The following is a 57,671-nucleotide window of genomic DNA, read 5'->3' as shown; positions in this document are numbered from 1 at the left end:
ATTTTAGAATAAAGTTTGGTTTTGCAAAATCGTAGAAAAATGTAAGCAATTAATTATTGTCAGACAAATCATAAATTAAAATTTATCAAAAAGCGCTAATGTGGTTCGGTCAGCAAAAACTACAGGTACAAAGTCATGGCAACACAACAAAAACAAACAGCGGCTAAATCCTCCATGAAAGAAGTCGTTATCGAAGGTGCTGAAAAGCTTGAACAAGTTGCAAAAGAAGCGAGTGTTCAAGCCACAGAAGCGGTTACTGAAAGCAAAGAAAAGATCGGAGCAGAGGCAAAGCAGTTGAATGCCAGTGTGCAAGATCAATTGCGTCATTTGAAGCAAGATGTATTGAATAAACTTGATCAGTTAAAAGTTCAGTTTGGTTCATCGCAAAAAGATTTTAGTGAACTCAAAGAGTTTGTGAAAACTGAGTTTAATACGGTTATTGATGATCTTTCAAAACTTGGAAAAGAGCTGAAAGAAGATGTGACCCAAATTTCAGGAAAGCACAAAGATCATTTAACAGAAACATTTAAGCGTTCTAAGGAACATACTTTGGAAGCGTGGAAAAAAGTTTCACCAGTGAAAGCTAAAGTTACGGATCAAACCACAGATCTTAAAAGTTAATTGTGAATGACATGAATTTTAAAGCGCTTAAGCTAAGTCTAGTCATTCCAGGGAGCTGGATTGGGTGAGAGCGAATTAAACTTAAAGTTAACGCTATATATGCATAAGGGAGTCATTAATGGCTCCCTTATTGTGAATAGTACATTTAAGTACAAAGCACTTATTTAAAAATAAGCAGGCAATAAAAAAGCAAAAGATCGTACTTTTGCTTTTTATCGAAGATCAAAACATTAAAAAGTTTAGAACTGATGTAGCCAATCACGTTTGTTGTGAAAGTCAGCATTTGGACTACTATGCTGCATGGCATAGTACTGTTCACCTTGAGGGGTTTTCAGTACAGCAGTTAGACCAATATAGAGATCTTCCCATTTAAGTTTGTACTTCAACATAAATTCTGTCAGATCAAGACTGACATTTAAGCCATAGTGCGTCCGTTTCAACTGATTCAGTTCAATATCGTAAGCAGCTTGTGGCGGCATATCTTCTGGATAGCGATATTCTTCAAACTGGTAAACCTGCCAAGCTTGTGAAGGGGAGAGGTTGATTTCACGATAAAAGTCTTCGTTGCGTACACCAATAAAAACTTCTAAGCAGGTCTGTTCCCACAAAAAATCGATTCGTGGGTGAGATGATACCAATTCTGGCCATTGAATCAGTTGGTTTGGGTCTCGAATCCAATAACCCACATTTAAAGTATATGGGCTTTGTTGTTCGATAGCACCAACGACTGATACAGCCTGAAAGCGACGATCAAAAGCGCTGAGTTCGAAACTTGCCATAAATGCTTAGTTAGACAGATGTGCGTAGCGAACAAGGTTAGACAGTTTTGCATTTTGTTTTGCCGCTTTGCGGTAAATCAAAGCAATCTTACCAATCGTTTGAACAACTTCAGAACCTGAAACAGTCGCAATTTCAGTAATCATTGCAGCACGAGCTTCACGGTCTTCTGCCACAACTTTTACTTTAATTAACTCATGGTCGTTTAACGCACGGTTTAATTCTTCAACAACGCTTTCTGATAAGCCTTTGTCCGCAACCATTACAACTGGGTTTAGGGTGTGACCAATTTGACGTAAGCGTTTACGTTCTTGAATAGATAAAGCCGCCATAAATATAACCTAATTTTAAAAACGACCTAGTATAGCAAAATCAAAGTTGAAGCGCTGTATTTAATCGGCATTTTCTCGATGAAGATTATTGAAAAAAACATGATTTAAGATGCTTTTTAGATACACATGTCTACTGCAAAAGTGCTGAATTTCACGTACAATCAAGACTGAGAAGTTTTTTTTATTTAGAGAGTTATGGCTACCCGCATTACTAACCAGAAATTATCCAAAAGTAGTCGTGACTGGATGCGTGAGCATCTTGATGACCCCTTTGTGAAAAAAGCACAAAAGGAAGGATATCGTGCGCGTGCCGCTTATAAATTGCTTGAAATTCAAGAAAAATACAAATTGATCAAGCCAGGCATGACCGTTGTCGACTTAGGTGCTGCACCAGGTAGTTGGTCGCAAATTGCCGGTAAACTTGTTGGCGACAAAGGTTTGGTAATTGCTTCTGATATTTTACCCATGGATGCTTTACCCGATGTGACCTTCTTGCAAGGTGACTTTCGTGAACAAGAAGTGTTCGATGAATTGTTAAAAATTTTAGATGGACGTACTGTAGACGTTGTAATTTCAGATATGGCCCCCAATACATCAGGTAATAAGGCTGTAGATCAACCGCGTCAGATCTATCTTTGTGAATTAGCAATCGACTTTGCTCAAAAGGTTCTTGGACCAAATGGACAGTTTGTTGTTAAAGTGTTCCAAGGTGTTGGATTTGATGAATACCGTAAGCAAGTTGTAGACACATTTGATGTGCTGAAAACAGCAAAACCGGCGGCTTCACGTGCTCGATCTAAAGAAGTGTTTTTAATCGGGCAGGGACGTAAGAAAGCTTTCAAGTAAAGTTTACTTGCCAACTCGTTAAAAATTGTGCATTTTGTACGTTTTTAAATTATTGCGAAGCTACTCTGCAGCGTAAGTATTAGAGTCACCCATGTAAATGGGATTGAACGAATTAGATAGAAATGGGAATAAAGCTTTGAGCGATCTTTTTAAGAATGCCGTGTTGTGGCTGGTTATCCTAGGCGTGCTGGTTTTAATCTTCAGCAACGTCAGTGACCGCAATCAACCGACCGCGATGAACTATTCTGAGTTCGTGGCAGCCGTAAATGCGGGTCAGATTAAACAAGTCACCATTGATGGCGAAAGAATTCGTGGCGAAAAATCAAACGGTTCTGAGTTTGAAAGTATCCGTCCTGCGGTTCAAGATCCTGAACTTATGCCGAACCTGATCAAGAACAATGTTGTTGTTGAAGGTACAGCGCCACAGCGTCAAAGTATTTTGATGCAACTTCTGATTGCAAGTTTCCCTGTTCTTTTAATCATTCTGTTATTCATGTTCTTTATGCGCAACATGGGTGGTGGAGCTGGTGGTAAGAATGGCCCAATGAGTTTTGGTAAGTCAAAAGCAAAAATGCTGTCTGAAGACCAAATCAAAGTGACATTTACTGATGTTGCGGGCTGTGATGAAGCTAAACAAGAAGTTGTTGAAATCGTTGACTTCCTAAAAGATCCATCTAAGTTCAAGCGACTTGGTGCAAGCATTCCGAAAGGCGTGCTCATGGTTGGTCCTCCGGGTACGGGTAAAACTTTACTTGCTAAAGCGATTGCGGGTGAAGCGAAAGTACCATTCTTTAGTATTTCGGGTTCTGACTTTGTTGAAATGTTCGTGGGTGTGGGGGCGTCTCGTGTCCGTGACATGTTTGAACAAGCAAAGCGTCATGCACCATGTATCATTTTCATCGATGAGATCGATGCCGTTGGTCGTCACCGTGGTTCAGGTACAGGTGGTGGTAATGATGAGCGTGAGCAAACATTAAACCAAATGTTGGTTGAAATGGATGGCTTTGAAGGCAACGAAGGTATTATCGTTATTGCTGCAACAAACCGTGCTGACGTATTGGATAAAGCTTTACTTCGTCCGGGTCGTTTTGACCGTCAAGTGATGGTATCTCTACCGGATATTAAAGGTCGTGAGCAAATCCTGAATGTACATTTGAAAAAATTACCTTCTGTGACTGGTGTAGATGTTAAAGTCTTGGCACGTGGTACACCGGGCTTCTCAGGTGCTCAGTTGGCTAACCTTGTAAACGAAGCAGCACTGTTTGCTGCACGTCGTAACAAGAACACGGTCGATATGCATGACTTTGAAGATGCAAAAGACAAGCTTTACATGGGTCCTGAACGTAAATCGATGGTGATTCGTGAAGAAGAACGTCGTGCGACGGCTTATCATGAAGCAGGTCATGCGATTGTTGCTGAAATCTTGCCGGGTACAGACCCTGTGCATAAAGTGACAATCATGCCACGTGGTTGGGCACTGGGTGTGACTTGGCAGTTGCCTGAACATGACCAAACCAGCCATTACAAAGACAAAATGTTGAATGAACTTTCAATTTTGTTTGGTGGTCGTATTGCAGAAGAAGTCTTCATTAACCAAATGTCGACTGGTGCTTCAAATGACTTTGAACGTGCAACAAAAATGGCACGTGCAATGGTTACTAAATACGGTATGTCCGATAAAATGGGCGTCATGGTTTACGAAGATGACTCACAGCAGTCATTCATGGGTGGTTTAGGAAGTCGTGTGATTTCCGAAGCAACGCAGCTTGAAGTTGACCGTGAAGTTCGCCGTATTTTAGATGAACAATATAAAGTTGCTCGCGACATTCTTGAAAATAACAAGGATATTGCGCATGCCATGGTGAAAGCATTACTTGAATGGGAAACCATTGATCGTGATCAAATCCGTGACATTATGGAAGGTCGTGAACCACAACCACCAAAAGTGTACATCGCTGAAAATCCAGTGATTGATGTAACACCAACGGATGGTCCAGATGTTCCACCACCATTACCGTCATTGCCAAAAGCATAAAAATTTAAAACCACCTTCGGGTGGTTTTTTTATATGAAAATAAATGCATGTGAGCGAAATGCTGAGCAAACTTAGCGTTAAAATAAGCATAGCAAAATCTGGGATGTGTAATATGAAGTTGGTGTCTTTGCCGAATAAAATTTTAAACTGTGGTAATTTGCAATTAGATTTGTCAGAGCCACATGTGATGGGAATTTTAAATGTCACACCGGACTCTTTTAGTGATGGTGGCAAACACAATGGTAAAGACCAAGCTATAGCACATGCCTTACAAATGATTGCGGATGGTGCGACAGTGATTGATGTCGGTGGTGAGTCAACACGTCCAGGCGCATCTGTTGTTGAGGTTGAAGAAGAAATTCGACGGGTCGTACCCGTCGTTGAAGCCTTATCCAAACACAATGTGGTGATTTCTATAGATACCTCACAACCTGAGGTGATTGAGGCAGCGGTTCAGGCAGGTGCGCATATCTGGAATGATGTACGTGCATTAACTCGGCCGAATGCCTTAGAAACCGCTGCAAAACTGGACATTCCAGTGATCATTATGCATATGCGCGGCGAACCCACCACGATGAATAATCTAGATCAGTATCAAGATGTTGTGGCTGATGTCATTGATGAATTAAAGCAACGCGTGCAAAATGCATTGGACGCAGGCGTGCGTGCAGAAAATATTATGATTGATCCGGGTTTTGGTTTTGCTAAAAATGCGCAGCAAAACTTAAAGCTTTTACAGCAATTCTATCAATTGAATGACATGGGCTATCCGATCCTGTCTGCATTATCACGTAAGCGTTTTATCGGTGAAGCACTTGGCGGTGCAGATGCACAAAATCGCGCTGTAGGCTCGGTTGCAGCGCATCTACTCAGCATTCAACAAGGTGCATGTATGGTTCGCGCACATGACGTCAAAGCGACGGTAGATGCGATACGTGTTTGGCAAGCCATGCAGAATGCAGTGTGATTTGAAAATACTGAATCCCAATAAATTTGGTGAATTGTAGTATTTGTGTTATATAAGCGCCCTGAATGTTTTGTGATAGAGTTTCGTATGTTTGCAGATTTACTGCTACCCATGTTTGATGATGAATATTACCCAGATGTGTTGGTTGCAGAGGTGAAGTTATTGGTTGTTCAATTTGCGAAGAAAATTGCAAAAGCAGATTTAAGTTCAACTGATATCTACCATTTTGCCAATGAAACGGTTGCACAGCTCAATAAGATGAAACCTCAATTTGAAGATTTAGATTCGTCTTTGGATGATACGGCTGCAGATTATATTGCAGAAGCCATGATGATGGTGCTGCAAGATGAAGGTCATATGGAAATTGAAATGGAAGAGTTGGTTGCTAACCGAGAATGGTAATTGAACTTTAAATAAAAGCCCTGTAGTGACAGGGCTTTTTTGTGTCTAGGGATTTATAAAATTATTCAGCATTGTCTATAAAATCTTTAAACGATGATTTGATCGCTGCTGATAGTTTTTGTTCTTCTTGCATAGCTTGTAAGTGTAGGGTGTAGAAATACAATTGATGTTCTTTTTGTTTTAAAGATTGTTGATAAGACCAAAATGCCAGTTGGCGAAGCTTTTGTAGTTTTACTCGTTCAATGGCGCTGCTTTCAGGTTTATAAAATAATTCAGTAAATACACATAAAAACAGGCTGAAAAAAAGTCCGCAGAGACTGATGAGGTTTAATACATCTGCTTGTAGATACTTAAAGTTTATAGCGAGGATAAGTGTTAATCCGCCAAGGAGATATAGTTGTATTTGCAGGCGTTGAACTGCGGACTTGCTGCTAAAACGTGCTTGATAATGTGCATACCAAACATAGCAATAGATGCATGGAAGAATAATCAGTAAACCAAGATTAAACGCCATGTTTGGGTCGTGAATTGAAAATGTCGTCGAAAGCATCTGGCCAAGTACAGCGCTGCCAAGAGAGATTAAAAGTATCAGGCAAAAGCTAAAGATTAAAACGGGTGCAGTAGGCGTGAGATTGATAATTTTAAAATGCGCAAACAGCAGCCGTTGATAAAAGGCATCGGGATGCTTAAGTTGTAGTGCAGGGAGATCAAAATCTGAAGGTATTGGCATTGAATAATAATAGATTTATAAATTTTAGGCATAAAAAAACCAGCAAATTGCTGGATGTTTTATTGCACCAATCTTAGAAGTATAAGAATGGTGCCCGAGGCCAGACTCGAACTGGCACGCTTTGTGGGCGGGGGATTTTAAATCCCCTGTGTCTACCGATTTCACCACTCGGGCATGTGCGCAATAATAGAGGACGAAATGGAGCTTGGCAAGTGTATTTGATGGTATTTGTTTTAAAATCAATCAATTCATGCATATAAATTGAAAATATTCAAAAATATTGATGTATTGAAGGACTTTTTAAGCTGTAATTGAAAGTTTATTGCACTTCATTAACGCTGACTTATTTCATTAACTCATCAAGATAATGTTCAACATTTTGGTGTTTTAGCTTTTTACACAGCTGATTTTCCTGATGCAGCATTTGTATGTGTAAATTTTGGAACTGGGTAAAGCGCTCAGATAACTGTTTATGATTTGCCTGATTCGGATTACTGAGCGACAAACGTAATTTTGCTTTAAGCATTTGTTTATACGACCAATATGCAATACGACGTGTCTCTTGCAGAAAATAGTATTCTTGGGTGTTACTTCCACCTTTGAAAAGATTTTCTTTATAAAAACGCACAAAGCCGAAACTCATGGCGAAAAAGAACAATACAGATTGAACAAAGGTGCTTTGTAAAAAGGCGATATTGAGTAATTGTAATAAAATCACGATCGCAAGTCTGAACGGCGTATTTTTCAAACTTTGATACAGGGACATTGAACTGTGCTTGATTTGCTTGATGACTAAGGGCACAACCAGCATGAAAAACAGCATAATACTTAGTACAGCAATACCATGAGCGCGAAACTCACTCATTTCTGGAAAATACAGTTGCACTGCATGTCCAATACTCATGCTCAAAGAAATAAAAATCATCGCCGCCAAAACCCAAGGAATAAGTTCTTTGAGTTCGTCTAAAATGCCTTGAGTTTTCAGTTGGCTATAAAATAAATAATTATGTTTAAAGGCTGCTGGATATTGCTGTTTCAGTTGTTGAAGGTAAAGCGCAGCCTGTTTCTTTTGAGCCATATTGTGACGTTAGTATTAAAGCGTGAAAGTAATATAGTTGATTTCGATATTTTTGACAGAATTTTTTTCTAAATCATGTTGTATATCTGAACATTATAAGAGAAATCACAATTTCTATAGTGAAGGTCGCAGTTTTCATCCTTCTTTTATGCGAAAATACATACTTATTGAATATTAAGTTTTTATAGGCAGTTTATGACTGATCACTCTCCTGAAACATTAAGCGATATCGAAATTCTAGACATTCTTCAGTCGATGAAATCAGATGTTTTAAATACTGAAGCAAATGAAGTGATTCGTAGTGGGGGGAAAGCTGGTCGTCAAGAGGCTCATAAACAAGCTTTGGTGAAATTAAATCAAGCATTTGAAGATAAATTTGTTGAAGCTGTGACTTTGGCTTTAGGCTTAAATGAAGGCCAAAGTAAAAAAATCCGCTACAAAAAAGATCGTATCCGTATTTTGAAAGTTCGTGGTATCGATTATTTAGCGATTGATGGTGCTGAAACTGCACAAGTATTGTCGCAAGTTGCACAAGCGATTGTACGTGAAGACGCAACGGTGACTCATGACCTGCATAACATTTTCCCATTTTGGAAAGAAGGCTGGCCAATGGTGCAATTCGACAATGTTTATAAAATTTTAGAAGATGACATTCGCATACATTATGAAGCAGTTCTAGAAGCATTAATTTCAAAGCATTAACCACTACAAATGAACCTGTGAGTGTAAAGCACTGGCTAGTTCTGTATTGTTAAGCATAAAAAAAGCACCTGATGGTGCTTTTTTATCTTTAACTTTTTAAGTTAAGCTCGAATAAAATGGAAACATTCCAAAGATTAGACCCGCTGCTAACATGACAAAACACGTGATTACAGCCCAGATAATGGTAAATTTCTGATGTTGTCCAAACTCGATCCCCGCAAGTCCACAGAGTAAATAGGTCGAAGGGACAAGCGGTGAGAGTAGATGTACAGGTTGTCCTACGATCGAGGCACGTGCCATTTCTACAGGTGCAATTCCATAATGAGCGGCAGCATCAGAAAGAATTGGCAAAACCCCGAAATAGAAAGCATCATTCGATATAAAGAAAGTCATCGGCATACTGATGACAGCGGTTATCGGTGCTAAATAGGGACCCATACTTTCAGGGATATTCGCCACAAGTTCTTTTGACATGGCTTCTACCATACCTGTTCCGGCTAAAATTCCCGTAAAAATACCTGCAGCAAAAATAATACCGACCACGTTTAAAGCACTACCTGCATGGTGTGCGATTAACTTTTTTTGCAAGTCGACATTTTTGTAGTTGACGACTAGCGCAATACATAAAGCCACCATGAATAAAATAGGCATAGGTAAAATACTGAAAACCAGACAAATCATCAAAATGACGGTTAACAGTGCATTGAACCAACGTAGATCTGCGCGGTTGGCTTCTGGATTATCTGAGATTTGAATGTTTTCACCATGACTGATATCCAATTGGACAATTCCCAGACGCTTTCTTTCCATTCGACCATACATGGTTCCCAAAAAGTACAACCAGCCGATGGCAAATAGCATCGGTATAACCATCGGAACAAAAACATCACTTGGGTCGACATGAAGTGCGCTGGCGGCGCGGGCTGTAGGCCCACCCCATGGCGTAAGGTTCATAATGCCGCTAGAGAGCATAATCAAACATGCCATAATCAATGGGCTCATACCTAAGCGCTTATAGAGTGGCAGCATGGCCGCAACACAGATCATATAGGTTGTAGAACCATCTCCATCCAAAGAGACAATTAACGTCAGGGTAATGGTTCCAAGAACGACTTTTAAGGGATCACCTTTGACCATTTTTAAAATAAATTTCACCGAAGGGTCGAACAAACCTGTATCAATCATGATGGCAAAATACAGAATCGCAAAAAGCAGCATGATGCCAGTCGGTGCAAGTTTTTTTACACCTTCAATCATCATGTCGCCAATTTCATTTATTTGTATGTGTGACAAGCTGTCACAATAAAAACCAAGTAACCACGCAATCAAGGCAAAAAGTAGGGGAATTAAAGTCAGTGCGACAAGTGGGCTTAAGCGTTTCGACATGATCAAATACATAAAACACAAGATCATGCCCAAACCGAGTACGGTTAACATGGTTCATTCCTTTGAAATATAAAGCTGTTTTTAAATCCAAGGGCAGAGCATAAAGAGAAATTTCATCAGTCAAAACAAAGGTGAGAAAATGTGAAATACATCACTATTTTGATGAAAAATAGTCATTAATAATGAAGGTATTAGGGAAGCGGGATTTTTTGATTTATTTTAATTTTTATTCAAAAAAAGTGGTCTGTTTACATATATTCAACATCTGTAGAGAACTGTAAGGGCGTTTAGATCCAGTTTGATCACAATAAGTGCGCTTAAGCAAAAATAGACAGTAGCGTCCGAATCGGCCAACTAAAAAATCGGAACCAAAAAATTAAGGGATTATAAAAAAACAGACCAAAACGCATAGTTTCGTCAAAATGTTGTCTGCCGCGTTCATAAGGATAAGGCGTTAAAAACCAAGCAGTGACGATCAGTGTAACACCGAGCAATAGAAATAAAGGTTGTGGATGAGCTTTAAAAAAATAATAGATCAGATAAGCCCCAGTATAAAAACTAAAGCAAGTCAAAATCGCTTTAAGTGAAAAAGACATCTTCGTATTCCATCGTATTTATATTTTATTGTTTTAGAAAAAAAAGAATCGAATTAATCCGATTCTTCTGGTGTATCTAGTTCAGTTTCAGCCTGTTGTAAGCGGGTCACTAATAATTGGTCAATTTTAAAGTGGTCTACATCCACAACTTCAAATTTGTAGCCATGATAGGTGACAAAGTCCGCTGGACGTGGAATTTTACGCAGTTTAAACATCATAAAGCCCGCAAGGGTTTCATAGTTTTCTTCATCGGGCATTTCATCTAAAGCGAGGGCATGCTTTAAATCTTCGATTGGTGTACTGCCATCGATAAGCCAAGAATCCGCATCACGTTTAATAATTTGTTGTTCTGCTTCAATCGGTGTTACCCAGTCGCCCATCACGGTAATCATAATGTCGGAGAGGGTAATAACGCCGACAACCAACGCATATTCGTTAATTACTACGGCAAATTTTTCTTTGGTTGAACGGAAACGATCGAGTAATTCGGACAGTGTTAAAGTATCTGGAATCGTGAGGACATTACGAATGGTATTTTCGTTGAGTTGTAAAAGTGACTGATTGTTCAAGATACGAACCAAAATATCTTTGGCATCTACATAACCAATCACGTCATCAATATTTTCACTACAGACCAAAAACTTCGAATACGGAAATTCTGCGAGTTTTTGACGAATACTGGCTTCTGATTCTTTTAGGGTAAAGTACACCACGTTTTCACGTGTAGTCATACTTGAAGGGACGTTACGTTCTTCAAGTTCAAATACGTTTTCAATAAAGTGGTGTTCTTGTTTTTGAAGTACACCAGCTTGAGCACCGGCATCCATCACGGCTGAAATATCATCAAAGGTAATATTGTCATCACGTGTTGTATTCACTTTGAATAAACGAAACAACAAATTGGCAATGGCATTAATCACCCATGCCATTGGCTTACACACCTTAATAAAGATTTGAATTGGGTCAACAACAGCAACGGCAATTTTTTCAGGTGCGATCATCGCCAAACGTTTTGGCATTAAATCAGCAAATAGAATGAATAAGGAGGTGACTAAAGTAAACGACAGGGTGAAACCGATAGTTTCAGTCCACGGGCCCTGATAAAAACGGGTCACTAAGGTTATGAAATAAGGACGAAATGCACCTTCACCCAAAATACCGCCAAGAATTGCCACGGCATTTAAGCCAATTTGTGATGCGGCGAAAAAGTCTGCTGAGTTGGCTTGTAAGTCAAGCACACGTTGTGCACGTGAATCTCCAGATTCAGCCAAAATTTTAAGCTTTACTTTTCGTGCACCCGCGAGGGCAATTTCTGTTAAGGATAGAAAACCCGCACCGACGATCAGGAGAATAATAATGACTATATTTTGGAAAAGGCTCACGAATACACCTGTTTGTGATTCATTCTATTTTTCTGTATTTCTAACACAAAAATGGGCAAGGTAGTAGTCTTAACTACTACCTATATAGTGACAGTATACGTTTGAATTAATAAGGAATTAAAGAATTAATTACTGATACTGTGAAAACTGAGAGTTATTCATTAAGTATTCGCGGTTTTCTTCTTCAATCATTTGACGTGCAACATACAAAATAAGTTGACGTAACCAGCGATGAGCAGGGTGATGATGAAGTAACGGACACCACGCCATTTTTAATTCAAATTCAGGAATATAGAATGGTGGATCGCGAAGTAATAGGTTTTGACTTTTAGCTTGAAGGCGAGCAATACGGCTTGGCAGAGTCGCAACCAAGTCAACATTCGATGCCAATAAGCCTGGCATTTGATAATGACGGGTGAAAACTGAAATTTTACGTTTTTGGCCAATACGTTCTAAGGCTTGATCAATCCAACCTAGACCCGCTTGTTTTTCAGGATTGACACCAAAACCGACACCCATACCTGTTTTAGATACCCAAATGTGTTGTGCATCTAGATAGCTTTTCAGGTTTAAATTATTTGCAGCAGGGTGCTTGGCATTTAAAAGGCATGAAAAACTGTCACGCCAGACCAAAACTTGGTGGAAACTTTGCGGAATTTCATTAAAGCGGTTAATCGCCAAGTCGACTTTACCTTGTTCCATATCTCGATAAGACACATCACTAGGCGTTAAAAAATCCAGAACCACATTGGGTGCTTCTGAGCGCAAAGCTTTTACTAGGCGCGGCACTAGTGTTGCTTCAGCATAATCTGACGTCATGATGCGGAAGACACGATTTGAAGTGTAAGGTCGGAACTCGGTACGGGGTTCCAAAATCATCGAAAGGTCAGAGAGAGCATCACGGATACGTGGCTGTAATTCAAGCGCACGTTCTGTAGGTGTCATACCTTCTGAAGAACGAATAAGAAGTGGATCATTAAATAAGTTGCGTAAACGACGTAAAATATTACTCATCGCAGGCTGAGTTACACCCAGTTGCTCGGCAGCACGAGTCACATTTTTTTCACGAAGTAGTACATCAAGATAAATTAATAGATTGAGATCGACCCGCTCCAGATTCATAAAATAAATACCGACAATAAAATCATGAAATTTATCTGATTATGCCATAACTACTAAGGCTTGTGTAAAAAATGGATGAAAAAATGACGTGTACTTTTGTACTAAAAATCGGCAGTTTTAAGACAAATTTGCTGAAGTGCCAGCATATATTATCTTAAATACTTATTACCTGTTTAGACCGATATTTTTAAGTAAATGAAATAAAAATACGGAGCAATCTTGTTTATGCGAAGTGATATTCATAAAACAAAAAAATTAGATGAAATATCTCATTTGTATGATCATTTGAAGACGGAATAACCGAGTATTTAGCTCGGTAAATTTGGGCAAAAATGGCGTAAAAAATGCTGTTTTTTTTAAAAGTGAATGCTCAGTCGACTTAAGTCTAATGAAGAATAATTCATCAAAATGTTTGAAAAATAGACAAGAAAATTAGCAAAATATATTAATAAAAGTATTTAAATACAAATGCTTATGAATATTGGTTGATTATTATAATACGACTTTAATCTACATATTTTTTAAATAAATACCGAAAATTAATGCAGAATATTGGATTAATTTTTTTAGTCAATCTACTCTGTGTCTATCGCAACGAAGTGTTCTAAATCTGAACAATCATTCGAGGGTATGATTTTAGCCTTACGTTGCAGAAAAATCCTAATATTATTACAGGAACATATCATGTCTACATACTTAACAGCGATTGATGCAATCCGTGAATTAAAAGCAAAATTCGGAAGCACTTGGCGCGATATTAGCCCAGAAGATGCTGCACGTATGCAAATGCAAAACCGTTTCAAAACTGGTTTAGACATTGCGAAATATACAGCTGCTATTATGCGTCGTGATATGGCTGCTTATGATGCTGATTCTAGCAAATACACTCAATCATTAGGTTGCTGGCACGGTTTTATCGCACAACAAAAAATGATTGCGAACAAAAAATACTTCGGTACAACTGAACGTCGTTATATCTACCTTTCTGGTTGGATGGTTGCAGCTCTTCGTTCAGAATTCGGTCCACTTCCTGACCAATCTATGCACGAAAAAACTTCAGTTCCTGCATTGATCGAAGAAATCTACACTTTCCTACGTCAAGCTGACGCGAAAGAATTAAACGACTTGTTCCGTGCGCTTAAAAAAGCAAACGAAGCTGGTGATACTGCTAAAGCTGCTGAAATCACTGCTCAAATCGACGGTTTCCAAACTCACGTTGTGCCAATTATTGCTGACATCGACGCTGGTTTCGGTAACGAAGAAGCGACTTACTTACTAGCTAAGAAAATGATCGAAGCGGGTGCTTGTGCACTTCAAATCGAAAACCAAGTATCTGACGCTAAACAATGTGGTCACCAAGCTGGTAAAGTTACAGTTCCACACGAAGACTTCATCGCGAAAATCCACGCTCTTCGCTATGCATTCTTAGAAATGGGTCTTGATGATGGTATCATCGTTGCTCGTACTGACTCTGAAGGCGCTGACTTGACTCAAAAAATCCCAGTGGTTAAAGAGCCAGGCGACATCGCTTCTCAATACATCAGTTACTTAGACACAACTGAAATTGACATTTCAGAAGCTCAAGAAGACGAAATCCTAATCAAGCGTAACGGTAAACTTCACCGTCCAAAACGTCTTGCTTCTGGCTTGTACCAGTTCCGTCCAGACACGCAAATTGACCGCGTTGTACTTGACTGTGTATCTAGCCTTCAAAATGGTGCTGACCTTCTTTGGATCGAAACTGCGACTCCAAACGTTGAAGAAATCGCTCACATGGTTAACCGTGTTAAAGAAACAGTTCCAAATGCGAAACTTGTTTATAACAACTCGCCTTCATTCAACTGGACTTTAAACTTCCGTCAACAAGCTTACGACCGTTGGGTTGCTGAAGGTAAAGACGTTTCTGCTTACGACCGTGCTAAACTAATGAGCGCTGAATACGATAACTCTGAATTAGCTGCTGAAGCTGACGAAAAAGTTCGTACGTTCCAAGCTGATGCTTCTCGTGAAGCGGGCGTGTTCCATCACTTGATCACACTTCCGACTTACCATACAGCTGCTCTTTCTACTCACGAGCTTGCTCAAGGTTACTTCGGCGACCAAGGTATGCTTGCTTATGTAGCTGGCGTTCAACGTAAAGAAATCCGCGGTACGATTTCTTGTGTTAAACACCAAGCAATGGCTGGTTCTGACATCGGTGACGACCACAAAGAAATCTTCGCTGGTGACAACGCGCTTAAAGCGGGTGACGATGCGAAAAACACAATGAACCAATTCGCTGCTCACTAAGCATTGAACTGATTCGAAAAAAAGCCCAGCGAAAGCTGGGTTTTTTTATGGCCTTAAAATCGTGTTGAATTTAGGTTCTGTTGATATTTCATAATGACAGCCAAATAAATATGTAAGCTAAGGCAACTGATTTTTCATAGTTCTGCTTGAGTCTTACAAATGTATTCTGGATTGTTTTTTTGGATAGATAGCAAGCCAAACTGGGACAACTCTTAAATAAGCTTTTGAAATTGAAAAGATTTGAATGAAATATTTGAAGCAAAGAAAAGTGGTGGAATGGAGCAGAGATAGAATATTACATTATTGAAGAAGCCTTTAGTGGCAGGTTTGTGCGCCTTTAATCAACAACTCATCGGAATTAAAACAAATACGCTATATCTACACTTGTATATTTAATAAGCTTTCTTTGCGCTAAAAAAGCGACACTTATCTGATGGCTTTGGTCAAAAGGTATGCATAAAAACAAATGAATGGACAATAAAAATGGAAAAAAATCTCTGGATCAGGACACTTCTTTGTATGACAGTTACGGTGTCGCCACTTATTTTCGCAGCGACAACCACTGCACCCGTTCCACCCAATAGCCAGCAAGTCTTTTTTGTCGGCAATAATTGGGATGGTACGGTTACAGTGATCAATCCTGCAAAAAACTATCAGAAAGTTGGTGTCATCAATATGGTGCCCGACAAAAAACAACGCCTCACTGAAATTTACCTCAACCCAGAAAAATTAATCGCTTATAGCTATATTCGTAATACGGCAGGAGAGGGAAATGATCAATTGGTCGATGACATGTATTCCACACCAGATGGCAAATCGGTGGTTGCATCACGCCCAAGTTATGCAGATGTAGTCTCGATTAACATTGCAACGGGGAAAATCAATTGGCGCACACCCGTTGAAGGATTTCGAGCAGACCATATGGCGGTTTCACCCGATGGGCAACAAGTTGCTGTTTCAGCATCTTCAGGGAATGTTGTACATGTACTCGATATCAACACGGGCAAGGAATTAGGACGTTTTGCGACGGGCGATAAACCACATGAAAATATCTATTTTGCCAACGGTACTAAAATTCTAAATTCAGCCATTGGAAATGTCGAAACAGCCATGGATGCATCTTGGCAAGATTTTACTAAAGGCAAACGCTATATCACGATCGCAGATGCTCAAAATTATAAAGTCCTTAAAAAAATCGATTTTAGACCTGCTTTAGATGCCGTGGGACGAAAAGATCTGTCTAACTCAGTTCGACCGATTGTATTTAGTAAAGATGAATCCAAAATCTATGCTCAGGTCTCATTTTTTAATGGTCTGGTCGAATATGATCTCAATCAAGACAAAGTCACGCGCATTGCACAGCTTCCGGGAAGTACAACGATTCCCTCAGATCGCACCAAATGGGTGAATGACTCACGCCATCATGGGCTTTCAATCAGTGGTGATGGTGAAAAACTGTGTGTCGCAGGAACCATGGATGATTATGCCACTATAGTAGATCGTAAAACTTTGACCGCGGCGAAATTGATTGCTGCAGGTAAACCGTATTGGGCAACGCAAAGCCCAGATGGAAAACGCTGTGTAATTTCTGAAAGTGCGACAGATGCAGTAACAGTGATTGATTTCGCGACAGGTGAAAAAGTCATCACAGTTCCAGTTGGCAATCACCCACAGCGTGTTCGTTTGGGTTATGCGCCAGCAGGATGGGGCAACTAATAATTTAGATAAAATTAAATAAAAAGGTAAATTCAGAGTCAAATCGGCTCTGAATTTTTTAAATATCAGAAGGTGTCTAGAGACTGCATCATGAATAAAAAATGGATTGTTTTAGGTTTGACGTTTAGTTTAATTTTATGGTTGATGATTCAGTTTTTAAAACCACGGCAGCAGGAGGTTCATGAACAGCTACCTTTAGATCAACAAAAAGTGTCCGAAACACATTCAGATCAAACCACGGAAAATGTTTTACAGCATTCAAGTTCCAAACCCAAACAAGAAAGACAAGATAATGAAACGCACACCCAGTTATTACAGCAACGTGAACAGGTATTTCAACAATTTCAGCAAATAAACACACAGATGAGTCAGGGGCAGCAGCAGAATCAAAATCAAGTACTCGCTTTACTCGAGCAGCAATACAGATTGGTTGAAAAAGGCGTCGTGAACGTGGATGAAGCTATTTCATCTATTCAATATTTACGCCAAATACTTCCCGAAATGGATCGATTTTTAGATGGGCAGCAAGCTAAATTGGAACAACTCAAAAATTGAATAAGGCGGATTAAATCAGCTTTTGAAGGTGAACAAACTTGAATAAAAATTTTTAACTGATGTTACGCAGTAACATCAAAGCGCAATTTGCTTCAAATAAAACAACGATACGCGGTAACGTCATCCGCAAGTGTTTAAGACAGGACTACTTCTAATCAAAAATGTTTTTGTGATGCTTTGAATAATTTGACGGTAGTGAACGAGTTTTGCGGATGACAATGGTTTTGGGTACTTTTGCCGAAACAAAAGTATCTCCAGCCGAAGGCTAATCACTTTATTTAATCCTTAGATGTAAGACTCCGTCGAATAGGCTTAAAATTATTTTAAAAATGCGAAATTACTTTTATGTGCGTAACATCAGTTTTTAAGAAAAGAACAGGAGTCGAATAGCGCAGAAATAGAATAGTGAATTTTTTAGAATATTTTTGAATTGAGTTGAATGCTGAAAATTTTAATAATGATTTGGAAAATAAACACTCCGAAGATGCCGCTGCAAATGTCGTGACCCTGAACCCGATGAGTTCAAGGTGGACGCGACGTACACTCGCTGGGTTTCCCACACAAGGAGGGCATACGCTCAGAATATACAGAACACATCCATAAGTTTAAGTATCGGCAGGGGATTAGACCTAGCTGGCGAACACCTCAGAGATGTGCTCAGTATAACGAATTCAGCGTTATTGGCAAATCACCAAACGCTGACAAAGTGTTTAAAATGAAGCAATCGGGCAAAGTATAATCACTAAACCACCGATTAATCAGTCAATTCTTCCACTTGTTCCAAAATATTTTGCAACAAAAGTTCGCAGTTTGCATATTCTTGCAAACTCTTATTCATCGACAGGACTTCTTGCATTAACTCAAGTGCGACCATAATGATCAGCTTACTCGGTTCCATACGTGGCGCTTTACGACGGAATTCATCGTATTTGTCATTCAGTAATTGTGCTGCGCGTTCTAAATCTGCTTGTTGGTCAGAGGTCGTCGCTAAACGGAAACTATGACCTAGAACTTTTAAATCAACTGCAATTTGTTCACTCATGATCAAACTTCCTCATTGCTTTCAGTCGGATGCGCCAATTGTTGAATTTCTTGTGCATGTTGATCTTGAGCAGTACCTAAAATGGCTAAACGTTGAATAATCGCTTCAACTTTGGCCTTGGCATGTTCATTTTTTTGTAGCAGACGTTCACGTTCTTGCTTTAAACCTTGAATTTCTTGCTGAGCATGACGTTGTTCATTTTGCATTTTTTCTTTGACGATACGTAACTCATTACGCTCTGCCAAAATTTCCTGAAAACGATTTTTTAGATCAGTACAGCTTTTTTCGAGGCGGCTGTATCGGTCAGCCAAAGTAGTTGCATCAGTATTGAGCTGTTGAAGTTGAGCACGTGAATCAGTTAATTGCTCATTCAGTGTTTCAATTTCTTCTTGTTTCGAGGTGATAATGCCGTTCTTATGTACAATTTGAGCATGATGCTGCTCATTTGATGAGTTTTTCTCATCATGTAAGGCACCATTTTCGCTTTCAAATTGCGCCAGTCGCGTTTTTAAAACGCTAATATGCGCTTGGAGACGCTGTAATTCTTCTAACATAACGTAGTCGCACAGTCTTGCAAACAAAGGTAATATATACGAAGTATAGAGATTGGATAAGCGAATGCAAGACGATATTTCAGGTTGGTCAGATTGGTCCCACAATTTTTCTAAAATTGAAGAAATTTCAAGCCCAAGTGAGTTACATGGTTTACTCACTGGTATAGTTTGTGTGTCACAACCACCGAGTCGTGAAGAGTGGCAACAAATTTTAGCAACACTTGATGTAGCTGAATTAGATGAAGATGCATTGGCATTGTTAACTGAAGAAGCAGAAGATGTTGCTCATTCACTTTCAGATGATGAACTCGACTATCTTCCTTTATTACCAGATGATGATCACTTACTTGGTGAACGTGTGCAAGCCTTGGCAGACTGGTGTGCAGGTGTGGTTCTTGGTTTTGGTTTAGCGGCAGGACATCTGCGTACCAATGAACAAGAATTGATTGAGCATTTACAAGATGTCGCTTCAGTAGAATTTGAAGATTCAGATGATGATGAAGAAGGTGAAGAAAGCTATCAGGAATTATACGAATTTGTTCGTTTAATCCCAGTGAGTCTGTCGATGGGACGTACCAAAGTTGATGTTTCAGAAACACCGTTGCTACAACTGAGCGCTAAAAATTCATTGGCTCAAGCGGGCAATGTGGTTGAAATGTTCACCCCACACCGTCCAAGTTAAGGCATTCTTTTTGCATTAATAATTAATAGATGATGGGCTCTATCTAAGGAGTTCATCATCCTATTAAATCAATCATAGTCCAAGCGTATAAGAAGCATATCAATGAAGAAATTAACTCAAGCAGATTTTCAGGAACGTCGTGACATCCTTGCAGGTGAAATGGGCTTACGCAGTATCGCAATTATTGCCACGAGCAAAGAAGCCATGCGAAACCGTGATGCCGACTATAAATTCCGTGCTGATAGTAGTTTCTTTTATTTAACAGGTTTTGCTGAACCTGAAGCGGTTGCAGTGATTGAAACCTTTGATAGCGAAGAAGAAGGTTATAGCTATAGTTTGTTCTGCCGTGAACGTGACCGTGAAATGGAAATTTGGAATGGTTACCGTGCGGGTATTGATGGCGCGATTGATGACTATGACGCGGATGAAGCCTTTGCTATCGATTTATTAGACGAAGAAATTTTAGAAAAATTACAAAATAAAGATAAATTATTTTACCGTATCGGGCAGCAAGCAGATTTTGATGCCCGTGTGGCGCAGTGGATTGCAGCTGCAAGCGGTGAATCACGTAAGGGTGCAAGTGCGCCGGCACAAGTCATTCAATTGGATCGCATTATCGATGAAATGCGTTTGCATAAGTCTGATGATGAACTCGAATTGATGCAGATTGCTTCGGATATTTCAGCAGAAGCGCATACCCGCGCCATGCAAACAGTCAAACCGGGCATGATGGAATATGCACTAGAAGCAGAACTGAATTATGTCTTTGGTATAAATGGCTGTGTACCGTCCTATAACAGCATCGTTGGTGGTGGTGAAAATGGCTGTATTTTGCACTATGTGGAAAATGACAAAGAATTGAAAGATGGTGATTTGGTACTGATTGATGCAGCGTGTGAATATCAACTGTATGCCTCAGACATTACCCGTACTTTCCCTGTTAACGGTAAATTCAGCCCTGAACAAAAAGCACTTTATAATGTCGTGCTCGATTCGCAAATTGCGGCGATTGATGCTGTGCGTATCGGCAACTCGTATAAAGAACCGCATAACGTTGCAGTGCGTATTTTAGTTCAAGGTTTGCTGGATCTTGGCATCATGCAGGGAGATATTGACGAAATCATCGCAAAAGAAGGTTATCGTCAGTTCTATATGCATGGCACAGGCCACTGGCTCGGTATGGACGTGCATGACGTTGGTTCATATAAACAAGACGGTGAATGGCGTGCCTATGAAGAAGGTATGGTCGTGACTGTTGAGCCGGGGCTTTATATTGCGCCAGATGATGAAACTGTTGATGAAAAATGGCGTGGTATTGGTATCCGTATTGAAGATGATGTTGTAGCAACTCAAAATGGTCCACGTGTTTTAACCGCTGCAGTGGTCAAGTCGGTGGAAGACATTGAAGCCTTGATGGCGAAGTAATTTACTGTAAGAGAATAAGCCGGTCAGATGATCGGCTTTTTTTATCTACAAGCAGTCTTATAAATACTAGTCATATAGACAAGGGTAATTAACAATGGAGTTGATTTTATGACGTTAAGTTTTTACAAAAATTAGATATAAGTCTTTTTAAATTAATCGTATAAGTTTTTTATTTTAATCATAATTATGGGTGTTAGAAAAGCTGGGGTGGTTATTCCCTTTAATGGCAATCAACAGGATATTGAAAGACTGATAAATGATTGGCTGGTTTATTTTGAAGAAAACTCAAAATCTGCATTAGATATAGAGTGGCTGACGGATCATATTGTTTGTATCAATAGTGCCGGATTAGCACATTTTGCTTTTACTGAACCTGAAAAATGGAGCAGTTTGCTAAGCAGTCAGTTGCCGATGAAATGGATGATCTTCTTTGATTTTGCAGACACAAATTCAAGCTATAGCTATGCGCTTTATAAAGAGGGTGCAGAAATCAGATGTGTCATTCAAGCGGAAGAAGATGAACTTTACATGGATGGAGAAAGACAAGATTTTGAAAAGGAATGGTTAAACTTTTCAACAAGATATTTATACGAATATGTTGAAAATGGCAAAGTTCAAAAAAAATGGACGACTGATTTAAACAGTTTAAAAGAAGAAATCAATGAAGATTTGGAAAGCTATTATCAGTATTATTATTTTAGCGAAAAGGATCATTTAATTTATCATACTCAATTGGTTCGGCAGTTATTGATTGAACTCTTTAAAAACTATGTCGGTTTTGAAATCTTTGATAGTGATTATAATCCAGTAAAGAAAATAAAGTTTAAGTATAACAATCAGCGTACTTATGATGATTATTTGAGTTTAGCCTCAAGAGGGGATATTGCAGCCCAAATTAAATTGGGCGAAATGTATGAAACGGGATGCGGCGTTGAAAAAAATGATGTTACAGCACAAGGATGGTATCAAAAAGCGGCTGATCAGGGTGATGATGCGGCGATGCTGAAGTTAGCGGTGCTGTTGTTCAGAAAACCATGTAAAACAGAGGTTCATATCGCTTTAGCTCTGCTGAATCAGTCAGTGGAAAAGGGAAATATAAACGCAAGAACGGCCCTTGCTGAAATATATGAAAAGGGCGAAATTCTTGATCAAGATTATAATCTAGCTATGAACTTGTACAAGCAATCGGCAAAACAAGGCTGTGCAATTGCTCCCTATAAAATTGGTTTAATGTATGAGCTGGGTAATGGTGTAAATCTAGACTTAAAGATAGCAAAGCGCTGGTATCACCAAGCGGCGAATGCTTTTAATCAAGATGCAGAAATTCGATTACAGAAATTAATCCAGTATTTTAATGCTTAACTTCCTAAGCACCTTATTTAAATTACTGATGTTACTGCGTAACATCAGTTAGGCAGAATAACAAGGCACTTTTTATGAAGGGCGATGTGAATCATTTGAATGAGGAAGCTGATGCTTGAAATTAAAATGATCTGTGGTTGAGCCGGAAATTTAATCGGCTCAGTCATTTTTATTGTGATTTTAAGTGATTCGCTATTTTTTGAGATGAATATTTACGGCGAGAGATGATTTATTTTGTATTTATTCAGTGCAAATACCCGCAACAAATTTGTATTTCATTATAAAAAATCATGCCCTTGATGTAAGATAAAATCCATTACAGATTATATGTATTTCGAGTGAATTTCCTAAATTCGAATACTTGATAAAAAAGGAAGTAAGCATGCAGCAAGAAGTCATCATTGTCGGTGGTGGTATGGTCGGTTTAAGTCTGGCACTCATGTTGGCCAAAGCCAAAATTGGCGTAAAACTTTTAGAAGCCATTAAATACCCAAATTATGATGATGCAAACCTTGCGCCTTATCACTCTAGTTTTGATGCGCGAAACAGCGCCTTGTCACGCCGTACGGTGCAGATTTATCAAGAACTTGGTCTGTGGGATGCTTTGCAAGAACATGCCACGCCTATTTTAGAGGTGAATATTACAGAGCAAGGCAGTTTTGGTAAGGCACGACTAAAAGCAGAACAAGAAAAAGTCGAAAGCTTTGGACAAGTCATTGAAAATGCATGGCTCGGTCGTGTGTTGCTCACAGAAGTCAAAAAACAACCATTAATCGAATTAATTGATGGCGTACAAGTGACTTCACTGACGCAAGATGCAGACTTTGCATATATAGAAGCACAGCGTGCTGAAGAACAGCTCAAACTACAATCTAAAATCGTGATTGCCGCAGATGGCCGTGATTCATTCTGCCGCAAAGCCCTAGGCGTTGGCGCATCAGAACATGACTATGACCAAGTGGCGATTGTCACTACGGTGCAAACCTCTAAACCGCATGCTCATGTCGGTTTCGAGCGCTTTAGTCCACTTGGCCCGTTAGCGCTATTGCCACTTCCGGGTGAATACCGCCGCTCAGTGGTTTGGCCTGTTCCTAAAGGAACTGAAGGCGAGTGGATGGGTGATGAAAATGATCAGCACTTCTTAGATGCCTTACAAGAAACCTATGGCGACCGTGCAGGTAAATTCCAAAAAACGGGTAAACGTTTCAGCTTCCCATTATCCCAAGTGCTTGCAGAAAAACAAGCTGTCGGCCGTGTAGTGCTGATGGGCAATGCTGCACATACCATTCATCCAGTGGCGGGTCAGGGTTTTAACTTATGTATGCGTGATGCCTATGTACTGCGCCGTTATTTAACAGAGCAAAGTACCCAAGGTGCAGATTTGGGTGATGCAGCTATGTTGCTGGATTATGAAAAATCGCGCCTGACCGATCAGCAGCGGGTGATTAAATTCTGTGATTCAGTTGTACGTGGTTTTAGCAACCAGAATCCAATTTTAAAATTGATCCGCAATACTGGGTTAGTTGCCTTTGACACCATTCCGGGGATCAAGCCTTTGGTCGCGAATTATGCAATGGGGCTAAAAGCATGAGTTTCAATCAAACAGATGTACTGGATGCTGTGATTGTCGGCGGTGGCTTGGTCGGTGGTTTAACGGCATTGTTATTGGCGCAGGGCGGTGTGCAGGCTACGGTATTGGATGCGGCACCTATATTGGATGCAGAAAAAACCAAAAGTATTGCGAATCCTCGAGTTTTGGCGCTCAGTCAAGCCACTATTCATTTACTCAAGACCGTGGGTGTTTGGGAAAAGCTTGCTCGTCAGCAGCCTTATACAGGCATGCAGGTGTGGAATAAAAATGGCTATGGCGAAATCAATTTTGGCCATGCTACAGAGCAAACGCCATCAGTTGAGCAAGCTTTAGGTTCAATGGTCGAACCAAGTGTTTTGAATTTAGCTATTCAAGAAAAAATGCTAGAACAACTCGAAGACTATCGAACCCAAATCAAGGTTAGTCGTGTTGAGCGCGGCGTTGGTGTGTGGATCATTCACCTCGCAGATGGTACCCAGCTCAAAACAAAACTGGTGATTGGTGCAGATGGTGCAAACTCATTTGTCCGTGAGCAAGCTTTCATCGATCTAGATTTATTGGACTATAAGCAAGCCGGTGTGAGCTGTGCAATTAAAACCGCCCAACCGCATCAGCATTTAGCACGTCAAATTTTCTTAGAAACTGGCCCTTTAGCATTTTTGCCGATGGCGAGTCTGAAAAAAGAAGAAAGCGGTTATTGGCAATCGATTGTGTGGACCTTACCAGATGATTATGCCGATGAATATGTGGCTTTATCCGATGTGGAATTTACTGCGTTGCTCACTCGAGAAAGCCATCACATGCTCGGCGAGGTCTTAGAAGCAACACCGCGTGCTAAATTTCCATTGAAAGCGCGAGCAGCACAGCAATATGTGCATGATGGTCTGGCGTTGATTGGTGATGCGGCCCATGTGATTCATCCGCTTGCAGGACAAGGCGTGAATATTGGTTGTTTAGATGCAGCAGTGCTTTGCGATGTGCTTTTGACCGATAAAAAACGGGGTGTGTGGGCACATGAACAAAGTTTGAAGCGATATGAACACCGTCGTAAAGGGCAAAACGATGCCATGATGCATAGTATGTCCGCGATTGGTTGGTTAGAAACCACCACTTTTTCACCTGTGGTGTGGGCGCGAAACTTTGGTTTAAAACAAGTGGAAAATCAGACTGTTCTAAAAGATGCGTTTATGGCTCAAGCCAATGGTCTGAGTATTTTAAAAGATACAATCTACGCAGCTTAGGTCAAAGCCTGATATTTTTTAGACAGTCGTATAAACAAGGTTACGATTTTGATTAAAAAAGATACGATTTTTTGATTGTGGGTACTAGTCGAAATGCTCAGAGATTGCTAAATTTCTGTTAATTTAAAACCAGCCATTCGCTGGCAAACAGAAGTCATTCGCGGGGAGAACACAATGACTGATATGAACGATTATGATGATCCAGAAGATTCAGTAGTTGATGAAGATGAAGCACAAGCAGCTGAAAAAGGTGCAGGTGACGCAGCTGATTCTGCCTCTGATGGTGACACCTCTGAAGCTGAAACATTAACAGTGACTGCAAAACTAAAACAACGTCAGGCGCTTGAAGATGAAGTTGCTGCGTTCTTAGCGCGTGGTGGTCGTATTACCGAAGTCCCTCCAGACGAATCGGCAAAAGATTAAAAATGAAAAAACACCACGTCATGTGGTGTTTTTTTTTGCTTCATTCGCTTGTGCGAGGATGCATGTCATTCAGTTCTTAACTCTGTAGCATGTTTGCTCAAGAAGTTAAGTCGTTATAAGATGTGAAGTCGCTTCAAGCCGTCTTTGGCTTCATATATTTACGACTGATCGCGTAAATAGGATAGAACACAAAATGCAGTAAAAGCAAAAACATACAATTAATAATAAATGCAGCAATATACGGCGGTGCATGCATGGCCGCCACAGCAGCGACAAAAGATTGAAAAAGTAATACCGCACTCAAAACGACATAAGCCCAATAGCGATGCCTATCCCAAAATTGGCTCAGTTTGAGTAAATTACCGACTACAAAATAGAGGGAACAATATCCACAGACCATCGTAATCGCGCTATGATCGGCCGTCATTTGCTCGCCACTAATATAGTGTGGATAGGGTTGAATGCCAGTATAAATAATATGTGCAAGGGCCGTGAGCCAAACCAGATTAAAGAGAATGAACACCAGCGGTTTTTTGACAGACAGATTTATGGACATGTTATAAGTAACTTTTTTCATTCTATTTAAATTATTGTATGGGATAGCTTATGGAACCCGTAGGTCCCATAAGCGGTTCAAATTAAAAATAAAAAAAATTAAGCTTAATCGTTCGCTTGGGTTAACTCTAAAGCACGTTGATAGGCCACTTTCTTTTTAATCCCAGTTAAATCTGCAGCCAACTGAGAGGCAGCTTTAACGGACAAATCTTGAAGTAAACGTGTCAGCAATTTGTCTAACTTTTCTTGCTCTAGGTCTTTTTCTTCGGTCGCACCACCAATCACCAAAACGATTTCGCCTTTTTGCTGATTATGATCAGATTCGACAAAATGAACCAATTCACCTAAAGACATTTTTTTAATGGTTTCAAATGTTTTAGTAATTTCACGTGCAAAGCCCACAGGACGATCTGCACCAAAGACATTCGACATATCTTTTAGGCAATCCACAATACGGTGCGGCGCTTCATAGATAATCATAGTTTGGGTTTCGTCTTTCAGTTTTTCCAGTGCTAGAAGACGTTGTGACTGTTTAGAAGGTAAAAAGCCTTCGAAACTAAAACGGTCACTGGGTAGGCCGACAGCACTGAGAGCAGCAATGGCAGCACAGGCACCTGGCACAGGAATGACACGAATATTTTTTTCTTGTGCAGCTCGAACCAATTTAAAGCCAGGATCACTGATCAATGGCGTGCCTGCATCACTGATTAGCGCCATATTTTCACCCTTTTCGAGGCGTTCAATCAGCTGGTCTATTTTGTTACTTTCGTTATGGTCGTGGCAGGCGGTTAAAGGTGTATTGATACTAAAATGTTTAAGTAATTGTGCGGAAGTTCGTGTATCCTCGGCGGCAATAATTTTAACCGACTTCAATACCTCAATTGCACGATAACTAATATCATCTAAGTGCCCGATTGGAGTTGCAACAACAAATAACTGAGCACTCATAGGTTTCTCCATGTTGGATAATAAGAACAAAATTTTGGGTCTTTGCCTTTTAAGCAGTCTGTTTACTGCTGCACAGGCAGACGTCTTGGTCATTCTACCTGAATCTGGCCCTATGGCGCGAGCCGCATCCAGTATTAAGCAAGGTTTCAATAGCGCATATCAATCGTCAGACTACAAAGTGCCCATTAAGTTTGTAGATTCAAATCAAAAGCAAATTGCAGCGATATTGAAGCAACAGGTAAATAAAAAAACTCAATTGGTGATTGGCCCTTTAGCACGCCAAGATGTTGAAGCACTTGTAAAAGCAAAGCCTAAAGTCCGCGTGTTGGCTTTAAATGAAACGACAAGCCAAATTCCCAATGTCTGGCAGTACAGTTTATCGAAACGTGATGATGCCTTAGCACTCCAAAAAGTCTTCGAAAAAGACAAATTGGCGCACGTGTTAGTGTTACGTCAGCCTGCAACAGAGGCAGAACATGAATTATTGCTCATGTCCTTAATCAGTCAAAGTTCAGTGCCTATACAAGTGATTGAACAGTTCCCAACGAAGCTAGACAAAAATCAAGGGATACTGTTGCTGGGCAATAATGAATGGTTAAACAGTCAAAAAAAACTACCTAAAACAAAACTATATAGCGTCGCCAATGCGATTGAAGCCACTAAGCCCATTCCTGTAGGGCTGAAATTTTGTGATGCACCTGCCTTGCATGACGCACGTTGGCCAGACCTGATCCGAGCTTATGAGGAAAATCCAGTAGATATGCCATATCAACGTCTTTTAGCTTTTGGTGGGGACACATGGCATATCGCAAAACAATATTTGCAAGAACCGAAATTAAAAAGCATTGAGTTTCAGGGGCGAACAGGGCTAATCAGAATTAGTCAAAATAATATTCAGCGTGTTCCTCACTGCTATGAGCGAAGTAAAAAAGGCATCGTGGCGATCTCACTTTAGGGATGAAACGATGCAGCTAAACTTAGAGCAGATGAATTTGGGACAGATGAATCTGGGGCAGTGGGCAGAACGGCAAGCGCTGCGTTTGGTTGAGCAGCAAGGCTATGTACAGGTGCAACAGAATTATCATAGTCGTTATGGTGAAATTGATTTGATCGTTGCACGTGGTCAAGAATTGGTGTTTATCGAAGTTAAAGCCCGTTCAAATACCCGCTATGCCCAAGCCATCGAAAGTATTTCCATTCACAAACAACGTAAGATGATGAAGACTGCGTTGCTTTTTTTAAATGAACAGTCACATTTTCAAAATTATTATTGTCGCTTTGATGCAATTTGTTTTGATTTTTATCAACACTTTGCAAAAACACTACAGCAAGATTTTTCTAAATACCCGTATCATCAGCAATGGATTGAAAATGCTTTTACTTTTGATCAAGAGTTGATTAATCTTTGATAAAACAAACTGTGTAAACGCATAGAAAAATACGTGTGGAAATTTGAGGAGTCGTGCTGAGTGGTTAAGCGTATTGCAATAACGATGCTTTGTGTCGCAAGTTTATCTGGCTGTGCGAGTTTTATTTCGAATGGAACAGGATCAGCACCTGTAGGAACTGAAAGCGGCGCACGCTCATTGGGACAAGTTTTTATTGACTCTTCCATTGTTCGAACAGCAAAAATTAACTTATATAAATTAGATACTCGTTTTAAACAGTCACGTGTCAATATTGAAAGTTTTCATGGCAATGTCTTATTGACTGGGCAAGTGCCAGATAATCATTTAAAAGAATTGGCAGAAGAAAATGTCCGTTCAATGAGTGATGTCAAAACTGTACATAACTATATTACAGTGGGTAATCAGATCAGCTATAGCACCATCATGCAAGATACTGCGGTTACTGCGAATACCCGTGGTTTGATTATGAAAGCGCCTGTGGTATCTGACAGCAAAGTACACATTCATACTGAAGATGCTGTTCTTTATGTGATGGGCCGTTTAAACAGTGCGGAAATCACAGACTTAAATCAAATCTTGCAACAAGTGGGTAATGTAACGCGAATTGTCACTTTAATCGATAATATTGATCAGAACCCAAATCCACAGGCACGTTCAATTAACTCAAGTTACACCACACCTGCTGTAGGCAATGTGCAACCTGAAGTACAAACGCCTGTAGCGATAGATCCGGATGCTGTCGATCCAAATGCTCAATAAAATGTCGGAAATGATGCTGTAAAATATGAATCAATGGTCTCTGCGGCTTCAGCAAAAAATGGATTTGGCTAAATCTTTATACCGAAATTTTCGGTTATATGATTTTGGCAGTTATGCATTAAATCGACTGACACCCAAACAAGGATATCATGTTCAAAACAATATCCCTTATGGTCTAAAAGCGCGCCATCGCCTAGATTTGTATCGCACGTCAGCACCTCGTCAGCAACGTCCACTCATCGTGTTTGTACATGGTGGGGCGTGGATGCATGGTGACAAAAAGGACTATGGATTCATTGGTGAAGCTTTTGCCAAAGAAGGCTTCGATGTTGCTGTCATTAATTACCATCTCGCACCTGAATATATTTTTCCGGCTTCAATTGATGATCTTAGCCTTGCATTAAACTATTTGACGCAGTCTCAGCATAAGTTGCAGATTGAAGTGGAAAATGTGGTGTTAATGGGACATTCGGCAGGGGCATTTAATGTCATGTCTGCACTGTATCATCCGACGCCTTATCAGCTACAAGTGAAAGAGAATATTCGTGCAATTGTGGGATTGGCAGGGCCATATCATTTTGATTATAAAGGTGATCCGATTTGTGCAGATGCCTTTGATCAAAATGTACCGTATCAACAAGTGATGCCGTATTATTTTGTTGAGCACAATCAAGTGAAGCATTATCTATTTACTGCGGATAAAGACAATATCGTTGGCTATAGCAATAGTGAAGATTTAGATCGTCGATTAAAAGCCTCAGGCAACCACAGTCAGTTGATTCAAATCCCACGTGTTGGGCACATCACGATGATTGGTTCAGTTTCGAGTTTATTTAGTCGCTTCTTTAAAACCAAAGCTGAAATCATGCGTGTACTCGATGAAATTAGTCCACGCTAGTAGATAGCTTTCATAAGTCAAAAAAATGATCATTAATTCGTAGCAAGATTAATACTGAAAGCCCTTCTTCCTCTAAGATGAGGGAAATTTTTCATATAAATCCTCTCCTTCTTGCGCGTAATTATGCTCATCCTTGAAAAGGAGAGGGAATATTTTTTGTGAATTAAGTATTGATTTAAAATTGATTTATGAAAGAAGTTTAGTGTTTGACGTTAAATACTAATTTAAGTAATAAAAAAAACCACCATATTTTGGTGGTTTTTTTCTTCTTAGATTTGAATTCCAATTAGGCAGATTTCGCGTAAATATTGGCTTGTATCCACAGATTGCCACGAATATATTGCCCAACATTGAAATCTTTATGCGCCGGATTTCGTGTTGCAACACGAACAATCACCGCTTCTTGGTTTTCTTCGTGGATTAAGGTCACATCATACAGCGTATAGTCTTGCTCTTTAAATTGCATGGCAGTTTTGCCAACAATATGCCCTTGGAACCAAGCTTCGTCTTCTTGGCCAAGATTTTCACCATATAGGTATGCAACCATTTTAGAAAAATCGACGGTGACTGGTGCTTTGTCATCTTCAGACTTCGGTTGCCACGCTTTAATCTGTTCGTGTAAGTCTGCAGGGGCAACACCATTATTTGCTGCCAAGATATCGTTTAAAGCACGATGATGTTTAATCGATGCAGGATCGTCAACGACAAGCTGTTCATGTTCTGCGACAGCTTCGAGTTCATAGGCCCAAGCATTGAGTTGCACACTGTAGGTTACATCTTTTTCATATTGGTCGTGATTGACGCTATATAAACTATCAAAAGCATACACACTGGTATTTGCGCCTAAGTCGAGGCAAAGCACAGCTTGCGTATTGGATTTACAGGTAATAATACGTTCAATGGTGGCTTTGGTTTTATATGGGCTATCAAAACTTGGAAATGCAGTTTTAACGGCTTTAGGTTTATTATTTTCTACCGCAATCACTTGGCACAGTTGTATCGACGCTTTTGATGGACCTTGAATCAGCCAGGTACTTTGATCCATATCACTTTCTTGTGCACATAAACCCATCGGCATAATGGGTGCATCCAATGCCTGACCCAGCCAAACTGGTACATCCGTTGTCGGGTTGCCGGTGAGCAAATTCCAATGTTCAACATGACTACCAAAAGTTTGATCTTCAATAGTGATAATTTCAGGGCTATTTTGTTTTTTCATATGCACAATTGATATTGGGTTGGTTTCATAATTAATAAATCGAGGGTTATTTGAAATTTTCAAGTCACCGACGTCATATTTATCATGAAATCATGCATAAAAAATGTTTTCAGTAGGATTTAAATGTAAAAGCATTGGAAAATAAGCCCAAGTTGGAGTCATTTTGCAGCTTTTCGATTCTCATGATTAGAGAAATGTAGATCCATTCAGCGGATGCAGATCCCCAAATTGTCATGTAGATTTGTTACTATGAGTCATGTTTAAAAGTGAATGGAAAATCAGTGCTGCCATTTAAATTATGGGTGGATGCAGATGCGTTACCACGCATTTTACGTGATGTAATTATTCGTGCTTCTGATCGTTACCAGTTAGAAGTCACTTTTGTCGCCAATCAAAATGTTGGGATAACGCCTTCGGTGCGGATTAACTCAATTCAAGTCATGAGCGGGGCAGATGCCGCGGATAAAGAAATTATTCAGCGCATGAAAGAGCACGACATCGTAATGACACAGGATATTCCACTTGCTGCTGAAGTGATTGAGCGGGGCGGTATAGCGATACATCCACGCGGTGAGATTTATACCACAGCAAATGTCAAAGCACGTCTACACTTGCGCGACTTTATGGATACTTTACGGGGCGCAGGTGTGCAAACCGGTGGTCCAGCACCGATTTCTGAACGTGATAAGCGCGAATTTTCCAGCAGCTTAGATCAAACCATTCAAAAGCAAAAACGTAAAACGGCGCAGAAGTAAAAACCATGCCATCTAAAACAAATCTAGCGACGACCTATGCGTTGTTGGTGTTCATTTGGTCGACCACGCCACTTGCCATCGTTTGGAGTGTCAGTGATATCAATGCGTTTTGGGCACTGACATTACGCTTTTTTATCGCATTACCCTTGGCTGTTGCATTATTGTTTATTTTTAAACATAAACTTCCGATGGATAAAACCTCGCTGCACAGTTATTTGGCGGGGGCATTTAGTTTTATTGGTTCTCAGATTTTTACCTATATGGCAACGGCCTATCTCAGCTCAGGCATTATTGCCCTGATGTTTGGTTTGGCACCAATTATGACGGGTCTGATCGGTCGTTTCTTCTTTCATACCTATCTGCATCGCTTGCAATGGATTGGGATGTTGATTGCCGTTTGTGGTTTAGCCATTATTTGCTTAGGCGGCAGTGATCAGCACGTACAGCCTGTTGGTATTGTCTTAATGTTAATGAGCGTATTCGTCTACTGTATGTCGATTTTTTGGGTGAAAAAAGTCAATGCACCTTTGCAGCCTATGTCTCAGGCCACGGGTTCGATTCTTATCTCAGCACTATTTTCTGCCGCGATGCTACCGTTTATTTGGCAGTATGCACCGACACAGATGCCTTCGACCAAAGCACTCATTGGCTTATTTTATGCAGTGATTATGGCTTCATTGATTGCAATGTTTTGTTATTTCAAACTGGTACAAAACATCAAGGCGACAACTTTGTCTTTAACAACGGTACTCACACCCATGCTTGCTATGCTCTTTGGTGCTTTACTGAATGATGAAAAATTATCATTGATGGTTTTACTTGGTGCTGTGATTCTATTATCAGGCTTGTTTGTTTATTTTTATAAAGATTTTCGGGCGAACAGAGAGCTCGCCCACAAATTAAAACATTGATTAAAAATCACTCTTTGTTTTGGGTCAGTGCGATACACTCTGCAAGTTTGACGCGGTCTTGAGGGAGCAGTGTGATAAAATAGGCACCCGTACGGTATAAGTTGCTTTCTTCTTCACGGCTATAAACCACTTGCGCAGTTGCCGCAATATGGAAGAAATTTTCAGGGTGGCTTAAGGTCACATGGATATAAGTACCTTCTTTAATCGCGCGTTCGCTAAAAAAGCTCAAACCAGTCTCTGAGAAATTCACATGCTCAGGCACTGGTAACATGCTTTGTACAATTGCGTCGTATAAAGAACCCGTAATAAGGTTTAACTTTTGGTTAAATAAGGATAAGATTCGAGCAATTTGTTGATCTTTCTCAGCTAATTGTTCTAATTCGTAGTTGAGTGCATGATCAAATTGATCTAATTCAGCAAGTAGTAGAAAATAGCGCGGCAATACAAAATTAGGATCGTAAGGATCATTCAGTGCAACATCATCAGAGATAATCTGATAGTTGATGCGCAAAGCAGCATCGATACGCGACATTACACGGCGTTCAGTTTGAACGCTTTGATGCTGTAAATTTTCCATAATATATTACCTCGGACTAGATGGTTATGTTTAAACCAATCTCGCTGTATATAGGGTTGAGATACACTCGCGCTCGGCGCAGTAACCACTTTATTTCTTTTATTGCTCTGGTATCCATGATCGGCCTCACGCTTGGTGTGGCAGTCCTTATTACAGTTTTATCTGTGATGAATGGTTTCGATCGTGAGCTGAAAACTCGTGTCTTAGGAATGATACCTCAAGCCACTGTTTCTTCAACACAAATTTTAACAAATTGGCCTGAACTTGCAAAAAAAATTGAGCAGCATGAGCATGTTCAAGGGGTCGCACCATTCACCCAATTACAGGGAATGTTGACGGCACAAGGTCAAGTGTCTGGCATTATGGTCAGTGGGATTGAACCGCAGTATGAAAAAAAGGTATCAATTATCCAAGACCATATGGTGGAAGGCAGTATCGATAACCTGAAAAAAGGTGAGTTTGGTATTGTCCTTGGCAAGCAAATGACAGATGCCTTAGGTTTAGGCTTGAATGACAGTGTGACCTTAGTGCTTCCTGAAGCAACTCCTTCGCCGGCTGGGGTCGTTCCGCGTTTTAAACGATTTAAAATTGTGGGTATTTTCAGTATTGGTGCAGAGGTTGATTCGATGATGGGCTACGTGGCCCTGAACGATGCGTCGACTTTATTAAGACTGCCAGATGGTGCGCAAGGCATCCGTATGAAGTTGGATGATATTTTTGCAGCGCCACAAGTGTCTCAAGAAATTGTGCGTGATCTACCTGCAAACTTCTATGCTTCTGACTGGACTTATACACACGGCAACCTATTCAGCGCGATTCAAATGGAAAAGGCAATGGTGAGTTTATTGCTGTTCCTGATTGTATTGGTTGCAGCATTTAATATCGTGTCTTCATTGGTGATGGTGGTTACTGATAAAAAATCCGATATTGCCATTTTGCGTACTCTAGGCGCTTCACCGGCTACAATCACGCGGATCTTCATTGTGCAAGGTACAGTGATTGGGGTGATTGGTACGGTGTCTGGGGCGATTTTAGGGATTATCGCTGCATCGAGTATTAGTAATTTAGTCGGTTGGTTGAATACAACATTGGGCTTAAATATGTTTGATGCTTACTTCATCAACTATTTACCGTCTTATTTAAGATGGCAAGATGTTGTGGTGATTGTATCTTTATCATTGGGTCTTAGCTTTATCGCGACTATTTATCCGGCATTACGTGCAGCTAAAGTTCAACCTGCAGAGGCTCTACGCTATGAGTAATTTAGTTTTAGATGCCCAAAACATTACCAAATCTTTTACCGATGGGAAGTCTACAGTCGATGTGATTCGTGGACTTTCATTACAAGTCAAAGCAGGTGAGTTTGTTTCGATTGTGGGGTCAAGTGGTTCTGGTAAAAGTACGTTGTTGCATGTATTGGGTGGCTTAGATCGTCCAACATCGGGTCAAGTGATGATTAATGGTCAACGCTTTGACACTTTAGGTGAAGCAGAGCGTGGTTATATCCGTAATGAGCATTTAGGTTTTGTATACCAATTCCATCACTTGCTGCCTGAATTTACCGCCTTTGAAAATGTGGCAATGCCATTGATGTTACGTAAGTCGAGTAACTTCAAAGAAGTGAAGCAGCAAGCTGAATATCTTTTGGAACGCGTTGGACTTTCCCACCGCATGACGCACAAACCGGGTGAGCTTTCAGGCGGTGAACGTCAACGTGTGGCTTTGGCTCGTGCATTGGTAGCAAGACCTAAGTTGATGATGGCTGATGAGCCAACAGGGAACTTAGACCGCAAGACTGCGGTGAAGATTTTTGAGTTGCTGTCTGAATTACGTAAAGAATTTAACATGGCAATGCTAATTGTGACCCATGATGAATATTTAGCTCAATCTGCTGATGCGATTTTGCATATGCAAGATGGTTTATGGGTAGATGACTAAGCGCTAAATTGATTTTGTAAAAAATTAGTGGATTAAGATTGTTTGATTGAAGCTCACCGCGGTGGGCTTTATTATTGCCAGCACATAATAAAAATAATGACGACTCATGTTACAAAGTTTTTGTATTGGCTGGATTTTAGGTATTTCTTTTATGGGGTTCATGTTTTGGAATCCACAACTCTCGACAGCTCAGTTGCTTTTTATTGTCCTGATTTGGCTAGTGCTACAGCTCTACATTTCACCAAAACTAAAAAGTATCTTTTCGAAAATCTTACAGCTCAGTGCAAATCTTTGCATAGGTGCAATTCTCGGCTTTAGTTTCGCCAATACTCAACTCGATCAGCGTTTGGCATTGGTTGAACATCAGAGCAGACAAGGCGAGTTTATAGCGTATATTCCACAGATCAGCCAACTCAAAGACCAAGCAATTCAGCAAAAAATTGAAGTGATCAATCTGAATAATCAGATTCAATATTTTATGGCGTATTTACCCAATTCAATTTTGCAAAGTCATGAGCAGACGATTCAGTTGGTCCCTGGACAATATTATCGAATGTATGGTGAGTTACGACCTACCCAAAGCTATGTGACAGAAGGTGCATTTGACCAAGAGCGGTGGAGCGTACAGCAAAATATACATGCTAGTTTAAAGGTGAAGTCGGTCGAATTGATACCACCCCAACATATGACTGCAATGGGCTACGGTCAACAGTATCAACGGCATCAAGGTGTGTTACATCAGTTCAAAATAAAAGTCGAACAACAACGTTTATATTTAAGAGCGTTTATATATCAACAACCGCTGCAGAATCATGGCTTGCTGTTAGCGCTGCTTACAGGTGATAAAAGTTTACTCACTGAAGGCACCAGTGAGTTATTTCAACGCTTTGGGATGAGTCATTTACTGGCGATCTCTGGTCCGCATGTACTGGTTTTTGCTAGCATGCTCTGTTGGGCGATGCAGTTGGGTATCCGTAAATATTGTCCCAAAATCTATCTCAAATGGCCTAAACAATATGTATTGGTCGTGCCCTTTATCTTCTGTGTCCTTCTATATTGCGCATTTACTGGCTTTGAAATACCTGCACTGAGAACGCTGACGATCTGCCTAGTTGCAAGTAGCATGCTGTTGTTACGGCAAACCATTCAGCCTTTTCAACTGCTGATTTTTAGTGCCGCTATTTTATTGCTAGTGGACCCCTTTAGTATTTTATCCGCAGCATTTTGGTTGTCTTATGGCGCATGCTTTATTTTACTGCGGATTTATCAAACCTTAAGGAAGCATTTACTGGCTCAAACGGACGCCAGTTTTTGGCAAAAGTTAAAGCATTCAATGTGGTTGATGGTGGAATCACAATGGAAAATCTTTGTCGCTTTATTTCCATTGATGGTGATTTTTTTCAAGCAAGTGACTTGGATTAGCCCACTAAGTAATTTATTTGCCATCCCGTGGTTAGGGGCTGTGGTGGTTCCTTTAGATATCATCGGAGGGGCACTTTCTTATATTTCTACACCTTTGGCGCATTTGGTTTTTTTATTCAATGATCTGTGTTTGGAAATATTGCATGTGTTTCTCTATGGCTTAGATCGACTCTTTGCACCAAAAATGCAAGATGTCGCATTGACGTCAACTCAAATCATACTGTTGATACTCGCCATAGTAATCTTATTTTTACCTGAAGGAATCTTGCCAAAATATTGGGCGGTCATTGCCTTTTTTACTCTGTTTATCCCATGGAAAAATTCAGCAAATTTTCAGCTTTCAATTTTAGATGTGGGGCAAGGGCAGGCGATCTATATCCGTTCTGTAGATCATCATATGATGGTGGACTTCGGTGGAAACTATGATGAAAGTCAATTTAGTGTCGGGCAGAATATCATCCGACCATTTTTGAGTGTGCAAGGTGTCCATCGACTAGATCGGGTATTATTGACTCATTTAGATCAAGACCATAGTGGTGGTTATTTCTCATTGGAGGAACTGCTTGATATTGGGCAGCTTTCAAGTAATGAGCGGGTACAAACCACGAACCAAGCTCCACAGCGCTTATGTCAGCGTGGTCAGCAGTGGAATTGGGATCAGCAAGTATATTTTGAAATACTCTCGCCAAAGCCTGAAGATCTGACAGATGCCAAATGGAATGCCAATGAACGTTCTTGTGTTCTATATGTCACGGTCAAAGGCGTCAATGGCCCACGACATTTTCTATTGATGGGGGATGCCGGTTGGGAGACGGAATATCAAATATTAAGTGATTATCCAGATCTAAAAGTCGATGTCTTGATGCTTGGGCACCATGGTAGTCGGCACAGTTCATCCTATGCATTTTTAAACCATTTTAAGCCCAAGTTGGCGATTGCTTCCGCAGGGCGCTTTAATCGTTATGGACATCCTGCAAACATGACACAAACACGTCTCAAACAATTAGACATTCCACTCTTGCAAACTGCACAAAGTGGAAGTATCCATTTCAAGCAAAATAAACAGCAAATTGAACTAATTGAAGAGCGGACAAAGTATAAATGGCTCGATCTATATCGCAGGCTATCTAAAGAATCCGAATAGAAAAACTACTTCAAGTATATTGCTTGAAATGTCATTCTGCCACATTTTTTATTGTTTGAAGTCTTTGATATTCCTCACGAATATCACGAATGCGTTGAGCGGCTTCTTCATCACTAATATTGTATAGATTTCTCAATTTTGGATTGGCTTTAAAGCGTTTATAGCTCCAGTGATAATGCTCTGGGTAACGATGGATTAAATCTTCCACTGCTTTAAAGATAACCATCGAGCCATCATCTGCATTACCTTGATAAATATTGTCATCGATAGGTTCGATATGCATATCAAAACCATGATTATCGTTACGAATGGCATATAGTAAGAGCGCACGTGCTTTGGTTTTTTGAATTAGTTTTGCACTTAAGTTGCTGGTTTTTAGTGGAATACCAAAGTATGGAATCATTTCGCCGCCGGCATTGGGGGTATGGTCTGGCAAGATCACAGTCGTCCCACCTTGTTTTAAGGCTTTGAAAATCTGACGTACACCTGATTCATCCGTAGGAACCAATATTGCTTGCTCACGGCTTCGAGCAGCACGGACAAAATTGTTGGCAGATTCGCTTTTTACCGGCTTGTACATGATGGTCATTTGAGTGTACTGCGCAACCCATGCATTCATGATTTCCCAAGTACCAAAATGTGGTACTACGAGTACAACGCCTTTTTGTAGGGCGAGCGCTTCATGTAAATATTCAGCGCCATGTACGTGATGAATCCGTTGAATATTTTTTTCTGTACTTGCACCCCAAATGTTAAAAAATTCAAAATAAGAACAAAGTTCGTTTCGAATCGCTTGTTTAGTGAGTTGAATGCGAGCTGACTCTGATAATTCAGGCAATGTAATTTTAAGATTGCGTTGAATCGTAGAGTAGGTTTTAGAGATTTTTAAAACATTGACTAACCCAGCCAAACCTTTTGCAATTAATCTTGAAATTTGAATAGGTTGACGGCTGATAAATTTTAACAGGTGATATGTGGTGTCCTGTGAATTTTGGTCGGTCATCTTATTTAAGTCTGAAAGAAATGAAAGAAAATTTAAAATAATTATAGGGGAAAATGAATTGATTAGACAGTTATAGCGATTAGCGTGTATATAATGACTACAAATTAACAATCAAATGGGTTTTTTTATGTCCGAATGGCCACCAAAACCTGAAGAAAAACAGCAAAGTTCTTCAAACAATATTCAGCAGCCAACTGGAAATGAATGGAAAATATTAGAAAAAGCCGTGCTTTCTTCCGTTGAAGAACAACGTAGAGCACGTAGATGGGGTATATTTTTTAAATTTTTAACCTTTGCTTATTTGCTATTTATTATCATTGCGATGGCAAAAAGTTGCAGCATGTCGTCATCTGATCAAGCAGCGACAGCGGGTTCACATATTGCCGTGGTTGATATCATTGGGACCATTGCAGCGGACAAGCAAAGTGTAAACAGCGCAAATACCATCAAAGCTTTGAAAAAAGCCTATGAAAACAAACAAAGCAAAGCGATTGTTTTAAATATTAATTCACCAGGTGGTTCACCTGTTCAGTCTGATGAAATTTGGCAAGAAATTCAGTACTTGAAAAAAGCCCATACCGATAAAAAATTGTATGCCATTATTGGTGATACAGGCGCTTCAGGTGCGTACTATATTGCGTCTGCGGCAGATGAAATTATTGTCAATCCTTCAAGTTTAGTGGGTTCGATTGGCGTGATCATGCCGAATTATGGTGTTAGTGGTTTGATGCAAAAATTCGGTGTAGAAGATCGCACCATGACTTCGGGTGAGAACAAAGCCATTTTATCCATGACTCAACCTGTAGATGCAGCACAAAAAGCACATGTTCAAGGTGTACTTGATAATGTTCATGCGCATTTCATTAATGCAGTGAAGGAAGGTCGCGGTAAGAAATTAAAATCAAATGATCCAGCTATTTTCTCAGGTTTATTTTGGACGGGTGATCAGGCTGTGAAGCTAGGTATTGCTGACCGTACAGGTAGTTTAAATAGCCTGAAACGTGAATTGAAAACTGAAAAAGCCGTGAACTACACCATTGAAAATAGTCCGTTTGATTCTGTACTAGGTCGTATGGGAAGTTCATTTGGTCAAGGTTTGGCAAGCGCATTGTCACAACAGGTTCAATCTGAAAACAGCACGAAATTACAATGAAACCGTTAATTCATTTTGCGCACGCCAATGGCGTGCCATCACGGGTTTATCAAAAATTGTTTGATTTACTGAGTGATGAATATGATGTGATCTATGTGCCGTTACTTGGGCCTGATAAGCGTTACCCAATCGATAACCATTGGAAAAGCTTAACACAGCAAGTCATTGACAGTATTGTACGTCAGGCCAATGGTCGTAAGGTGATTGGATTAGGTCATTCATTAGGTTCGGTTTTAACATTTCAGGCTGCTTTACAACGCCCAGAATTGTTTGAACAAGTGTTAATGATTGATCCGCCTATGATCATGGGGAAAGAGTCTTTTGCTTTGCACATCGCAAAACTCCTCAAACTTAAAGTCCTCGATAAAATGTCCCCAGCAGGATTGTCGAAGCGTCGTCGTGATCATTGGGACAGCCGTGAACAAGCAGCAGAGCTTTTAAGGCCGAAAGGTTTTTATAAAGATTTCGATCCAGACTGTTATCAAGCTTATATTGATCATGCCTTGATGGACGATAAACTGCGTGGTGGGGTGGAATTGACGATTTCACGTGATGATGAGGTTCATATTTTTCGAACTAATCCTTCACTGTGGTGGTTACCTCATGCTCAACCGCAAGTACCTGTACAGCAGTTAATTGCAGAGCAGGGACCATTTTTAGCTCGGCACTTTCCACAAATGGTAGAGAAAAAATTTGGGATTCCATTTAAAGTTGCTGCGGGGAGTCATATGTTCCCATTGGAACATCCTGTGGAAACTGTTGAATTGATCAAAGATTTACTTAAATTGCCTAAGCGTCATCATTAAACCTTAAAAACCACAACACATAAAAAAAGCACTCTATAGAGTGCTTTTTTTATAAATGAAACATTCTACTTTTGAGATTTATTTCGCATTTTCAAATTGTAAAACAACTTTGTTGTTGGCATCTAAAAATTTCAAATGATCTTTAGAGGCATCATAATGAGTAACTTGGCTCAATGCCTGCGAAAAATGTTGAGGAATATTTGTCGCAGTCAAACACGCTCTTTGTGTTGTAGCAAGGTTTGAAAATTGGATTTTTGTGTTTTGCACAGCGTAGCCGCCCATGAATCGATTACAACCATCTGAACCACTTACACGAGTGTCGTCGAAAGTGATGGTGGGTACGTTCGAATTGTTAGGGTCAGCTTCAAGCTTAACGCCTTGAATTTCACTCGCAACCCAATTTTTGTTTTGTAATTTATCTAAATTACGATCAGTAGCTGGATTTGATGTCGTAGCACAACCAATCATACCCAGTGTTATACATGCACAAGTCGCCAGTGTGATGGATTTTAACATGTGATTTTCTCCACTTTTGTTTGAAGGATGTAATATTTCTAGATTTATAAGGTTTACTAATTGCAATATAAGCTTATTATTTTAATGATGCTAAAAGCTTTAATTTAACTAAAAACTACATATTGATCATAAAGTTGAACATTCTGCAAAAAATGGATTTTAGATTTTAGATTTTAGATTTTAGATTTTAGTAATAAATAGAGTTTTATTTGGCACTGAAAAAACAAAACGCACCCTAAGATGCGTTGATTGTTAAATTATACAGTTGCTTAGAACTTACAGAATTGAACAGGTTGTTGCAAAGGCTCACCACGATATAAAACACCGTTTTCAGTGTGTTGAATGGTGCCATTACAAATCCATTCTGCCACTTGAGGGTAAATCACATGCTCAAGCACGTGAACACGATCTGCCAGACTTTCAGCATGATCATGCACATTGACTTTAAGTACGCCTTGAGCAAGCGCTTGACCAGCATCCAGCTCTGCAGTCACATAGTGAACTGTACAGCCATGGAAGACATCACCGGTGTTTAAAACACGTTGATGAGTATGCATTCCTTTATAATTTGGCAGCAGAGAAGGGTGGATGTTAATCATTTTTCCTTCCCATGCTTTGACAAATTTTGCGCTTAAAATGCGCATAAAGCCTGCCAAAATGACCAAATCAACATCCCAGTCGAGCAGTTGTTGATGCATCACATCATCAAAAGCTTCACGACTTGGATATTGCTTATGTTCAATGACTGCAGTTGCAATCTTTGCTTTTTCTGCACGTTGCAGTGCAAAAGCATCAGGTTTATTGGAAATTACCCCAACGATTTGACCTGATAGATTGGCATCGATCAGGGCTTGCAGGTTAGATCCGCTGCCTGAAACAAGTACAGCAATTTTAATCATGAACGTTGCTTATGCGAAAACTACACGGATTTTTTCGTCAGCGCCTTCAACAGATTCAGCATTGTCTGCAATGTGACCCATTGTGAATGCTTTTTCGCCAAGGCTGTTGAGTAATTCAACAGTTTTGTCAGCATCTGCTGCATCAACTACGAGAACCATACCCACGCCACAGTTAAATGTGCGGTACATTTCAAATTGTTCAACACCACCTTCTTTTTGAAGTAGTTTGAACAATTCTGGCCATTCCCAAGATGCTTCATTGACTACCGCTTGAGCACCATTTGGCAGTACGCGAGGTAAGTTACCCGGTAAACCGCCGCCTGTGATGTGCGCCATAGCGTGTACATCCACTTCTTTCAATAACTGAAGAATTGGTTTTACATAAATACGTGTTGGTTCCATTGCTGTATCTGCAAGTGGACGACCATCAACGATTTGAGTAAGGTCAACGTTTTTCACATCTAAAATTTTACGAAGAAGTGAGTAACCGTTTGAGTGTGCGCCAGAAGATGCAACACCAACTAAAACGTCACCCGCTTTAACTTTAGAGCCATCAATAATTTTGCTTTGCTCAACTACACCTACGCAGAAACCTGCAAGGTCATAGTCTTCGCCTTCATACATACCTGGCATTTCAGCAGTTTCACCGCCAACCAATGCACAGCCTGCAAGTTCACAACCCGCACCGATACCAGTTACAACATTTGCTGCAACGTCAACGTTGAGGTGGCCAGTTGCATAGTAGTCAAGGAAGAACAGTGGTTCAGCACCACATACAAGAAGATCGTTTACGCACATTGCAACCAAGTCTTGACCAATTGTGTCATGACGGTTCAAATTCAATGCTAAACGCAATTTTGTACCAACACCATCTGTGCCAGATACGAGAACAGGTTCTTCATAACCTTTAGGAATTTTACAAAGAGCGCCGAAGCCGCCTAGGCCGCCCATTACTTCAGGACGTGCAGTACGTTTCGCGACAGATTTGATACGATCGACTAACGCGTCGCCCGCTTCAATGTCGACACCTGCATCTTTGTAGCTTAAACCAGTGTTTGGGGTAGAAGTTGAGTTGCTCATAATGAAGTCTCCGCATTCGCGCGGGGATTATAACCTGAATATGCAAAACTCTTATGCTATTTCGCACTAAAATGTTATCTTTATTAAAATATTTTCCTTTCTATAACGATTACATTGAAAAAAGGTGACTTTATATGGGTGATCGCACCTTGCGCCGAATATTTATTCTTGCTGGGATAGCATTGATCATATGGGTTTTATACTTATTAAAGCCTGTAGTTGTTCCTTTTATCGGCGCATTTCTAATTGCATATTTATTTAGCCCTTTAGTCGATAAATTACATAATATTGGCTTGCCGCGCTGGTTATCTATCAGTTTGGTCTTTATTGGAATTGGTGTTGCTATATTCCTTGCAATGTGGTTCCTCGTACCACTGGTATGGGAACAGTTGATGTATGCGAAAAACAATATTCCAAGCAATATTCATTGGGTCAACTATACATTCCTGCCGTGGTTATCAGAGACATTTAATCTTGTACCGATGGAAATTGATACAGAGCAAATGTCAGCAGCGATCATGGAGTATATTCAAACCAACTATAGTGCAGACAGTATCCAAGCCATGTTGTTAAAAGTGGCACAATCGGGTCTGAATTTCATACAGATTGGTGGCACGATTGTCTTAATTCCAATCATAGCTTTCTATTTCTTATTAGATTGGGAACGAATGTTAGAAAACATGCGTCGACTTATTCCACGTAAATATGAAAAAAGCACGCTCACAATCGTGGGCGAATGTCATGAAGTTTTAGGTGCATTTGTAAAAGGCCAATTCTTGGTAATGTTCTTATTGGGCGTTGTATATGCGGTTGGACTTCAATTGGTGGGTATTGAGGTCGGCATCATCATCGGGATGATTGCGGGTCTAGCCAGTATTATTCCGTATTTGGGTTTTGCGGTTGGTATTATTTCGGCAATTGTGGCTTGCCTGTTCCAATTCGGTTTGGATTGGGTGCATTTGGCCTTAGTACTGGTGGTATTCATGGTAGGGCAGGCAATAGAAGGTTATATTTTACAGCCTTTCTTATTAGGCGACAAAATTGGTTTGTCTCCTGTGGCAGTGGTATTTGCAGTCCTTGCAGGCGCGCAATTGGCAGGACTCCTCGGAATGCTCATTGCACTACCCGTTGCAGCGATTATTGTGGTGTTATTACGTCATGCGCGTGAAAATTATGAGAAAAGTAATTTATACCGAAATGATGTACTTGTGGTGAATGATGCTGAAATTGGCACATTAAGCGTAGAAACCAATCAAATTGCTGTCGATATTGAGCTCAAAAATCAGTCTGCAAATTCGCTGCAAGATCCTGAAATTTCGAGTAACATTGAACGATCAGAACATAAAGATTGATAAGGCCAAAATATAGATATGCGTCAATTGCAGTTAGATATAGAACCACAACTCGATGCCCGAATTAGTGATTTTTCTGGGCCGAGTTGGGGGCATGTAATCGATGGTGTTCGTCAGTTACATGCTGGTTTAATGAATCGTTTCTATATCTATGGTGGAGCTGGCACAGGAAAAAGCCATTTACTGTCTGCAATATGTGATTCTTATTTAGAAATTGGCAAATCAGCAATTCAAGTTTCATTGCTTGAATTGCTCGATGCGCCAACTGAAGCGATTACTTCGCTTGATCGCTATGATTTGGTGGCTTTAGATGATATTGAAGCCATCAGTGGAGTTCCACATTGGCAAAAAGCCGTTTTTCACCTGATTAACTATAATAACGAAGAAGGTGGTCAATTGGTCTTTTCATCTCGACTAGCGCCAATTGAACTCAAACTTGAACTGCCAGATCTACAGTCTAGATTAACTCAGGCTGTTAGTGTGAAAGTGCCGAATGGTAGCTTATACGCAGACCGTCAAGCGCTCGTGAACTCTGTTTTAGCGCGACGTGGCATCCATATGGATCAACAAATTGTGGATTATTTGTTGGCACATGGGCCGCATCAGGCGTCTATTTTACTTCGCTCTTTAGAACAACTGATTCAGATGTTAAAAGGTGAAAAAGTCAAATTGAGTCATGCCAATTTAAGACAAATTTTTGCCCTAATTGATGAATATCGGTAAGCAATAAAAATTCTTGAGTAATTACTCAAGCTGTGACAAAGTACATAAAAATATTTTAATGTTGCAAGGATTGTGCAACTTAAGAATAAAAAGATAAAAAATATTTAAGGAGATGGATATGCTCAAACAGAGCATAGGCATTGGCATGCTTCTCATGGCAGGTCATGCATTTAGCGCAGAAATTACCGTTACAACCACTGAAGATGTTGTAAAGGATGACAAGGAATGTTCACTTCGTGAAGCCATAGAATATATCAATAATGGTATGCCAGAAGCCGGATATAATGGTTGCGGGGGGAAAGACGCCTATGCCTCAATTTCTCTGAAAAAAAATGAAGTTTATAAACTCACTAAAAAAATTGATATTAAAGCAGAACTGAACCTGAAAACGGCGTATGACACTAACGTCAATGAAGATGTCGTACTCGGTCTTAATAATGCCGTCATTGAAATGACCGGTAAGGATCAAATTTTTAATATTAATGACGGCGAAAAAGAACTAATTGCGATCAATTTTAAAGAAATTTCATTTAAAGGATGTAAGCAAGATCAGTGCGCTGATAAAGGCGGCATCCTTTTTAATAATGAAAAACTCACACTTGAAAATGTAAAGTTTGAAGATGGTAATGCACGACTTGGTGGTGCAATCTACAATGTTGGATTCTCAGAAGATGGCGCAGCTGTAGCAAGCCGTCTGTATATGCGAACCACAATTTTTCAAAACAACAAAGCGGTAGATGGTGGTGCAATTTACTCAGAAGCACCGGCTTATGAAATCTATACATCTTTGTTCAAAAATAATGAAAGCACATCTGGTCGAGCGATTGTTTATAATCAAAATGGGCTCGCAGACATCAGCAAGTTGGTGTTCAGTAATCCTCAAAATATCATTGCCAATAGTACCTTTTTCAAAAACAAAGGTTTTGCTGTCAACTTACGTGATGGTTTAGCACTCAATAATATTACAGTACTGAAGAACAGTGGTGGTATTGAACTAAATAGTACTTCTGAGCATGCTTATTTAGCCAATAGTGTGGTGATTGGTAATGCGCTCAGTGGCACCGCTCAAGATTGTAAAGTTGTGAACTCAGGAACAGACAAATCTGTTTTTTATAACAACTTAGTGGCTGCAAGTTGTCCTGTTGGGCCTGTTGCAAATTTAAATGATGTGTGGTCTGGGACAAGTTTAATCGCGGGTGAAGATGAAGGTAGCTGTAAAACCTTAACAGAAGATCGTAATGCACTTTTCTGTCCATTTACCACAGCAAACAACGCATTTATTGGTTATTTACGTCCTCGTATTTTATTAGATTACGAAACGATTTTCTCAAGCCCGATATTAAATAAGGGGAAGACCACAGCAGATGGCAATGAGCATCATGTGTATTGTGAGTCTTCTGATCAGCGTGGAAAAAATCGTAATTTGGATGATGTTTGGTGTGATCGTGGAGCTATAGAAATTGTGGTTCCTGTGAGTATGCCTCGATTAGGTAAAGACATTCGTACAGGTGAAGTGGCCAAGTTTAATATTTTAGATGCATTAGGTGACAGTGATTTAATTCCAAAAGAAGAATGTACAAAAGTGATGGGTATGGCAAATCCAACGGGTGAGCCATGGCAAGATGGTTGCCCAATAATTGTACAAAGCACCGAATCTAAAGGTAAATTTACACTGAATTTGAATGGTGATTTTGAATACACGCCAAATGGAAATTGGCATGGCGCAGATATTTTTGAATTGCGTGTGGTGACGTCTTCAACCCGTTTTAATACTTCGGCAAAAAATTATTTAGCTGCAGAAGTGCGTATTTTCCAAGAACCAAACAATGAAATGGAAAGTAAAACCGTTAAAACTTCGGGTGGTGCTCTAGGCTGGGCGAGTATTTTTGCGCTGCTTGGCTTAGTTGGATTTCGTCGCTTTAAAAAATAGTCTGGATAGAATTAAGGACAGCACATGAAAAATTATAAAAAAGGATTGCTGGCGGTCATGGTCCTTGCGGCTATGTCATCTATGGCAGCAACAAGTAACATCATCAAAGTTACGACCTTTGATGATGAAAATGGTGAAAATCTCAATCAATGTTCTTTACGTGAAGCGATTGAAACTGCACGTAAAAACAAATCTTTTGGTGGATGTAATGTCGGTAATCCAAATAATGGGCAGACCGATTATATTCAACTTGAAGCAGGTGAATATCTTCTGACTAAAGGTGAGTTAGTTCCGGTCAATCAGATCGTGATTGAAGGGAAAAGTCGCTTTAACTATGATTCAAAAAATTTACTGACGCAGAAATTTCCTGCCTATGAAGATATTAGAACGACGATTAATGCCCAAGGCAAATCTCGTATTTTTAATACTTCACGTTCAGAAGCCAACTTTATCGTCAATAATGTTCGCCTTACTGGCGGGATGGCAGAAGATCGAGGTGGTGCCTTGTATTTAGGGGGAGCATTTACCTTAAATAATGGTGCAATTGAAAACTCTCAAGCCAAAGTTGCTGGCGGTGCAATCTACTCCGTTGCGCATAATATGTCGAAAAAAACATTATTGGTGAGCAGTTTAGTTCAGGGCAACATCGCACCTAAAGGTAGTGTTGTTGCTATGGACTGTATCGGGAACTTGGGGGATACCCAGCCTGAAATTGTGTTCCAGCAAAGCAGTATTATTCAAAATGGTTCATCGACGAGCAATAGTGTGATGGACTTCTGTGGAAATGCCAAGGTTGAACTGACAGCAAATACGATTGCAAAAAACCAAGCAAATCCAAGTACGGGTAGTATTATCCGTGCCATTTCTCAGGGAACGGATCGTTTAAGTGCTTTTTCTAGCTTCGTTTTAACCAGTAATACAATAGTCGAGAACAATGCGGCTAGTACCTATTATTATGATAACAATGGTACAAAGGCTTGGTATTTCAATGTATTGGCCTACAATACTGGTGGAAAATCTTGTCGTTATCTGAATAATGCAGTACCTGATAATGGTCAAAAATTTGTGGCAAGTAATAATGCATTTGAACTGGCAGCCGCACAGTGTGATTTACCAGAAAGTGTGCTGAATAGTACGGAAAGCTTTCTGCAAAACCATGATGTAAGTAGTTATGCTATGGGGACTTTATTAAGCGCCCTACAAACAAAATCTGCTTATAATTTGTATTTACCTTTGTATTACCCGAAAGCGATCGGCAGTGGTTTTGACTTGATCAATCTTGGCTTAGAGGGATGTAGTAAAGCCGATCAACGGGGTATTTTGCGGATTACGAATGGTACCTTGCAGCTATCACCTGCACAACGAAATACTTGTGAGATTGGTTCGGTTGAATTAATGAATTTAACTGCAGCAGATATGGCAGAGATTACCAACGAGTCCTTAGCAGCTATTCAAGAGAAATATCAAAAAACAATTGATGATTTGAAAAAGGATATCGACGATCCAGATTATGCAGAATACAAAGTTGCCAATCAGGATGATTTAACAAAATACGAAGCGGTATTAAGTGCATTAAAAAATAACCTCAAATATCGTGCAGTTTATTTTGATCCATTCCCAGCATCATTACCTCAAGAAGAGTCTGTGAACGGAAGTGCTGAAACACGACAAATTGCCTTAAATGCTGACAACTATACCGTGACGACTTCACCAATCGGCATTGGTAGTGAAATTACGGTGTCTAGTACAGGCGAAGCAAGTATTGTGGGTAATCCACCACATGACCTGCACTGTGATTGGGATGCTGGAATAAAACAAATCGTTATATATCGCACCAGTGGGGCAACAACAGCGCCTACCGAATACGGTTTTTGTAAATATACGCTAAAACAAAAGACAGGGAGTCAGGCGGAATCCTCTGGTGTGGTCCGTGTGGCATTTAAAAATATGACCCCAGTGGCCAAAGCTGCTCAATATACAATTAGTCCGTCAAATAATTTGTCTGTTACCGTCAATAATTTATTAGAAAATGCTAATGATGATGGTGATGGTCCAGTTACATCTATGCCAGCGGGCAAATCGGTATGGCATAAAAATGAAGAAGGTCAAATTATCCCAATTCGTTTTACGAAAATCCCAGCAGGTTTAAACTTTGAAGCTGAGTATAGTGGCAGTTGCCCAGCAAGTTATTTAAAGGAAACTTGCTACGGTGGCAAGATTACCTTCTCTGTAAAAAATGGCTTTAGTCAGTTTGACTATCCTGTTGAATATAGCGTTGTCGATAGTGATGGCATTGCATCAAGCAATGCAATTCTGACTCTTAAGAATACCGCGAAAAACACCAACTCTTCTTCTAGCGGCGGTGGTTCGATGGGATTATTTGGGCTGTTGACACTGATTGGTTTAGGTATGTATCGTCAACGTCGGTTGAGCAAGTAATACAATAAAAAAGCCTCGATAAGAGGCTTTTCATGGCTTAACTAATTTAATTGATTTGATTTTCGCAACATGCTGCTGTTTTAGATTAGTGAGCGACAGCGATAGGCTGTAAATATTTGTTGATATACTCATCGCGAATAGCAGGTCGTTCATCAGGACTAGCTTTTTGCATACGTGTCGCGAGTTCTTTACGTTCTAAAGTACTCATTTTTTGCCAAGTTTCGCGCATACGTTGCTTTTCACTATCTGGAAGTTGAGTGAACCAATCCATGCGCTGTTGCAAGCTGACACGTTGATCTGCAGGAATCTCTTTGAGTGCCTGATACTTTTTAATTAAAGCCTGTTGTTCTGCTTCAGATAGCGAATCCCAAGTTTCATTGACTTGAGTATCTGCATCTTTTGAAAATATCCAAAAGCGATCAAAGCCAGCAAAACTGGTTTGCAAAAAACTAAAAGCACAGAATGCAATTGCTAATTTTTTAGCTGCCATGTGGAACTTTGTCCTCACCCAGAACCATCAACATTTCAAGATCTTCTACCATTTGAGGGGAGAGCTTAGGGGTTGAAATCACCTGATTTTGTGGTTTGTCATCCAGTACAGTCGCATTCGGTAAAATGACAAAACCTGCAATTGCTGCTGCAAGTGCAAAGCCAGACATTTTCCAGAAACCATAACGTGAAGTTTCGCGCTGATGAATATCTTCAAGCACGTTATTCATGACAGTTGCTTTGTCTTTATGGTGCTGTGCGAGTCCATCAAGTTTGGAAGTTACTTGCTTTAAGAAATCATCTTGTTTCATTCGGATGATCCTCCCATATGTGGATTCAAATGTGCCAAAGCGGTACGTAAACCTTGAATGGCACGGTGGTAATGTGTTTTCACACTGCCTTCGGAACAATTCATAATTTCTGCAGTTGTATGCGTATCAAAGCCTTCCCAAGCTCGCAACATAAATGCTTGTTGCTGGCGGACTGGAAGTTCTGCGATAGCATCTTGTATTTCCTCTGCAGTGACAGCCTGATCCAGAAAGTCGAAGGGGTTTGGTGTAGATTCATCTACCACATCCTGTATCTCGACATCGTCGTCATCTAGGCTGACTTTTCTAAATAAGGAAAACGGCTGCGAACGACGTGCTTCTTTTCGACGCCAGTCTTGCAGCTTGTTATTTAAAATGGTGTAAAACAGGGGATACCATTCCTCTGTGGACTTTTCAGCATAAGCTTTATGTAAGGAAATAAAGGCTTCTTGCACCAAGTCCATGGCAATGCCATGTTGACCGTGCGTTGCACTTTCCATCATTACTAAAGCACGCCCCGTCACTTCATTCATGAAGTTTTTCAGGCGAGACTCAGCCGTGCTTTTTAAAACACTGCTGTCTTGCGTCTCGGACTTTTTGGGTGCTAAATCCATAGAGATGGAAAATCCTGTCATCGGATACCCACCATTATTTCCATATTCATATACAAATAACGATGGAAATAACGGTTAGGTTGACAAAAAGAATTATTATTTTTTCTAGTGTAGTCTATTTTTTTCAGGCTTAAGCGCTAAATACAATAAAATAACGATTTTACTGACGCTGACGTACCATTTCAAAAAAACAGATCGAGCCAGCAATGGCTACGTTTAACGATTCTTGACCACCCGGTTGAGGAATCGCAACGGCTTCTGCATGTTGTAATGCATACTCAGAAACACCTTGACCTTCATTGCCTAAAATCCACACACATTGTTTGCGTAAATTTTTGCTATATAGGTTTTCAGACTGATGTGAGCTTGTTGCATACACTGGAATTTTGAATTTAGTCAAAATATCTTCAAGGGCAATATTTTCAAAGGTATTTAATGAAAAATGTGCGCCCATACCTGCGCGTAATACACGCGGTGACCAGAGCGATGCAGAGCCTTTGGTACAAACAACTTGCTCAATACCCGCCGCGGCAGCAGAACGGAGTAGGGTGCCTACATTACCGGGGTCTTGAATATTGTCTAAAATTAAGGTGTCTTCACTGAAGTTAAGCGCTTCACTTGAACTTGGTAAATCCACAATTGCTAAGCAAGCAATAGATGTTCCAAGTGTACTGATATCTTTGTATAAAGATTCACTTAGAATAAATACCGCACCTTGATATTGTTCCGCAATGCGGTCGAAATCAGCATGGTTAATCGCTTGTTCAGTGGTGAAAATCGATTTGATTGGACGTTTTGAGTCTAACCATGACAACACCAAGTGTGTGCCTTCCAAAACAGTTTGACCTTGTTTTTTACGGTAGGCATTTTGTTCGATTAAGCCACGAAGGTGCTTAATTTTTGGGTTGTCTTTTGATTCGAGATAAATCAGAGCCATGGGGGAGATATCCACGAAAGTCAGCAAAAATACTGACTTTCGTTATAAGAAATTAATTATGGTATGACGTAACTAGGTCAACTTCGTTTTTAGAACCAATAATCACAGGAACACGTTGATGAAGTTCTGTTGGTTGGATGTCTAGAATGCGGACACGGCCTGTTGTAGAAGCACCGCCAGCTTGTTCCATCAACATACTCATTGGGTTTGCTTCGTACATTAAACGTAGACGGCCTGCTTTTTTCGGATCTTTGAAGTCGTATGGATACATGAAGATACCGCTACGGCAAAGAATACGATGAATATCACCCACCATGCATGCAACCCAACGCATATTGAAGTCTTTTTCACGCGGGCCAGGTTTACCTGCAAGAAGTTCGTCGATATAACGTTTTACAGGTTTTTCCCAGTGACGTTGGTTCGATGCATTAATTGCATATTCTTTAGTGTCTGCTGCCACAGCAATCGCATCTTTAGTTAATAAGAATTCTTTGCTTTCTGGATCAAAAGTAAAGAAGACTACGCCAGCACCGACAGTTAGAACCATCATTGTTGATGGGCCATACAATACATAACCAGCCGCCGCTTGGTTAACACCCGCTTGCATGAAATCTTCAGCTTGCGTCACGGCATTTTTTGCAGGAAGAATTGAGAAAATTGTACCAACACACATGTTGATATCGATGTTGCTTGAACCATCTAATGGGTCGAACAAGACAAGATAATCGCCATTTTCTTGAGCTGGTGTGAATTCATCTAATTCTTCAGATGCCAAACCACCGACATGTGGATGAACTTTTAATGCATCGATGAGGTAATCATTTGAAATGACATCAAGTTTCTTTTGTTCTTCACCTTGAACGTTTTCGTGTTGCGCGCTACCCAATACACCAGCCAAAGCACCTTTTTGTAAAAGAAGGTCGATGTCTTTGCATGTATTACCAATTGTTTCAATAACTTGTGCTAATGCAGGAGTAAGATTACCACTTTGTTGTTGTAGAAATTGGGAAAGGGTGAGATTTGACATAACCGGAAAACTCCAAATATTAATTTATCAAAAATGATAAAATGTGATTGTGCAACATTTTAGATGAGAACGAAGGAAAAGAAAAATTAAACTAGACTATTTGTCGTGATTTTACCCTTGCAAGTCCTGAATAACATGCTATGTTGAATCTAATGTATAAATCGAAAGACAGGGAGCACAACAATGACCACACAAAAATTTGATGCGACTCCGACTGCAACTGAGGGATTGAATTTAGACGATATTTCTGCGGATACCGTAAAAGCTGCATGGAGCAGTTACGAAGCAAAAGCAGAGTATAAAAAGTTCAATAAACATGACCTCATTGAGTCGATGCAAACAGAAAAAGAAAATGCTGAACATCCAGAAGCAGAAGCGTAATGATTTGGATTGTTAAGCTAATTTTTTAGTTGGTAAAGCTAAGGATCTCGTTTTTAAAGTCGTTCACTTGCATTTTCATTGGATATTTTCTTAAAGTTCTAAAGCCGCTAACTGAATTTATCCTGAGTTAAAGGGCTAAATTGAGTTAAAGCACAGAACGTTGCAACAGAACGATGCAAATGAAACGATATAAATTAAATGATACGGGTTAAATAAAAAAGCACTCATTAATGAGTGCTTTTTTTTAGCTCAGACTTTTTCAAGTCTTATTTAAGTAGCGGAGGAACAGCTTCGTAGTTAATTTCTACGCGGCGGTTTTCTTTCCATGCATTTTCATCATGACCCGCATTGATTGGCATTTCTTTACCATAGCTGACTGCTTCAAGCTGGTTAGGGCTTACACCTGTTGTAATCAGGAAGCTTTCAACAGCTTTGGCACGACGTTCACCAAGTGCCATGTTATATTCACGAGTACCACGTTCATCGGTGTGACCTGTTAAAGCCACGCGTGAGTTTGCATTAGCAACTAGGAACTGAGCGTGAGCTTGAAGGGTTTGTAAGTCTTCATTGCTAAGCTCTGTACTGTCGTAGTCAAAGTGTACAACGCGCTTCGCTAAAAATGCTTTATTCGCTTCAGTTACACCTTTCGATGATGCACCCGCAAGGTTTTGTGCATTGAGTGCTGCATCTTCACTTAAACCTGAAGTGTTTACAGTGGTTGAGCCATTTGGGTTTTGTCCTGCTTGTACATCTGCTGCAGGTTTACGGCTGGCACAACCAGTCATTACTAATGCTGTAGCTAAAACAGGTAATGCAATCAGTTTCATCGCATTCATATTGATCTCCATGACGGTTATTTATGATGTTTCATTAAAAAGTTATTGTTGAAAAAATCATGCAGTGTTTATTTCGGTGCCCAAGCTGGTTCACGAACTTCACCTTGTTCACTTGGTAAGTTCATGCGGAAACGACCATCTAAAGACATGATCGAGAGCAAACCACGGTTTGCTTCACGTGTTGCATACACGACCATTTGACCATTTGGTGAGAAGCTTGGGGATTCATCTAAACTAGTTGGCGTTAAAATATTGGTTACACCAGAACCAATGTCTTGAACCGCAACTTTATAGTTACTACCGCTAGGACGATGTACCAAAGCTAATTTTTTACCGTCCGCACTTAACGTACCACGTGCATTGAAAGCGCCACGGAAAGTTAAACGTTTGACACTTTCAGCACTTAAGTTGTAGGTGTAAATTTGTGGAGAGCCACCACGGTCAGAGGTAAAAATAAATGATTTACCGTCAGGTGCATAACGTGCTTCTGTATCAATCGCTGTGTCATTGGTCATGCGTTTTAATTGGCGAGTCTGTAAATCCATTTGATAGATTTCAGGATTGCCATGCATCGATGCGGTAAATAACATTGATTTACCATCAGGTGAGAAGCTTGGTGCACCATTCAGGCCACGGAAACTTGCTACTTTTTCACGGTTACCACTTGCTAAATCTTGGATGTAAATCGCAGGGCGTTTGGTTTCAAATGAAACATAGGCTAGCTTTTTCGCATCAGGCGTCCATGCAGGGGACAAGATTGGATCTCGTGAAGTCAAAATCGTACGGGGTTGTTCACCATCTGTATCTGCAATTTGTAGGGTATAGCGCTGATCTGGTGTTGCTGCATTACGCAATACATAGGCAATACGGCCGCTGAAGTCACCTGGAATGCCAGTTAAAGCTTGATAGATCGCATCACTGATCATATGCGCTGCTTGACGGTAACGTGAAGCAGGTACAGTGAGTAGTTCATTTAACAGGTATTGTTTTTTTTCAACATCATACAGTTGGTAGTGAATTTCATAAGAGCCATCAGCCGTTGTTTTTGATGTACCTGTCACGACATAGGGTACGCCCGCAGCTTTCCATGCTTCTGCATTAGGTGAATTTATTGTTGCAGTTGCAGGCAAGTTTTTAGAAGCACTGGTAAATTTACCTGAGCGGTTCAAGTCATTTTCAACCACTGGATAAATATTTGAGTCATTACTAAAAGGCACGATCGCAATTTTAGGTGCTTCTTCAGGAGCTTTAGTGATTTCGAGGTGAAGCTGCGCATGCGTTTGAGTCACTAAAACTGGGCTCAAAGCAGTGAATACGGCTAAGCAAAGAAGATGTTTACGCGTCATTTCCATCATTCGCTAATTACTCTAAAAATGTGAGTTATTGTCTGTATTTGGTTGTGTCACATAATGGCATGATTTTGGGATATTGAAAGCACAACATTATGATTAATCTGTTATTCGTCTGTGAATTCGTGTCTAAATGTTTGCCTATTTTGATGATGCTTAATTATAAAAATATAAGGTTCTGCTGAACTGATGTCCTTATTTAGATAGAAAGGGCATAGAGATAATGCGAGATTCAAGTCGAGCATCTTGATTTTCTGGTAAATCAAAAGGGGCTGAGCTAAGGATGGCTTTTTCAATACTCTTTTTAAATGCACGATTTGGCGCACCAAGAATCACTATCGATTGAATTGAACCAAATGATGTCAGTGTAATTTGAGCATTGGCTTTTTGCCCAGTTGATTCTGCTGGCGCTTGCCAGTTGCTAAGGATAGTTTGCTGTATTATTTTCTTTGTATTAGATGCAATTTTTTTTGCTTCAGCTTTTTTAGCCGCATCTGCTTCAGCTTGCCGTTTCGCTTCAGCAATTTTATGTTCTAGTTGAAGCTTATCTTGTTCAGAATATGACTTCGTCTTAGCCGCTGTTGCGTTCGAGGAACGCTCTGCTATTTTCTCAGGTTGAATCTTGTCAGCCGTTTGAATGCTGGTAGGGGTTGCAAAGGTTAATGATGAGCCTGCGATTACAGAAAATAGAAACGAAAATTTAAAGAAATGCATCATTTTAGCTTAATCCAATTGGAAGATTAGAGATTTTGATCAATAGAAAAATCCCCGCAATCAATGCAAGGATTTATCAAACTTAATTTGAAGATCTAAATGTAGAGGTAAAACTTTGTGCTTCACGTCTAGCATCTGGGTCGCTAGGCATCGGATATGGTGCAGCAGCACGAACTGCAGCCTCAATACTGGCTTTCATATCAGGATCACTGGAGCTTACGATGACTGCTTGGACAGCACCTGTTTTAGATAAAATCACGCGAGCAATGGCCGTTTTACCGCTAGAGCCAGGTGGTGTATCCCAAGCACGTTTGATTTTATGTTCAAAATCACGTTTAGCTGTTGAAGCGATTTTCTTGGCTTCCGCTTTTTTCTTTGCATCTTCTTCATTTAGAGCATGTGAAATGGGTTTAAGAGGCTTTTTTACGTCCTGTACTGATTTCTCAGGTTGAGTTGTTTTAGCATGATCCATCAGCAAAGCATTAAATTGTTCAGGTGGAATATGGTCAGGCATGGTCGAAGAGGGGATATAAATTGACCGACTTTTAGCAAATGTCTGGGTGCTTATAAATAAGAGTGTCGAAACTAAAAATAATGTTGGGGCTGTACTAGATTAGCACTATGTTAATCGATGAAAATGAAGCTAACTAACTGTAAATTAAATAAGAAAACTCAATTAAAACTACTAGAGTTTTTCGTGCTAGGAGTGACTGCAAGAGCTGCT

56 protein-coding genes, 1 tRNA gene, 1 other RNA gene and 3 pseudogenes are annotated in these 57,671 nt (G+C 40.1%); 32 read left to right on the top strand and 29 right to left on the bottom strand.

The annotated features are described in order from the left end of the window. Positions 1-135 precede the first annotated feature (135 nt). Entirely contained in the window at positions 136-621 is a 486-nt protein-coding gene (locus tag FTV37_RS05295; protein WP_180063203.1) for a hypothetical protein, read from the top strand. Between the two features lie 239 nt (positions 622-860). Here the strand turns inward: FTV37_RS05295 and FTV37_RS05290 are convergent, their stop codons facing one another. Both FTV37_RS05290 and FTV37_RS05285 read right to left on the bottom strand, forming a co-directional pair. Next, complete coding sequence (locus FTV37_RS05290; protein ID WP_111883891.1) at positions 861-1,400, bottom strand: DOMON-like domain-containing protein; 540 nt, start codon at positions 1,398-1,400, stop codon at positions 861-863. Between the two features lie 6 nt (positions 1,401-1,406). Next, on the bottom strand, positions 1,407-1,730 hold the full coding sequence (locus FTV37_RS05285) for a YhbY family RNA-binding protein (protein ID WP_078191340.1): 324 nt from the start codon (positions 1,728-1,730) through the stop codon (positions 1,407-1,409). A 195-nt stretch (positions 1,731-1,925) separates the two neighbouring features. Between FTV37_RS05285 and rlmE the strand changes: the two genes are divergently transcribed. The 4 genes from rlmE (at position 1,926) to FTV37_RS05265 (ending at position 5,980) form a co-directional block, all read left to right on the top strand. Further along, positions 1,926-2,576 (top strand): 23S rRNA (uridine(2552)-2'-O)-methyltransferase RlmE, encoded by a 651-nt coding sequence (gene rlmE / locus FTV37_RS05280; RefSeq protein ID WP_078192159.1) that lies wholly within the window; start codon positions 1,926-1,928, stop codon positions 2,574-2,576. A gap of 136 nt (positions 2,577-2,712) precedes the next feature. Continuing rightward, the gene (gene ftsH / locus FTV37_RS05275) at positions 2,713-4,611 is read left to right on the top strand and encodes an ATP-dependent zinc metalloprotease FtsH (RefSeq protein ID WP_078191443.1); all 1,899 of its coding nucleotides are present in this window, start codon (positions 2,713-2,715) and stop codon (positions 4,609-4,611) included. A gap of 112 nt (positions 4,612-4,723) precedes the next feature. Beyond that, complete coding sequence (gene folP, locus FTV37_RS05270) at positions 4,724-5,578, top strand: dihydropteroate synthase (protein ID WP_218946127.1); 855 nt, start codon at positions 4,724-4,726, stop codon at positions 5,576-5,578. Between the two features lie 87 nt (positions 5,579-5,665). Beyond that, entirely contained in the window at positions 5,666-5,980 is a 315-nt protein-coding gene (locus tag FTV37_RS05265; protein WP_180063202.1) for a DUF5713 family protein, read from the top strand. Between the two features lie 61 nt (positions 5,981-6,041). Here FTV37_RS05265 and FTV37_RS05260 read toward each other — a convergent pair whose 3' ends face one another. From FTV37_RS05260 to FTV37_RS05250, 3 genes are all read right to left on the bottom strand, one after another. Continuing rightward, complete coding sequence (locus FTV37_RS05260) at positions 6,042-6,710, bottom strand: hypothetical protein (protein ID WP_180063201.1); 669 nt, start codon at positions 6,708-6,710, stop codon at positions 6,042-6,044. 88 nt (positions 6,711-6,798) lie between these two features. Next, positions 6,799-6,884 (bottom strand) — tRNA-Leu (locus FTV37_RS05255). Positions 6,885-7,053: 169 nt separating this feature from the next. Further along, positions 7,054-7,788: a hypothetical protein gene (locus tag FTV37_RS05250; protein ID WP_180063200.1), complete on the bottom strand. Its 735-nt coding sequence runs from the start codon at positions 7,786-7,788 to the stop codon at positions 7,054-7,056. Positions 7,789-7,983: 195 nt separating this feature from the next. On the opposite strand from FTV37_RS05250, the gene FTV37_RS05245 reads away from it, so the two are divergent. Further along, entirely contained in the window at positions 7,984-8,490 is a 507-nt protein-coding gene (locus tag FTV37_RS05245) for a hypothetical protein (protein ID WP_078191335.1), read from the top strand. A gap of 96 nt (positions 8,491-8,586) precedes the next feature. On the opposite strand, the gene FTV37_RS05240 is transcribed toward FTV37_RS05245, so the two are convergent. The 3 genes from FTV37_RS05240 to FTV37_RS05230 all read right to left on the bottom strand — a co-directional run bounded on the left by FTV37_RS05240 (position 8,587) and on the right by FTV37_RS05230 (position 12,976). After that, the gene (locus FTV37_RS05240; protein WP_180063199.1) at positions 8,587-9,927 is read right to left on the bottom strand and encodes a CitMHS family transporter; all 1,341 of its coding nucleotides are present in this window, start codon (positions 9,925-9,927) and stop codon (positions 8,587-8,589) included. A gap of 598 nt (positions 9,928-10,525) precedes the next feature. Then, positions 10,526-11,854 carry a hemolysin family protein gene (locus FTV37_RS05235; protein WP_078191332.1) on the bottom strand — a complete coding sequence of 443 codons (1,329 nt, stop codon included), beginning with the start codon at positions 11,852-11,854 and terminating at the stop codon, positions 10,526-10,528. 129 nt (positions 11,855-11,983) lie between these two features. Continuing rightward, the gene (locus tag FTV37_RS05230; protein ID WP_078191331.1) at positions 11,984-12,976 is read right to left on the bottom strand and encodes a LysR family transcriptional regulator; all 993 of its coding nucleotides are present in this window, start codon (positions 12,974-12,976) and stop codon (positions 11,984-11,986) included. A 684-nt stretch (positions 12,977-13,660) separates the two neighbouring features. Here FTV37_RS05230 and FTV37_RS05225 point away from each other — a divergent pair. Continuing rightward, positions 13,661-15,265, top strand: coding sequence for an isocitrate lyase (locus tag FTV37_RS05225; RefSeq protein WP_168378085.1), 1,605 nt, complete (start codon positions 13,661-13,663; stop codon positions 15,263-15,265). Positions 15,266-15,353: 88 nt separating this feature from the next. On the opposite strand, the pseudogene FTV37_RS18145 reads toward FTV37_RS05225, so the two are convergent. Next, positions 15,354-15,455, bottom strand: a pseudogene (locus FTV37_RS18145) (IS5/IS1182 family transposase); the annotation flags it as partial. Positions 15,456-15,784: 329 nt separating this feature from the next. On the opposite strand from FTV37_RS18145, the gene FTV37_RS05220 reads away from it, so the two are divergent. Continuing rightward, positions 15,785-16,981: a YncE family protein gene (locus FTV37_RS05220; protein WP_257224211.1), complete on the top strand. Its 1,197-nt coding sequence runs from the start codon at positions 15,785-15,787 to the stop codon at positions 16,979-16,981. A gap of 90 nt (positions 16,982-17,071) precedes the next feature. Continuing rightward, positions 17,072-17,536: a hypothetical protein gene (locus FTV37_RS05215; protein ID WP_180063197.1), complete on the top strand. Its 465-nt coding sequence runs from the start codon at positions 17,072-17,074 to the stop codon at positions 17,534-17,536. Positions 17,537-18,008: 472 nt separating this feature from the next. On the opposite strand, the gene ssrS is transcribed toward FTV37_RS05215, so the two are convergent. The 3 genes from ssrS to FTV37_RS05200 form a co-directional block, all read right to left on the bottom strand. Next, positions 18,009-18,191, bottom strand: a non-coding RNA gene (ssrS, locus tag FTV37_RS05210) — 6S RNA. 99 nt (positions 18,192-18,290) lie between these two features. Beyond that, positions 18,291-18,578 (bottom strand): cell division protein ZapA, encoded by a 288-nt coding sequence (locus FTV37_RS05205; protein ID WP_168378082.1) that lies wholly within the window; start codon positions 18,576-18,578, stop codon positions 18,291-18,293. A 2-nt stretch (positions 18,579-18,580) separates the two neighbouring features. Then, complete coding sequence (locus FTV37_RS05200; protein ID WP_180063196.1) at positions 18,581-19,132, bottom strand: hypothetical protein; 552 nt, start codon at positions 19,130-19,132, stop codon at positions 18,581-18,583. 64 nt (positions 19,133-19,196) lie between these two features. Here FTV37_RS05200 and FTV37_RS05195 point away from each other — a divergent pair, with 64 nt between their 5' ends. The 6 genes from FTV37_RS05195 (at position 19,197) to FTV37_RS05170 (ending at position 25,856) form a co-directional block, all read left to right on the top strand. Continuing rightward, positions 19,197-19,814, top strand: coding sequence for a UPF0149 family protein (locus FTV37_RS05195; protein ID WP_180008931.1), 618 nt, complete (start codon positions 19,197-19,199; stop codon positions 19,812-19,814). Positions 19,815-19,916: 102 nt separating this feature from the next. Then, positions 19,917-21,239: a Xaa-Pro aminopeptidase gene (gene pepP, locus FTV37_RS05190; RefSeq protein ID WP_180063195.1), complete on the top strand. Its 1,323-nt coding sequence runs from the start codon at positions 19,917-19,919 to the stop codon at positions 21,237-21,239. Between the two features lie 186 nt (positions 21,240-21,425). Next, positions 21,426-22,601 carry a tetratricopeptide repeat protein gene (locus FTV37_RS05185; protein WP_180063194.1) on the top strand — a complete coding sequence of 392 codons (1,176 nt, stop codon included), beginning with the start codon at positions 21,426-21,428 and terminating at the stop codon, positions 22,599-22,601. A 382-nt stretch (positions 22,602-22,983) separates the two neighbouring features. Beyond that, positions 22,984-24,192, top strand: a complete 1,209-nt coding sequence (gene ubiH, locus FTV37_RS05180; protein WP_180063193.1) for a 2-octaprenyl-6-methoxyphenyl hydroxylase — start codon at positions 22,984-22,986, stop codon at positions 24,190-24,192. Further along, a complete protein-coding gene (locus FTV37_RS05175; RefSeq protein ID WP_180063192.1) occupies positions 24,189-25,433 on the top strand; it encodes an FAD-dependent monooxygenase in 1,245 nt (414 codons plus the stop codon). Before ubiH ends, FTV37_RS05175 begins: the two co-directional genes overlap by 4 nt. Before the next feature lie 174 nt (positions 25,434-25,607). Beyond that, positions 25,608-25,856, top strand: coding sequence for a hypothetical protein (locus tag FTV37_RS05170; protein WP_078189169.1), 249 nt, complete (start codon positions 25,608-25,610; stop codon positions 25,854-25,856). A gap of 133 nt (positions 25,857-25,989) precedes the next feature. Here the strand turns inward: FTV37_RS05170 and FTV37_RS05165 are convergent, their stop codons facing one another. Together FTV37_RS05165 and rsmI are read right to left on the bottom strand one after the other, a co-directional pair. Beyond that, the gene (locus FTV37_RS05165) at positions 25,990-26,412 is read right to left on the bottom strand and encodes a hypothetical protein (RefSeq protein WP_180063191.1); all 423 of its coding nucleotides are present in this window, start codon (positions 26,410-26,412) and stop codon (positions 25,990-25,992) included. A 104-nt stretch (positions 26,413-26,516) separates the two neighbouring features. Beyond that, positions 26,517-27,359: a 16S rRNA (cytidine(1402)-2'-O)-methyltransferase gene (gene rsmI, locus FTV37_RS05160; RefSeq protein WP_078189168.1), complete on the bottom strand. Its 843-nt coding sequence runs from the start codon at positions 27,357-27,359 to the stop codon at positions 26,517-26,519. A 10-nt stretch (positions 27,360-27,369) separates the two neighbouring features. On the opposite strand from rsmI, the gene FTV37_RS05155 reads away from it, so the two are divergent. The 4 genes from FTV37_RS05155 to FTV37_RS05140 are packed head-to-tail and all read left to right on the top strand — an operon-like array spanning position 27,370 to position 30,425. Then, the gene (locus FTV37_RS05155; RefSeq protein WP_180063190.1) at positions 27,370-28,314 is read left to right on the top strand and encodes a penicillin-binding protein activator; all 945 of its coding nucleotides are present in this window, start codon (positions 27,370-27,372) and stop codon (positions 28,312-28,314) included. Between the two features lie 46 nt (positions 28,315-28,360). Further along, positions 28,361-28,768: a YraN family protein gene (locus FTV37_RS05150; protein ID WP_180063273.1), complete on the top strand. Its 408-nt coding sequence runs from the start codon at positions 28,361-28,363 to the stop codon at positions 28,766-28,768. A 60-nt stretch (positions 28,769-28,828) separates the two neighbouring features. Further along, positions 28,829-29,527, top strand: a complete 699-nt coding sequence (locus FTV37_RS05145; RefSeq protein ID WP_078192932.1) for a BON domain-containing protein — start codon at positions 28,829-28,831, stop codon at positions 29,525-29,527. 25 nt (positions 29,528-29,552) lie between these two features. Next, positions 29,553-30,425, top strand: coding sequence for an alpha/beta hydrolase (locus tag FTV37_RS05140; RefSeq protein WP_180008944.1), 873 nt, complete (start codon positions 29,553-29,555; stop codon positions 30,423-30,425). 286 nt (positions 30,426-30,711) lie between these two features. On the opposite strand, the gene FTV37_RS05135 is transcribed toward FTV37_RS05140, so the two are convergent. Continuing rightward, positions 30,712-31,644 (bottom strand): hypothetical protein, encoded by a 933-nt coding sequence (locus FTV37_RS05135; protein ID WP_180063189.1) that lies wholly within the window; start codon positions 31,642-31,644, stop codon positions 30,712-30,714. A gap of 266 nt (positions 31,645-31,910) precedes the next feature. On the opposite strand from FTV37_RS05135, the gene FTV37_RS05130 reads away from it, so the two are divergent. Together FTV37_RS05130 and FTV37_RS05125 are read left to right on the top strand one after the other, a co-directional pair. Next, the gene (locus FTV37_RS05130) at positions 31,911-32,399 is read left to right on the top strand and encodes a YaiI/YqxD family protein (RefSeq protein WP_372491130.1); all 489 of its coding nucleotides are present in this window, start codon (positions 31,911-31,913) and stop codon (positions 32,397-32,399) included. 5 nt (positions 32,400-32,404) lie between these two features. Further along, positions 32,405-33,310, top strand: coding sequence for a DMT family transporter (locus tag FTV37_RS05125; protein ID WP_168378072.1), 906 nt, complete (start codon positions 32,405-32,407; stop codon positions 33,308-33,310). 7 nt (positions 33,311-33,317) lie between these two features. Here the strand turns inward: FTV37_RS05125 and FTV37_RS05120 are convergent, their stop codons facing one another. Beyond that, on the bottom strand, positions 33,318-33,887 hold the full coding sequence (locus FTV37_RS05120) for a PilZ domain-containing protein (protein ID WP_078192054.1): 570 nt from the start codon (positions 33,885-33,887) through the stop codon (positions 33,318-33,320). 26 nt (positions 33,888-33,913) lie between these two features. Between FTV37_RS05120 and FTV37_RS05115 the strand changes: the two genes are divergently transcribed. From FTV37_RS05115 to FTV37_RS05105, 3 genes are all read left to right on the top strand, one after another. Continuing rightward, entirely contained in the window at positions 33,914-35,149 is a 1,236-nt protein-coding gene (locus tag FTV37_RS05115; RefSeq protein ID WP_180063188.1) for a lipoprotein-releasing ABC transporter permease subunit, read from the top strand. Then, positions 35,142-35,825: a lipoprotein-releasing ABC transporter ATP-binding protein LolD gene (gene lolD / locus FTV37_RS05110; RefSeq protein WP_180034388.1), complete on the top strand. Its 684-nt coding sequence runs from the start codon at positions 35,142-35,144 to the stop codon at positions 35,823-35,825. The genes FTV37_RS05115 and lolD overlap by 8 nt, the downstream gene beginning before the upstream one ends. A gap of 106 nt (positions 35,826-35,931) precedes the next feature. Next, positions 35,932-38,391, top strand: coding sequence for a DNA internalization-related competence protein ComEC/Rec2 (locus FTV37_RS05105; RefSeq protein WP_180063187.1), 2,460 nt, complete (start codon positions 35,932-35,934; stop codon positions 38,389-38,391). 31 nt (positions 38,392-38,422) lie between these two features. Here the strand turns inward: FTV37_RS05105 and FTV37_RS05100 are convergent, their stop codons facing one another. Then, complete coding sequence (locus FTV37_RS05100; RefSeq protein WP_180063186.1) at positions 38,423-39,394, bottom strand: lysophospholipid acyltransferase family protein; 972 nt, start codon at positions 39,392-39,394, stop codon at positions 38,423-38,425. A gap of 127 nt (positions 39,395-39,521) precedes the next feature. Here FTV37_RS05100 and sppA point away from each other — a divergent pair, with 127 nt between their 5' ends. Further along, positions 39,522-40,547: a signal peptide peptidase SppA gene (sppA, locus tag FTV37_RS05095; RefSeq protein WP_180063185.1), complete on the top strand. Its 1,026-nt coding sequence runs from the start codon at positions 39,522-39,524 to the stop codon at positions 40,545-40,547. Next, positions 40,544-41,353, top strand: a complete 810-nt coding sequence (locus tag FTV37_RS05090) for an alpha/beta fold hydrolase (RefSeq protein ID WP_180063184.1) — start codon at positions 40,544-40,546, stop codon at positions 41,351-41,353. The genes sppA and FTV37_RS05090 overlap by 4 nt, the downstream gene beginning before the upstream one ends. Before the next feature lie 78 nt (positions 41,354-41,431). Here the strand turns inward: FTV37_RS05090 and FTV37_RS05085 are convergent, their stop codons facing one another. From FTV37_RS05085 to purM, 3 genes are all read right to left on the bottom strand, one after another. After that, positions 41,432-41,869 carry an META domain-containing protein gene (locus tag FTV37_RS05085; RefSeq protein ID WP_078192049.1) on the bottom strand — a complete coding sequence of 146 codons (438 nt, stop codon included), beginning with the start codon at positions 41,867-41,869 and terminating at the stop codon, positions 41,432-41,434. 269 nt (positions 41,870-42,138) lie between these two features. Then, positions 42,139-42,768, bottom strand: coding sequence for a phosphoribosylglycinamide formyltransferase (gene purN, locus FTV37_RS05080; RefSeq protein ID WP_180063183.1), 630 nt, complete (start codon positions 42,766-42,768; stop codon positions 42,139-42,141). A 9-nt stretch (positions 42,769-42,777) separates the two neighbouring features. Continuing rightward, positions 42,778-43,848 carry a phosphoribosylformylglycinamidine cyclo-ligase gene (gene purM, locus FTV37_RS05075; protein WP_078190382.1) on the bottom strand — a complete coding sequence of 357 codons (1,071 nt, stop codon included), beginning with the start codon at positions 43,846-43,848 and terminating at the stop codon, positions 42,778-42,780. Between the two features lie 134 nt (positions 43,849-43,982). On the opposite strand from purM, the gene cxpE reads away from it, so the two are divergent. The 4 genes from cxpE (at position 43,983) to FTV37_RS05055 (ending at position 50,292) form a co-directional block, all read left to right on the top strand. Beyond that, positions 43,983-45,200, top strand: a complete 1,218-nt coding sequence (cxpE, locus tag FTV37_RS05070) for a chloramphenicol efflux transporter CxpE (protein ID WP_180063182.1) — start codon at positions 43,983-43,985, stop codon at positions 45,198-45,200. An 18-nt stretch (positions 45,201-45,218) separates the two neighbouring features. After that, positions 45,219-45,923, top strand: coding sequence for a DnaA regulatory inactivator Hda (gene hda / locus FTV37_RS05065; protein ID WP_078190380.1), 705 nt, complete (start codon positions 45,219-45,221; stop codon positions 45,921-45,923). Between the two features lie 118 nt (positions 45,924-46,041). Next, positions 46,042-47,853, top strand: a complete 1,812-nt coding sequence (gene rbtA / locus FTV37_RS05060) for a rhombotarget A (protein WP_180063181.1) — start codon at positions 46,042-46,044, stop codon at positions 47,851-47,853. Between the two features lie 24 nt (positions 47,854-47,877). Then, on the top strand, positions 47,878-50,292 hold the full coding sequence (locus tag FTV37_RS05055; RefSeq protein ID WP_180059243.1) for a CSLREA domain-containing protein: 2,415 nt from the start codon (positions 47,878-47,880) through the stop codon (positions 50,290-50,292). A gap of 85 nt (positions 50,293-50,377) precedes the next feature. On the opposite strand, the gene FTV37_RS05050 is transcribed toward FTV37_RS05055, so the two are convergent. From FTV37_RS05050 to FTV37_RS05030, 5 genes are all read right to left on the bottom strand, one after another. Continuing rightward, positions 50,378-50,782: a DUF3106 domain-containing protein gene (locus FTV37_RS05050; protein WP_078192044.1), complete on the bottom strand. Its 405-nt coding sequence runs from the start codon at positions 50,780-50,782 to the stop codon at positions 50,378-50,380. Beyond that, positions 50,772-51,092: a hypothetical protein gene (locus FTV37_RS05045; protein WP_078190377.1), complete on the bottom strand. Its 321-nt coding sequence runs from the start codon at positions 51,090-51,092 to the stop codon at positions 50,772-50,774. Before FTV37_RS05045 ends, FTV37_RS05050 begins: the two co-directional genes overlap by 11 nt. Then, positions 51,089-51,703 carry an RNA polymerase sigma factor gene (locus FTV37_RS05040; RefSeq protein WP_111883945.1) on the bottom strand — a complete coding sequence of 205 codons (615 nt, stop codon included), beginning with the start codon at positions 51,701-51,703 and terminating at the stop codon, positions 51,089-51,091. Before FTV37_RS05040 ends, FTV37_RS05045 begins: the two co-directional genes overlap by 4 nt. Before the next feature lie 160 nt (positions 51,704-51,863). Next, positions 51,864-52,640, bottom strand: coding sequence for an RNA methyltransferase (locus FTV37_RS05035; protein ID WP_078192042.1), 777 nt, complete (start codon positions 52,638-52,640; stop codon positions 51,864-51,866). A 52-nt stretch (positions 52,641-52,692) separates the two neighbouring features. Next, positions 52,693-53,667 (bottom strand): class 1 fructose-bisphosphatase, encoded by a 975-nt coding sequence (locus FTV37_RS05030; RefSeq protein ID WP_180063180.1) that lies wholly within the window; start codon positions 53,665-53,667, stop codon positions 52,693-52,695. Positions 53,668-53,850: 183 nt separating this feature from the next. Between FTV37_RS05030 and FTV37_RS05025 the strand changes: the two genes are divergently transcribed. Further along, a complete protein-coding gene (locus tag FTV37_RS05025; protein ID WP_078190373.1) occupies positions 53,851-54,048 on the top strand; it encodes an NF038105 family protein in 198 nt (65 codons plus the stop codon). 266 nt (positions 54,049-54,314) lie between these two features. Here FTV37_RS05025 and pal read toward each other — a convergent pair whose 3' ends face one another. From pal to FTV37_RS05005, 4 genes and pseudogenes are all read right to left on the bottom strand, one after another. Then, positions 54,315-54,884 carry a peptidoglycan-associated lipoprotein Pal gene (pal, locus tag FTV37_RS05020; protein WP_078190372.1) on the bottom strand — a complete coding sequence of 190 codons (570 nt, stop codon included), beginning with the start codon at positions 54,882-54,884 and terminating at the stop codon, positions 54,315-54,317. A 68-nt stretch (positions 54,885-54,952) separates the two neighbouring features. Beyond that, a complete protein-coding gene (gene tolB / locus FTV37_RS05015; protein WP_171319182.1) occupies positions 54,953-56,236 on the bottom strand; it encodes a Tol-Pal system beta propeller repeat protein TolB in 1,284 nt (427 codons plus the stop codon). 192 nt (positions 56,237-56,428) lie between these two features. Then, the gene (locus FTV37_RS05010; protein WP_257224210.1) at positions 56,429-56,950 is read right to left on the bottom strand and encodes a TonB C-terminal domain-containing protein; all 522 of its coding nucleotides are present in this window, start codon (positions 56,948-56,950) and stop codon (positions 56,429-56,431) included. A gap of 79 nt (positions 56,951-57,029) precedes the next feature. Next, positions 57,030-57,335, bottom strand: a pseudogene (locus tag FTV37_RS05005) (cell envelope integrity protein TolA); the annotation flags it as partial. A 249-nt stretch (positions 57,336-57,584) separates the two neighbouring features. On the opposite strand from FTV37_RS05005, the pseudogene FTV37_RS05000 reads away from it, so the two are divergent. Beyond that, a pseudogene (locus FTV37_RS05000) lies at positions 57,585-57,671 on the top strand (IS1595 family transposase); the annotation flags it as partial.

This window comes from Acinetobacter sp. YH16042, from assembly GCF_013417245.1.
Lineage (GTDB): Bacteria > Pseudomonadota > Gammaproteobacteria > Pseudomonadales > Moraxellaceae > Acinetobacter > Acinetobacter amyesii.
Note: the sequence above shows the minus strand (reverse complement) of the source record. Positions and strands in the feature narration are given on the sequence as shown.

Bases quoted from the DNA above. Each gene is read 5' to 3' on its own strand.
- FTV37_RS05295 (WP_180063203.1), top strand. From the start codon at position 136: ATGGCAACACAACAAAAACAAACAGCGGCTAAATCCTCCATGAAAGAA.
- FTV37_RS05290 (WP_111883891.1), bottom strand. From the start codon at position 1,400: ATGGCAAGTTTCGAACTCAGCGCTTTTGATCGTCGCTTTCAGGCTGTA.
- FTV37_RS05285 (WP_078191340.1), bottom strand. From the start codon at position 1,730: ATGGCGGCTTTATCTATTCAAGAACGTAAACGCTTACGTCAAATTGGT.
- rlmE (WP_078192159.1), top strand. From the start codon at position 1,926: ATGGCTACCCGCATTACTAACCAGAAATTATCCAAAAGTAGTCGTGAC.
- folP (WP_218946127.1), top strand. From the start codon at position 4,724: ATGAAGTTGGTGTCTTTGCCGAATAAAATTTTAAACTGTGGTAATTTG.
- FTV37_RS05265 (WP_180063202.1), top strand. From the start codon at position 5,666: ATGTTTGCAGATTTACTGCTACCCATGTTTGATGATGAATATTACCCA.
- FTV37_RS05260 (WP_180063201.1), bottom strand. From the start codon at position 6,710: ATGCCAATACCTTCAGATTTTGATCTCCCTGCACTACAACTTAAGCAT.
- FTV37_RS05250 (WP_180063200.1), bottom strand. From the start codon at position 7,788: ATGGCTCAAAAGAAACAGGCTGCGCTTTACCTTCAACAACTGAAACAG.
- FTV37_RS05245 (WP_078191335.1), top strand. From the start codon at position 7,984: ATGACTGATCACTCTCCTGAAACATTAAGCGATATCGAAATTCTAGAC.
- FTV37_RS05240 (WP_180063199.1), bottom strand. From the start codon at position 9,927: ATGTTAACCGTACTCGGTTTGGGCATGATCTTGTGTTTTATGTATTTG.
- FTV37_RS05230 (WP_078191331.1), bottom strand. From the start codon at position 12,976: ATGAATCTGGAGCGGGTCGATCTCAATCTATTAATTTATCTTGATGTA.
- FTV37_RS05225 (WP_168378085.1), top strand. From the start codon at position 13,661: ATGTCTACATACTTAACAGCGATTGATGCAATCCGTGAATTAAAAGCA.
- FTV37_RS05220 (WP_257224211.1), top strand. From the start codon at position 15,785: ATGACAGTTACGGTGTCGCCACTTATTTTCGCAGCGACAACCACTGCA.
- FTV37_RS05215 (WP_180063197.1), top strand. From the start codon at position 17,072: ATGAATAAAAAATGGATTGTTTTAGGTTTGACGTTTAGTTTAATTTTA.
- FTV37_RS05205 (WP_168378082.1), bottom strand. From the start codon at position 18,578: ATGAGTGAACAAATTGCAGTTGATTTAAAAGTTCTAGGTCATAGTTTC.
- FTV37_RS05200 (WP_180063196.1), bottom strand. From the start codon at position 19,132: ATGTTAGAAGAATTACAGCGTCTCCAAGCGCATATTAGCGTTTTAAAA.
- FTV37_RS05195 (WP_180008931.1), top strand. From the start codon at position 19,197: ATGCAAGACGATATTTCAGGTTGGTCAGATTGGTCCCACAATTTTTCT.
- pepP (WP_180063195.1), top strand. From the start codon at position 19,917: ATGAAGAAATTAACTCAAGCAGATTTTCAGGAACGTCGTGACATCCTT.
- FTV37_RS05185 (WP_180063194.1), top strand. From the start codon at position 21,426: ATGGGTGTTAGAAAAGCTGGGGTGGTTATTCCCTTTAATGGCAATCAA.
- ubiH (WP_180063193.1), top strand. From the start codon at position 22,984: ATGCAGCAAGAAGTCATCATTGTCGGTGGTGGTATGGTCGGTTTAAGT.
- FTV37_RS05175 (WP_180063192.1), top strand. From the start codon at position 24,189: ATGAGTTTCAATCAAACAGATGTACTGGATGCTGTGATTGTCGGCGGT.
- FTV37_RS05170 (WP_078189169.1), top strand. From the start codon at position 25,608: ATGACTGATATGAACGATTATGATGATCCAGAAGATTCAGTAGTTGAT.
- FTV37_RS05165 (WP_180063191.1), bottom strand. From the start codon at position 26,412: ATGTCCATAAATCTGTCTGTCAAAAAACCGCTGGTGTTCATTCTCTTT.
- rsmI (WP_078189168.1), bottom strand. From the start codon at position 27,359: ATGAGTGCTCAGTTATTTGTTGTTGCAACTCCAATCGGGCACTTAGAT.
- FTV37_RS05155 (WP_180063190.1), top strand. From the start codon at position 27,370: ATGTTGGATAATAAGAACAAAATTTTGGGTCTTTGCCTTTTAAGCAGT.
- FTV37_RS05150 (WP_180063273.1), top strand. From the start codon at position 28,361: ATGAATCTGGGGCAGTGGGCAGAACGGCAAGCGCTGCGTTTGGTTGAG.
- FTV37_RS05140 (WP_180008944.1), top strand. From the start codon at position 29,553: ATGAATCAATGGTCTCTGCGGCTTCAGCAAAAAATGGATTTGGCTAAA.
- FTV37_RS05135 (WP_180063189.1), bottom strand. From the start codon at position 31,644: ATGAAAAAACAAAATAGCCCTGAAATTATCACTATTGAAGATCAAACT.
- FTV37_RS05125 (WP_168378072.1), top strand. From the start codon at position 32,405: ATGCCATCTAAAACAAATCTAGCGACGACCTATGCGTTGTTGGTGTTC.
- FTV37_RS05120 (WP_078192054.1), bottom strand. From the start codon at position 33,887: ATGGAAAATTTACAGCATCAAAGCGTTCAAACTGAACGCCGTGTAATG.
- FTV37_RS05115 (WP_180063188.1), top strand. From the start codon at position 33,914: ATGTTTAAACCAATCTCGCTGTATATAGGGTTGAGATACACTCGCGCT.
- lolD (WP_180034388.1), top strand. From the start codon at position 35,142: ATGAGTAATTTAGTTTTAGATGCCCAAAACATTACCAAATCTTTTACC.
- FTV37_RS05105 (WP_180063187.1), top strand. From the start codon at position 35,932: ATGTTACAAAGTTTTTGTATTGGCTGGATTTTAGGTATTTCTTTTATG.
- FTV37_RS05100 (WP_180063186.1), bottom strand. From the start codon at position 39,394: ATGACCGACCAAAATTCACAGGACACCACATATCACCTGTTAAAATTT.
- sppA (WP_180063185.1), top strand. From the start codon at position 39,522: ATGTCCGAATGGCCACCAAAACCTGAAGAAAAACAGCAAAGTTCTTCA.
- FTV37_RS05090 (WP_180063184.1), top strand. From the start codon at position 40,544: ATGAAACCGTTAATTCATTTTGCGCACGCCAATGGCGTGCCATCACGG.
- FTV37_RS05085 (WP_078192049.1), bottom strand. From the start codon at position 41,869: ATGTTAAAATCCATCACACTGGCGACTTGTGCATGTATAACACTGGGT.
- purN (WP_180063183.1), bottom strand. From the start codon at position 42,768: ATGATTAAAATTGCTGTACTTGTTTCAGGCAGCGGATCTAACCTGCAA.
- purM (WP_078190382.1), bottom strand. From the start codon at position 43,848: ATGAGCAACTCAACTTCTACCCCAAACACTGGTTTAAGCTACAAAGAT.
- cxpE (WP_180063182.1), top strand. From the start codon at position 43,983: ATGGGTGATCGCACCTTGCGCCGAATATTTATTCTTGCTGGGATAGCA.
- hda (WP_078190380.1), top strand. From the start codon at position 45,219: ATGCGTCAATTGCAGTTAGATATAGAACCACAACTCGATGCCCGAATT.
- rbtA (WP_180063181.1), top strand. From the start codon at position 46,042: ATGCTCAAACAGAGCATAGGCATTGGCATGCTTCTCATGGCAGGTCAT.
- FTV37_RS05055 (WP_180059243.1), top strand. From the start codon at position 47,878: ATGAAAAATTATAAAAAAGGATTGCTGGCGGTCATGGTCCTTGCGGCT.
- FTV37_RS05050 (WP_078192044.1), bottom strand. From the start codon at position 50,782: ATGGCAGCTAAAAAATTAGCAATTGCATTCTGTGCTTTTAGTTTTTTG.
- FTV37_RS05045 (WP_078190377.1), bottom strand. From the start codon at position 51,092: ATGAAACAAGATGATTTCTTAAAGCAAGTAACTTCCAAACTTGATGGA.
- FTV37_RS05040 (WP_111883945.1), bottom strand. From the start codon at position 51,703: ATGGATTTAGCACCCAAAAAGTCCGAGACGCAAGACAGCAGTGTTTTA.
- FTV37_RS05035 (WP_078192042.1), bottom strand. From the start codon at position 52,640: ATGGCTCTGATTTATCTCGAATCAAAAGACAACCCAAAAATTAAGCAC.
- FTV37_RS05030 (WP_180063180.1), bottom strand. From the start codon at position 53,667: ATGTCAAATCTCACCCTTTCCCAATTTCTACAACAACAAAGTGGTAAT.
- FTV37_RS05025 (WP_078190373.1), top strand. From the start codon at position 53,851: ATGACCACACAAAAATTTGATGCGACTCCGACTGCAACTGAGGGATTG.
- pal (WP_078190372.1), bottom strand. From the start codon at position 54,884: ATGAATGCGATGAAACTGATTGCATTACCTGTTTTAGCTACAGCATTA.
- tolB (WP_171319182.1), bottom strand. From the start codon at position 56,236: ATGGAAATGACGCGTAAACATCTTCTTTGCTTAGCCGTATTCACTGCT.
- FTV37_RS05010 (WP_257224210.1), bottom strand. From the start codon at position 56,950: ATGATGCATTTCTTTAAATTTTCGTTTCTATTTTCTGTAATCGCAGGC.